Below are 56,570 nucleotides of genomic sequence, written 5' to 3' on the forward strand. Positions count from 1 at the left end.
GAATGCGGCGTAGACGTACCAGTCGTACCATTCGACCATGTTGCCGATCGAACCGCTGAAGATCGACTTCAGCCGGCTGGCGGTGGTTTTTTCCGTGGCGGGCGCAGTGGCCGCCCCGGCGGGCAGGGTCGTGGCGTTATCCATCAGGGATACCTTCTCGTTGTTTTTGTGAGGCGCGCGGGACCGCGGCTTGCGAGGGGTTTTGCAGAAGGTGTGCCAAATGGATGCACGGTGGTTCATTTGGGGGCGCGAAGCCAGTCGCGACGCGCCTCCTGGAGGTGCGGGCTGGCACCGCGATAAAGCGCCCCTGGACCCGAATGCTTAACTGATAAGCGGATTTCCGCTCATTGAGCGGCGCTGGCTGGCAAAAAACCGCTCATTCGCGCTCGAGAAAATCCTCACGCGCCAACCCATGCCGCTGCATCTTCTCGTTCAGGGTACGACGCGGCAGTTGCAGGGCTTCCATCACCCCCTTGATCTCGCCCTTGTGCTGGCGCAGGGCGGCGCGCAGGCACTGGGCCTCGAACGCCTCCACTTGCTCACCCAGCGACTGCCCTGTGTGCGTCACTTCGATGCTCGCCGAACCCAGCCCCAGCGCATGCCGCTCCGCGGCATTGGCCAGCTCGCGCACGTTGCCCGGCCAGTCATGCCCCAGCAGTTGCGCCAGTTGCGCCCCGGACAGCGCGGGTGCCTCGCGGCCCAGGCGCTCGGCGGCGGTGCGGGCGAAATGCTCGAACAGCAGGGGGATGTCTTCGCGCCGCTCGCGCAGTGGCGCCAAGCGCAGCTCGGCGACGTTCAAGCGGTACGCCAGGTCTTCGCGAAAGCGCCCGGCGCGGGCCTCTTCGAGCAGGTCGGGCTTGGTCGCGGCGATGATCCGCAAATCGACGCTGATGCTCTGGTTGGCACCGAGGCGCTCGAGCTTCTGCTCCTGGATCACCCGCAGCAGCTTGGCCTGTTGGGCCAGCGGCATGCTTTCGATTTCATCGAGGAACACCGTGCCGCCGTTGGCGTACTCCAACTTGCCGATGCGCTTGCCCTGGGCGCCGGTGAACGCGCCGCTCTCGTGACCGAACAGCTCGGCCTCGAACAGCGTCTCGGGGATCGCCGCGCAGTTCAGGGCGACGAAGGGCTTGTCGGCGCGCGGGCCAAAATCGTGCAGGCAGCGCGCCACGCGCTCCTTGCCGCTGCCGGTTTCACCGCGGATCAACACGTTGACCGGTAGCCCCGCCAGCTCCAGCACCTGGCGGCGCAGCTGTTGCAGGCCCTGGGACATGCCCAGCAGGGTGGTCTCCAGGCGCGCCTTGAGGTCGGCCTGCTGGTGCAGGCGGCGGTTCTCCAGCACCAGCTGGCGCTTGTCCAGCGCACGGCGCAGGCTGCCCAACAGGTTCTGCGGGGTGAAGGGTTTTTCCAGGAAGTCGTAGACGCCGCTGCGCATGGCCTCCACCGCCATAGGCACGTCGCCGTGGCCGGTGAGCAGGATCACCGGCAGGTCGGGGTCGTCGCCCAGCAACCGTTCGAGCAGTTGCAGCCCGCCCATGCCGGGCATGCGCACGTCGCTGATGACCACGCCGGGGAAATGTGGCGGCAGTTGCGCCAGGCAGTCCTCGGCACGGGCGAACAGTTGCACGCTGAAACCGGACAGGCTCAGCCATTGCTCCACCGCAGTGCGGATGCTCGCTTCATCGTCGACGACGATCACTGAATTCAACATACAGGCTCCAGGTCGCGGGGCAGTGTAAGGCTCAGGCGTGCGCCGCCGGCCAGGTTCTCGACCTGCAGTTGGCCGCCGGCATCGGCGACGATGCCATAGGAAATCGCCAACCCCAGGCCCAGCCCTTCACCCACCGGTTTGGTGGTGAAGAACGGGTCGAAGATGCGCGGCAGGTCGCTTTCGGGGATGCCGCCGCCGGAGTCGAGCACACTCAGGCGCCAGTGCGCGCCCTCGGCTTCGATGCGGATCTCCAGGCGTTTGTAGCGCTTGTCGGCCATGGCGTCGAGGGCGTTGCGCAACAGGTTGATCAGCACCTGCTCCAGGCGGATCGCGTCGCCGCGCACCCAGGCGGGGCGTGCCAGGTACAGCGCCACCTCGACCTCCTCGGCGTGGATGCGCGTGTCGAGCAGGTGCAGGGCCTGGTCGACCACGGTGGCCAGGTCCAGGCGCTCGCGCAGCCCGCCGGGGCTGTTGCGGGCGAAGGTCTTGAGGTGGCCGGTCAATGCGGCCATGCGCGCGAGCATCTGCTCCAGCGGCTCCAGGGCCTGGCGGGCTTGATCGTAGCGGCCGTGGTCGAGCAACAGGCGCAGGGTTTCCAGCTGCATGCGCTGGGTGGTCAGCGGCTGGTTGATTTCATGGGCCAGCGCTGCGGACATCTGCCCCAGGGCCGCCAGCTTGGCCGACTGCACCAGGCCCTCCTGGGCGGTGCGCAGTTCACGGGTGCGCTCTTCGACCAGGCGTGTGAGCTCCTCGCGGCTGCGCTGGCGCAAGCGGGCCAGGCGCAGGCGTTGGCTGACGAACAGGATGGCGAACACAAGGCTCAGCCACACGGCCGCAGCGCCCAGCGCGGCGTCGCGACCGTCCTGGGCGACCTGGGGTTTGCGCAGCAGGTGCAGGGTCCAGCCTTCGGTGGCCAGCGGCAGGCTTTCCCAGAGGTATTCGCCCGTGCCTTCCGGGCCCTGCACGCGGGTGAGCCGGCTGTGTTCGTCGAAACGCACCAGGGTCTGGTGCTGCAAGGGCACCAGCGGTTGCTTATCGTACTGGCGCGTCTCGGCCAGCTCGGCGCGGTCGGCGGCGCTCAGCGGTTGCAGTTCGCGGTAGCGCCAGCCGTCCTGGTTGGCGATGAAGATGATGCCGCGCGCATCGCTGACCAGCAGGGTGTCGCTGCCCTGGCGCCATTCGCGTTCCAGTTCGGGGAACTCCAGCTTGACCACCATGGCGCCGAGGAAGCGGCCGTGTTCGTCGTTGACCGCGCTGGAGAGGAAGTAGCCCGGCACGCCGCTGGTCACGCCGACGGCGTAGAAACGGCCGCTGCCTTGGCTGCGGGTTTGCTTGAAGTAGGGGCGAAAGCCGTAGTTGGAGCCGACGTAGGTGGTCGGCAGGCGCCAGTTGCTGGCCGCCACGGCGAGGCCGGTGCGGTCTAGCAGTTCCAGGGTGGAGGAGTTGGCGGCGCCGTTGATGCGTTCGAGCTTGTGGTTCAGGGCGTCCTGCACCGGTTCGCTGACCGGGCCGCGCAGGGCGTCGATCAGTTCAGGGTCCAGCGCCAGCACGGCGGGCAGGGCGCGGTAGCGTTCGATCAGGGTGTGCAGGGCGTTGGCGTACAGGGCCAGCTGTTCGCTGGCGCGGCGCGCATCGGTCTGCATCGCCTGGCGCTTGGCGTGGTGCATGGCCCAGCCGGCGCTGAGCGCGGTGCCGGCCAGGATCAGCAGGACGATCAGCCCCAGGCGCAGGGCGCGGAAGGTGACGCTCATGGGGCGGGTCCTGGGGGTGAGCTGTGGGAGGTTGGTTTTCGGGGGCGGCCCTATCGCGGGGCCTCAGCGCCTACAGGTACCGCGCAGCCTGTAGGCGCGGGCTTGCCCCGCGATAGGGCGCGATGCCTCAGCGCAATTCGAAGCTCTGCTGCTGCACCGTTTGCGAGTCGAGCCCGACCTGCACATTGAACTGCCCAGGCTCGGCCACGCGTTGCAGCTGGCCATTGTAGAACTTCAGGTCATCCTCGCTGATGCGGAAGTTCAAGGTCCGTGCTTCGCCGGCCTTGAGCATCAGCTTCTGGAAGTGCTTCAGCTCCTTCACCGGGCGGATCATCGAGCCGCTGACGTCCTGCACATACAGCTGCACCACGGTTTCGCCGTCGACCTTGCCGGTATTCTTCACCGTCACCTTGGCGTCGAGGCTGTCGCCGCGCTTGAGGTCCTGCTGCGACAGGCTCAGGCCCGACAGCTCGAAGTGGGTGTAGCTCAGGCCGTAGCCGAACGGGTACAGCGGGCCGTTGGGCTCCTCGAAGTACTGCGAGGTGTAGTTGCCCGGCTTGCCAGGGGTGAACGGGCGACCGATGTTCAGGTGGTTGTAGTACATCGGGATCTGCCCGACCGAGCGCGGGAAGGTGATGGCCAGCTTGCCGGAAGGGTTGTAGTCGCCGAACAGCACGTCGGCGATGGCGTTGCCGCCCTCGGTGCCGCTGAACCAGGTTTCCAGGATGGCGTCGGCCTGCTCGCGCTCCCAGCCGATCGACAGTGGCCGGCCATTCATCAGCACCAGCACCAGCGGCTTGCCGGTGGCCTTGAGTGCCTTGATCAGGTCGCGTTGCACCGCCGGGATCTCCAGGGTGGTGCGGCTCGACGATTCGTGGGACATGCCGCGCGATTCACCGACCACCGCCACCACCACGTCGGACTGCTGGGCAGCCTTGACCGCTTCGTCGATCAGTACCGCGGCCGGGCGAGGGTCGTCGATGATTTCCGGAGCAGCGAAGTTGAGGAAGTTCAGGTAGTCGAAGATCGCCTTGTCGCCGGTGATGTTCGAGCCCTTGGCGTAGAGCACCTTGGCCTTGCCTTCGAGGGCACGCGCCAGGCCTTCGCGCACGGTCACCGAGTGCTCCGGACGGCCGTCGGCGGCCCAACTGCCCATCATGTCGATCGGTGCATCGGCCAGCGGGCCGACCAGGGCGAGGGTGCCGGCCTTCTTCAGTGGCAGGGTCTGCGCGCGGTTTTCCAGCAGCACCAGGCTGCGGCGTGCCACGTCGCGGGCGGCGTCGCGGTGCAGGCGGTCGTTGCCGTAGTAGTCCTTGAGGTCGTCCTCGGCCTTGCTGATGCGCACGTAGGGGTTCTTGAACAAGCCCATGTCGTACTTGGCGCCGAGCACTTCGCGCACGGCCTGGTCCAGTTCGGCCTGGGTCACTTCACCCGACTTGAGCAGCCCCGGCAGCTCCTGGCCGTAGAGGGTGTCGTTCATGCTCATGTCGATGCCGGCCTTGATCGCCAGCTTCGCCGCCTCGCGGCCATCGCGGGCCACGCCGTGCTTGATCAGCTCCTGGATGGCGCCATGGTCGCTGATGGTCACGCCCTTGAAGCCCCACTCCCCGCGCAGCAGGTCGTTCATCAACCAGGTGTTGGAGGTGGCGGGCACGCCGTTGATCGAGTTCAGCGCCACCATCACCCCGCCGGCACCGGCGTCTAGGGCGGCGCGGTAGGGCGGCAGGTAGTCGTTGTACATCTTCGGCAGGCTCATATCGACCGTGTTGTAGTCGCGTCCGCCTTCCACCGCGCCGTACAGGGCGAAGTGCTTAACGATGGCCATGATGCTGTCGGGGTTGGCAGGGCTCGTGCCCTGGAACGACTTGACCATCACCTGGCCGATCTTCGAGGTCAGGTAGGTGTCTTCGCCGAAGCCTTCGCTGGTGCGGCCCCAGCGTGGGTCGCGGGCGACGTCGACCATCGGCGCGAAGGTCATGTCCAGGGCGTCGGCCGAGGCTTCGATGGCCGAGGTGCGGCCGACCTTGGCGATGGCGTCCATGTCCCAGGTCGCGGCCAGGCCCAGGCTGATCGGGAAGATGGTGCGCTCGCCGTGGATCGTGTCGTAGGCGAAGAACATCGGGATCTTCAGGCGGCTGCGCATGGCGGCGTCCTGCATCGGCCGGTTCTCGGGGGCGGTGCGCGAGTTGAAGGTACCGCCGATGCGACCGGCGGCGATCTCTTCACGGATCTTCTCGCGAGACATTTCCGGGCTGATGCTGATCAGGCGCAACTGGCCGATCTTCTCGTCGACGGTCATCTGGCTGATGAGGTGGTCGATGAATGCCCGCTTGTCTTGCAGGGGCGGTGCGGAGGTGGCGGCCACGGCCGCCTGACTGGCGAGGCCCATGGCCAGGCCCAGCAAGGACAGTTTCATCATCAATTCCGTTGTCGAGTGGTACGCTCGCGGCCGATTTTTCGGACGACTGTTGTTGTCAAGGCCGCTGGTGGTGTAACGGGTCGCTCCCCCATCCTCCTGCGGCAGCCGCGGATTATGCCTTATAAGTGGGGGTCGATGAGATACACTCCCGCCAACCGCGTGCCGGGCCAACAACTATAAGAACGATCGAGAGACCGAAGGCATGACCCTTCTCAATGAATACGAACAGCGCCAGGTCGCCGAGGCGATCGCCCGCGCGGAACGGCGTACCGACGTGGAACTGGTGACCGTGCTGGCGCGTCGGGCCGACGACTATGCCTACCTGCCGCTGCTGTGGGCCGTGTTGCTGGCGCTGGCGCTCCCTGGCCTGGTGCAACTGTCGCTGGGCTGGCCGGGGTTGCGTGGGCTGCTGGTGGCCCAGATGCTGACCTTCATCGCCTTCTGCCTGTTGCTGCGCAACCCGCGCCTGGCCGGTTGGCTGGTGCCACGGGTGTTGCGCCAGCGCCGTGCCGCGCAGTTGGCGCGCCAGCAGTTCCGCGAGCAGCACCTGCAGCGCACCGAGGGCGCCACGGGGGTGTTGATCTTCGTCAGCGAGGCCGAGTGCTACGTGACCATCCTGGCCGACGAGGGCATTGCCCGGCACCTGGACGAGCGCACCCGCGCCGAACTGGTGGCGCGGTTTACGGCCAAGGTCAGCGAGGGGCGCACGTTGCAAGGGTTCGTCGAATGCATCGATGCCTGCGGCGAGCTGCTCAGCCAGGATGTGCCGCCGACAGCGCGGCGCAACCAGTTGCCGAACCGGTTGGTGATCCTGGATTGAGGGTGGCTGTGCGGGCCCTGTCGCGGGGCAAGCCCGCTCCCACAGGTACCGAGCTGCTCTCCGGAGCGACGCTGGGAGTGGGCTTGCCGCGATAGGGCCGACACAGCCACCCCTTCCTCAAACCCTGTAGAATGCCGGCCATTGCGCACTTCGAGGCATCCCGTTCCATGTCCGCCACCCCCTCCACCCCAGACGCCCGCAGCCAGTTCCTGGCCCTGCTGAGCGACGCCCTGCACGCCGATACCCTGGTCAAACTGGTGCTGGCGCGCCACGTCGGCGCCGACCAGACCCTGCAACGGATCATCGCCAAGCCCGTGCAGGTCAAGGGTCAGCGTTGCCTGTCGCTGGTCTACCGCCATCAGACCCGCGACATCACCCGCAATCTGCCGCTGGACCAGGCCCAGGCGCTGGTCGCCGAGCTGCTGCCGGAAAGTTTCCGCAACGCCCACCTGTTCACCGCCGAAGGCGAGGTGCAGCTGAGCTTCAGCAAGAAGGGCAAGCCCCTGCTGCAACACCACACCGCCCAGCCCCCGCGTGAAGCGTCGGCATCCGCGCACGACCGTGAGAAGAAGCGCTACCTGCAACAGTCGCGGCCCTTCCTGCGCGACCTTGGCGTGACCGATGCGCAGGGCGCGCTGATCCCGTCGATGTCGCGCAAGTGGAAGCAGATCAACAAGTTCATCGAGGTCTTCGACCACGCCCTGAGCAGCGCGCCGCTGGGCGCCGAGCAGCCGCTACGGGTCGCCGACTTCGGCTCGGGCAAGGGTTACCTGACCTTCGCCATGCACGACTACCTGTGCGACACCCTGGGGCGCGAGGCCCAGGTTACCGGCGTCGAATTGCGTCCGGACATGGTCGAGCTGTGCAACGCCGCCGCTGCGCGCCTTGATCACCCTGGCCTGGTGTTCCAGTGCGGCGACGTGCGCAGCGTGGTGCCCGAGGCCATCGAGGTGATGATCGCCCTGCACGCGTGCGACATCGCCACCGACTATGCCATCCACACCGGCATCCGCTGCGGCGCCTCGATCATCATGTGCTCGCCGTGCTGCCACAAGCAGATCCGCCCGCAACTGCACAGCCCAGGGCTGCTTCAGCCGATGCTGCAATACGGCCTGCACCTGGGCCAGCAGGCCGAGATGCTGACCGACAGCCTGCGCGCGCTGTACCTGGAGGCCTGTGGCTACGAAACCAAGGTGTTCGAGTTCATCTCCCTGGAGCACACCAACAAGAACAAGATGATTCTTGCGGTCAAGCGCCGGCAGGCGGGGGATAACGCCGCGCTGCTGGCAAAGATCGGCGAGCTCAAAGCGTTCTATGGGGTCAAGGAGCACTGCCTGGAGACGCTGCTGCGGGCGGATGGGTTGATTCCCGGTTGATGGGCGCCGGGGCCGTTGTGCGGCCCTTTCGCGGGGCAAGCCCGCTCCCACAGGTACCCGCTGTTCTCACGCTCGGCGGGCACTTGTGGGGGGCTTGCCCCGCGATGCGTTGGCTCAGAAGAAGCGCGTCACGCTGACCTTGGCATTGCGCCCCTGGGTGTAGGCGTTCTCCCCCGACAGCTCCGGACGCACCGCCTTGTTGAACAGGTTGTCCACGGTGAAATTGACCTCGGTGCCCTTCAGGTAGGCCTGCTGCGGCTTCCAGTTGGCGAACAGACCGTGGATCTGGTAGCGGTCGTTGGCGTACTGGTCATAGTAGCGGTCGCCGAGCACGCTGGCCGGGCCTTCGTAGTACTTGTCGCTGGGCAGGCGGTCGGTTTGGCGCACGAACTGCGCGGTCCAGCCGATGCGCGCATCCCACGCCGGGATCTTCACGCCCAGGGTGGTGATCCACTTCGGCGCCGGGATGTCCTTGGCCCACACGTCCGGGCCCCACGGGTTGGTGTAGGCGCCCTGGTGACGGCCGGTGATCCATGAGAACGACGCCGAACCGAACAGGTAGGTGGAGTCGTAGAAGCTCTCGATTTCGAAGCCCTTGATCACCACGTCGCCGATATTGCGGTAGTTGGACATCAAGCCGTTGCCGCAGGTGTTGGCGATGGTGCCGCCGGTGACCAACTGCTGCGGGCAGCCGATGCCGGTGGCCTTGAAGATCTCGTCCTCGATGTGGTTGCGAAACAGCGTGGTGCGCACCTGGGCGCTGTCGTCGTGCAACAGCACGTTGTCGAAGTCGAACACGCTGCCCACGCGCAGGGCGGTGATGCGCTCCGGGTCGAGGTCGCGGCTGGTGGCGGTGCGGCTGCCGCTGCCTTGCACCTCGTACTGTTCATCCAGCACCGGGGCGCGCCAGGTCTTGCTGTAGTCGGCGAACAGCGCGGTTTGCGGGGTGACCTTCCAGAACACCGACAGGCGCGGCGACCAACCTGTGTAGGTCTTGTCGCTGTAGTCGTGGCCGGCGGCCGGGTTGTCGTACAGCGGCGCGTCGTTGGGCTTGCCTTCGTTGGTCACGTGGTCGTAGCGCAGCGACGGGGTGATGGTCACATCGCCAATCGTCACCGCGTCCTGCAAGTAATAACCCTGGCTTTCGACCTTGCCGCTGGGCATGAAGTACGGCTGGTAATGGCCGTAGTTGTACCTGGGCACCTCGTAGATGCCGCCGGGCATCCACATCTGCGTGTCGCGGTCGTGGCGGCGCACCTGCACGCCGGCGGTCAGGGCGTGCTCCAGCGGGCCGGTCTCGAACAGGCTGGTGTTGGTGACCGCGAGCATGCGGTCCTGGTACTCGGTGTCCATCTTGCGTCCGCCCGTGGCCGGCTGGAAGAACGCCGTGGCCTCGCGTTCGTCGGTCTGTTTGGTGTCGGACTCGGAGTACTTCACCTCCAGGTCCACCAGGCGATTGTCGATTGGCTGGTACTTGTAGGTGGTCGACCAGGTGGTGTCGACGGTCCGGCGGTTGGCCAGGAAGCGCTTGAGCGCGCCTTCGTAACCGTATTTCTTGATGTCCGCGGCGGTCGGCGGCGTGGGGTAGGCGGTGGACGAGAACGGCGTCCAGCGCTCGCTTTCGGAGCGCGACCAGGACAAGCCCAGGCTGTGTTCTTCGTTGAAGTGCACGTTGCCCTTGAGCAGTGCGCCATCCAGGTCCAGGGCGCTGTAGGGCAGGCGCGTGGGGTTGATCGGGTACTGGCCGTTGGGGTCGGGCAGGTTGCTGGCCAGCTTGATATTGCCGCCGTCACGCTTGGTCAGGTAGGCCAGCCCGTCGAAGCGCCCATCGTCGCTGCGGCCGAACAGCGCCGAGCTGTAGACCTGCTGGTGGTCGTTGCTGCCATAGCCGTACTTGAGCATGGCGCCGCTGTTGCGGCCTTCCTGGAGCAGGTCGGTGGCGTCCTTGGTGGTCATGTTGACGCTGCCGCCGAAGCCGCCGTTGCCGGTCTTCACCGAGTGCGGGCCTTTCTCCACCTCGATGTGCTTGATCAGCTCGGGCTCGATGAAAATGGTGCCTTGCTGGTAGCGCTCGAAGCCGCTCTTGGTGGCGCCGTCGACGGTCATCGGCACGTCTTCGGCGTCGCCCAGGCCCCAGATGTTGATGGTTTGCCCGCCGGGCTTGGCCGAACCGCCCATGTTGACCCCGGGCAGGGTGGCGAGCACGCTGGGAATGTTGCTGGGCTGGTAGCGGTCGATCTGCTCCTGGTTCAGGGTCGAACGGCCGACGTTGCCTGGGTCGACCTGCTGGCCGTCGCCGACGATGCTCAGTGCGCCGAGCTGGATGCTGTTGTCGGTGGCGGGTTGTTCGTCGTTCAGGCGCACCACGAAGGTATTGCCCATGCGCACCACGCTGAAGCGGCTGCCCGCCAGCAGCCGGGCGATGGCCTCCTGGGCCTCGAAGGCGCCATGCAGGGGCGGGGCCTGGGTGTCACGCAGCACGGCTTCGTCGAACAGCAGCTGTACCTTGGCCTGCTGGGCCAGTTGGCTCAGCGAATGGGCCAGGGGCTGGGCGGGCAGGTCGAACTGCAGCGGCGCGGCTTGGGCGGCCAGGCTCATGGCCAGGCACAGGGCCAGCAGGGTTGGGCGGGTGGGCAAGGATTTCAACGGACGCAGCGCGGACAACATGGATTCCCCCAATCGGCAAAAGGCCGGAAAAAACCCGCCATTCATGCGGCAGGCGGGGAGGAAGACGCCGCGTTGCGAAAAACCCTCACCTGCGAATGATAAAAATTCTCAAAATTATTTTGCCCGGTGATCGATGCGCAGGCGGCCATCGCCGAGCAGCGTGGTTTTCACCGGCAGCAGGGCGGGCAGGGCGTTGAGCAGGGCGTCGGGGTCGTGCACGTCGAGGTTGCCCGAGACCTTGTAGCGGCCCAGGTTGGGGTCGGCGAGCAGCACCGCCTGCTGGCGGTACAGGCTCATTTCGTCGATCAGGCTGGCCAGCTCGCGGTTGCGGAAGCTCACGTGGCCGTCGCGCCAGTCGGCAATCGGCTGGCCGCCCAGGTCCTGCCGGGTCAGGGTGCCGCGCGCCGGCTCGTAGGTCGCGCGCTGGCCTGCGCCCAGCAATGCGGGGGGCTGGTGTTCGCCCTGTGGCGCGAAGGCGACCAGGCCATGGGCGACGCTGACCACCAGCTCGCGCTCGCCACGGCGCAGGTCGAAGCCGGTGCCGACCACCCGCACCCGGGCACTGCCGGCGTCGATGTACAGCGGGCGCTCCTTGTCGGGCGCCACGTCGATGTACAACTGGCCGCGATCGAGCTGGATCAGCCGTTGCTCGGCGGTGAAGTCCAGGCGCAGTTGGGTCTGGGCGTTGACGTACAGCTGGCTGCCATCGGGCAGTTGCAGGGTGCGCAGGGTGGGGCTGGCAGCCAGGTGTTCCTGGAACGCTTCGCTACCGCTGCCCAGGTTGCCCGCCAGCACTGCGCACACCAGCGCCGCCGCCACCGCCAGGGCCGGGCGCCAGTACGGTGCTCGGCGCGCCACCGGCAGCGGCACCGGCTGGCTGGCCTGCTTGAGTGCGGCCAGGTCGTCCCACAGCTGTTCGAACTGACGGTAGGCGCGGGCATGCTCCGGCGTCTGCACCCACTGGGCAAACGCCCTGCGCGCCTCGCGTGAGGGGTTGTTGCGGTTGCGCGTGAACCAGCTCGCGGCCTGGGCGTCGATCGGGCGTTGCTCGAGGTCGTCGTCGATGGGGGTCATTCTGGCCGCTCCCTGCCATTGTCACTGTCCAGCCGTTGCTTGCACTGCAGCAGGGCGGCGGCGATGTGCTTTTCGACCATGCTGATGGAAATGTTCATGCGTTCGGCGATCTGCGCCTGGGTCAGGCCTTCGAAGCGGTGCAGCATAAGGGCTTCTCGGCGCCGCGGCGAGAGTTCGGCAAGCACTTGGCGCAATTGGCCCAGGCGCTGCTCGCGCTGGGCGTGGTGGAGCGGGTCGTTGTCGGCCTCGAGCGCGTCGTCGGCGCTGGCCTCGTCGGTGAACGCCGCATGGCGCACCTTCTGCCGGCGCCAGTGGTCGCTGAGCAGGTTGCGTGCCACCTGGAACAGGAACGCCCGCGGCTGCTCGACCTTGGCGCGGTCGCGGTAGCCCAGCCACTGGGTGAACACGTCCTGGGTCATGTCGGCGGCATCGCTGGCGTTGTCCATGCGCTTGCGCAGGAAATGCAGGATGTCGGCGTAGAAACCGCGGCAGGTGTCCTGGGTGGCAGGGTCGGGCTTTAGGCGCTGCATGCACGCTTTCCGGGGCTGGCCTGGGGAGGAAAGGGTGCGGATCTTATCGAGAATTATTTACATTTGCCATGTTTCGTTTGTAACGATTCAGCGACGGCGACTGTGTTCCGGGGGGACGGCGATAGTCAATGCCGGGTGCGCCAGTGGATGGCTGGTGGCGTCGAAAAAATGCAGCGAAGTGCTTTTAAGGTCGGCGAAACGCTGGGTGAAGTGTTGTTTTTGGTTGATGATCGAGGCTTCGCTCAGCGGTCGTATGGCGATCGCCAGATGTGCCGGACGGGCGTGGCGAATGGCGTCGAGCAGGTGCTCGTCGCTGGCATCCAGGTGCTGCCCGAAAAGGCACAGGCCCTGGTGTTCCGTGGCCAGTTGCCCCAGGCACCAGCCCAGGTAATCCGAGGCGCGAATGGCGCGCAATTTATGCTCGCTGCGGCCCTCGTTGATGAACAACGGCACCTCGCCGGGAATGTTCACGGCAAAGCCATCCAGCAGCTCGGCGCCCTGCGCGCTGCGCTGGCGCGTGCTGCCATCGGGCAGCTTGAGCAGGTGCAGGCCGCCATGCAGGTGCATCACCCGGGTGCCTTGCGCGGCGGTGCGGCGCACGTCGAAGAAGCCTTCGTCGTCGAACAGGCGGGCGAAGCCCTCGGGCTGTGTGCCCATCGCCCAGGGCAGGATCAAGTCGTAGTTGCTGGTATAGACGCGGCGGAACTGGCGCAGCGCCTGGTTGATCGAGGCCAGGGTGGGCGCTGGCAGCAAGGCGTGGGGCAGGTGCACGGCGCGCACGGCGTGGATCAACGCTTCCTTGATCGAGTAGTAGCGGTTCAGCGGCGCGGTCGAGTTGATGGCCAGCGCGGCGTTGGCCCGCACCGTGGTGTTGAGGGTGCTCAGCACCGGCTCGAACAATTCCGTGCCCAGGGCCTTGAACAGCGCCTGGTCGCTGACCCCCAGGGCGCGATGGCGCACCCGCGTGGCCTCCTCGAACAGCGAGAAGTAGCCGAACGGCTTCCACAGCGCGCGGCTGGCGCCGTTGCCCAGCAGCAGCGCGTGGCAGGGGTGGCGGTCGTGCAGGTCGGGCCAGGCGGCCAGTTGGGTATCGAGAGCGGGCATCGGGGTTCCCTGAGGCATGGCGAAAAACGGCGTGGCGAAAAACGCGGGGACTTTAGCATGTCATGCAAACGTGCGACGCTTGCCCGTCCAAGGAAATGCACCCCTGTTGCACCTGCCCTTGTAGTCGCGGGCGAGCCCGCGCCTACAAGGGCAGGTGCAGGGACCACTGTGAAAGGAACGATCCATGCGCACACCCTTCATCCAGGCCTTGGGCCTGGCGGCTTTGCTCTCCACTTTCAGCGCCGGCGCCAGCGAGGCCCCGGCCCTTCTGGCCAAGGCTCAAGGCATCCCGCACCCGGCAGTGATCGCCCATCGCGGCGCCTCCTACGATGCGCCGGAATCCACCACTGCGGCCTATCTGCTGGCCCGCGAACTGGGCGCCGACTACCTGGAACTCGACCTGCAACGCACCCGCGACGGCGTGCTGGTGGTGGTGCACGACGACGTGCTGGCCCGCACCAGCGATGTCGCCGAGCGCTTCCCCGAGCGCAAGGCCAGCCCGGTCAGCGCCTTCACCCTGGCCGAGCTCAAGTCGCTGGACGCCGGCAGTTGGTTCAACAAGGCCTACCCGGCACGGGCCCGCGACAGCTTCAGCAACCTGCGCATCCTGACCCTGGACGAGGTGATCGACATCGCCGAAGGCGACCCGCAGCGCCATCCGGGGTTGTACATCGAGACCAAGGAGCCGCATCAGTTTCCCGGTATCGAGCAGCAGCTCAAGGAGCGCCTCCAGGCGCGCGGCTGGCTCGACAAGCCGGGCCGGGTGATCCTGCAGACCTTCGACCGCAACAGCCTGGCGCTGCTGCACGAAGCGATGCCCAAGGTGCCGAAGATTCTCTTGCTGTGGATTGGCAAGGGCAGCATCGAGCCGGCTTCGGGCAAGGACTTCGCCGACTCCGGCGAGCATGACAAGGCCGCGTTCTACGCCCGCCAGCAGCCGAAGTCGCAGGCCGAGTTCGAGCGCTGGCTCGACTACGCCAAGCAAGGCGGGGCCATCGGCACCGGGCCGTCGGCGGTGCGCAGCAACCTGGGCGAACAGAGCTACGCCGACCTGATCCAGCCATGGATGAACCAGGCCAGCCATGAGCGGGGTTTGCTGGTGCACGTGTACACCCTTGATGACGCGGTGGACTTCGACAAGGCCATGCGGGCGGGGGTGGATGGCATCTTCACCAACCGTGCCGGGGAGTTGTTGCGTTTCTATAAGCGCCCTGCAGGGGAGCCTGAGGCGCAATTGCTGAAGAAGCTGGGGTATTGAGAGGGTTGGGGCCGCGTTGCGGCCCTTTCACGGGGCAAGCCCGCTCTTACAGGCCCTCTGCTGAATCCGAAGGCGGTGGGGCATCTGTGTGGGGCTTGCCCCGCGATGGCGTCGGCTCAGACGATGCCCCTGCCCCTCGGCTGCGATTACGCCACACCCGATACGCCCGTATCCCCGCCCGCACCGAGCCGAACAGCAACTTCTCCTCCATTTCCCGTGCCATCCCCGAGCGCACCAGCATGCGCAGGAAGGTGCCGCGAGCGCGGGCGATGGCGAAGTGGATGCCCTGGGCGGCGAGGGTATCGCGCACCTCGCGCAGTGCGGCGACGCCGCTGACGTCGATGCTGGTCACCGCCTCGGCGTCGAACAGCACGGCCTGGGGCTTGGCCTCGCGCTGCACGGCCTCGAGCAGGCGCATCTTGAAGTAGTCGGCGTTGAAGAACAGGATCGCGTCGTCGAAGCGGTACACCACCAGGCCCGGCACCGTGCGGGCGTCCTGGTGCTGGCGGATGTCGACCTGGCCTTCGATGCCAGGGACCCAGCCGAGCACGGCGTCGGTGGGTTGGTAGATGCTGTAGAGCAGGCGCAGGATCGCCAGGGTCACGGCGAAGACGATGCCCGGCAACACGCCCAGGCCGAGCACGCCGACGGTGGTCAGCAGGCACAGCCAGAACTCGAAGCGGCTCAGGCGCCGGATCTTGCCCAGCGACTTCACGTCGATCAGCCCCCAGCCGGCCATCAGCAGCACTGCGCCCAGCGCGGCCTGGGGAATCCACGCCATGGGCGCGGTGAAGAACAGTAATATCAGCGCGATCACCAGCGCAGCGATGATGCCCACCAGCTGGCTCTTGCCCCCGACCATGTCGTTGACCGCAGTGCGCGAATCCGCACCGCTGATGGCGAAGCCCTGGGACACACCGGCGGCCAGGTTGCTCACGCCCAGGGCGACGAATTCATGATTGGCGTTGATCGCGTAGCCATGCCGGGCGGCGAAGCTGCGGGCGGTGAGCATGGCGCTGCAGAAGCTCACCGTGGCGATGCCCAGGGCGTCGCGCAGCAGGCTCTTGGTTTCAGCCAGGTTGCTCTGCGGCCAGGCCAGCTCCGGGATGCCCGCCGGCACCGGGCCGAGGATCGCCACGCCGAAGCGGTCCAGGCCGAACAGCCCGGCGAGCAGGGTGAACACCGCCACGGTCACCAGGGCGGCGGGCAGGCGTGGGTAGCGGCGGGGTAGCCAGATCAGCAGCGCCAGCCCCGCCAGGCCGATGGCCAGGGTCGGCCAGTGGGTCTCGCCCAGGCGCTGGAGGAAATCGACCAGGCTGAGGATGAAGCCGTCGCCTTCGATCTTGAACCCCACCACCTTCGACAGCTGCCCGGCGATCAGGCTCAGGCCGATGCCGTTCAAGTAGCCGATCAGGATCGGTCGCGAGAAGAAGCTGGCGATGAACCCGGCCCGCGCCACCCCGGCAGCGATCAGCATCACGCCGACCAGCACGGTGACGATCACCGACAGCTCGGCGATGCGCTGCGGGTCGCCCATGGCCAGCGGCGCCACGGCGCCGGCGATCATCGCGCAGGTGGCGGCGTCGGGGCCGACCATCAGTTGGCGCGAGCTGCCGACCAGGGCGTAGACGATCATCGGCAGCACGCAGGCGTACAGGCCGTATTGCGGGGGCAGGCCGACGATCTGCGCGTAGGCGATGGCGATGGGGATCTGGATCGCGGCCACCGACAAACCAGCCTGCAGGTCGGCGTGGAACCACTCGCGACGGTAATGCAGCAGGTTGGCCAGGCCCGGCAGCCAGCGGGAAAGAAACATGCGCAGTCCTTTGGATAATGTTTCGCGGATGCCAGGGAGGATAGGCGCTGAACGGGGCGGTTGCGCAAGCGGGATATGTGGGCCGGAACGAACACCGCAGAAACGAAAAAAGGAGCCGAGGCTCCTTGAGACGGACGCTGACGCCACCGGGACGTCACGCGGAAAAACGAGATGGAGCGGGTGATGGGAATCGAACCCACGCTAGCAGCTTGGGAAGCTGCAGTTCTACCATTGAACTACACCCGCTTCGGAGCCCGACTTTTTACCAGAACCCTCGGCCCATGAGAACCCCAGGGTGGAAAAAAAGCCTGTCGGCGGCCCGTAGCCTGCGGGTGAGGAGGGCTACAGGTCGCCGATGCGCTCAGATGGCCAGTGCATGGTGCCCCTGTACGTACGTGTAGCGTTGACGGGGCTCGCGCACGGTCGGCCTGAGGAAGCCCAGCATGGCCGAGCGGGTGGCCTCGCAGGCGCCCTTGTGCTCCATGTCGAGGAAGTGGCCAGCGTCGCGGATCACGCTGAACTGGCTCCGGCCCACGTGCCGGGCGAACTGCCGGGCATCCTCGACGGTGGTGTACTCGTCACGGTCACCGTTGATGAACAGCACCGGGATGTCGATGTTGCGTGCGCCCTTAAGTGCGCGCTCCAGGTCGTGCCCCAGCACCTGGTTGATGTGGAAGTGCATCTGCGCGTACTCGTGGCTGTCCAGGCTGCTGACATGGCGGTAGTTGAAGCGCTTGAACAGCGACGGCAGGTGCTTGCCGATGGTGTCGTTGACCAGGTTGCCGACCTGGTAGCGGTCACAGGCCGCCAGGTACTCGCAGCCGCGCTCCAGGTAGTCGCGCATCGGTTCGTTGATCACTGGCGAGAACGAGCTGACGATGGCCTTCTTCACCCGCCGTGGCTGGTGCGCCAGCGCCAGCAGCGTGCCGGCGCCGCCCCAGGAGAACGACATGACGTGGTCGGCCTGGAAGTGCTCGATCAGCTCCAGCAGGATGTGCGCCTCGGTCTCCTTGCTGATCAGGCGTTCCTGGCGGTTGTGTGGCTTAGACTTGCCGGCGTAGGGCTGGTCGTACAGCACCACGTTGAACTCAGGGTGCAGGTTGCGCACCGTCTGGGCGAACGAGGCCGTGGTGGCCAACGAGCCGTTGATCAGGATGATCGTCTTCTCGGCTGCATGTGTGCGATAGAACTCCGTGTAAACCCGGTACTGACCTTGGATATCAAGTACAGCAATTTCTGGCCTCATGTCATCGACTCCTGGCGCAAAAAGGGTATTCGCGTCACCTAGGGTGCACGTTCTTCATGACAGGTAGGCATACGCCTTGAAGTGAAACCGGGGGGCCCAGTGTCGATCCTTGGCACGCTGGTCGACGGGTGTTGTTGTGCGGGCGATTCGCCGTGCCCCAAGGTATCAAGACCTTGGGTGGCCAGCGAAAAGGCGTCTTGGACTGCGTTCGTGACTGGCAAGTCACATGCAGACCGACGATTTGGATTCAAGCAGCAGGGGCGGGATCGTGCAAGTGCCGTTCGGGGGATTGTGTAGGAAAAATCTCTGGGCTGTGGTTGGCGGGGTGTCTGGTCGGGCCCTATCGCCGGGCCCGACCAGACCACCTCAAACCGCAGCCACTTCCTCGTCCGTCAACGCCCTGAACGCCCCCGGCGCCAACGCGGGGTCAAGGCAGATACTTCCCATGCGCTCTCGGTGCAACCCCACCACCTTGTTGTCGAAATGCCCGAACATGCGCTTGACCTGGTGGTAGCGCCCCTCGACGATCGCCAGCCGTGCCCGGCGCGGCCCGAGGATGTCCAGTTGGGCGGGCAGGGTGGTGAGGTCCTCGAAGGCGAAATACAAACCTTCGCGGAAGGTCTCGACGTAATGCGCGCCGATCTCGTCCTCGGTCTCGACGTGGTAGACCTTCGGCTGCTTGGTGGTGGGCTGGGTCAGGCGCCGTGACCACTGGCCGTCATTGGTCAACAGCAGCAGGCCGGTGGTGTTGTAGTCCAGGCGCCCGGCGATGTGCAGGTCGTCGCGCAGCTCAGCGGGCAGCAGGTCGAGCACCGTCGGATGCTGCGGGTCGCGGGTGGCGCTGACGCAGCCGGCGGGCTTGTGCAACATCAGGTAGCGCGCCGGTCGGCCGGCCTGCAGCAGTTGGTCGTCGACCTCGACGCGGTTGAATTCGCGCACCTCGTGCAGCGGGTCGGCCACCACCTCGCCGTCCACCCGCACACGCCGCTGTATCAGCAGCAGGCGTACTTGCTGGCGGTTGTAGCAGGGCAGGTTGGTGAGGAAACGATCGAGGCGCATGGCGAGGTCTTGGTGGTATCAGCGAGTGGGGCGGCCGGTCTTGAGCTGTTCGTCGACCGCCGCGCAGCGCGGGCACAGGCAGGCCTTGTTGCGCAGTTCGTCGGGCAGGGCCTGGAGCAGCGCCGGGTCGATGGTCACGCCGAAGCACCAGCAGCCTTGGGTGGCGCTGCGCGGGTCGGCCAGGCCACATTGGTTGGCGGCGCCGCAGGCGGGGCAATGCTGGCTGTCGGTCATGGTCGGCTCCCAGGTGGGTGGCGGGGCGAGAGTATATCCGGCGCGGGCGGGGTTGCGGGGCTGGGGTGATGAGGCGTTTTTTTGTTTTTCTGGATTAGTCAGTCTGTTTCAATTTGTTGCGTAAACGGCACCGGACCTCGCCGTAGCGGTCTTAATCCATGTCGATCAACGTGTGCCGATCGACGCCCGCCAGCGCCGCTGCACGGGCACCCTAGCGGTCCAGGAGGCCGCCATGTCCTATCGAATGCTGCTGGTCGCCCTGCTGGGCCTGATGACTTCCGCCTGCGCGCCCTACTACGGGAGCGGGGGCTACTACCGTAGCGAGTACTACACCGCCGACCGCTACGCCTACCCGGGTTACTATCGCCAAGACCGTTACTACGTCGCGCCGCAACCGCGTTACTACTACCAGCCCGCGCCCCGCTACTACCGCCCGGCGCCTGTGCCGCACTACCGGCCATACCCATCGCCGGGGGTGAACCAGTGGCACGGCAACCCGCGCAACGACTATGGCAACCGGCACCGGTATGACTATGGGCGTGACCGTGACCGGCATGACTATCGCCAGGACCGGCGGGGTTGGGACGATCGGCGGCACTCCAATGGGCGAGGGGATCGGGATCGTCGCTGGCAGCGGTGATCGTGGGTGCCGTTGAGGGCCCTCGATTTCACCCCAGATCCGCCAGCGGATGCCGCCCTTCCCACACCTTGCTGAAATGCGCCTCCACCACCGCCGCGGACACCTGTGCGACATCCGCCCAGTGCCATCGCGGCTGGTTGTCCTTGTCCAGTAGGCGCGCGCGTACACCTTCGCTGAATTCCGGGTGACGGCAGCAATTCAGGCTCATGGCGTATTCCATCTGGAATACCTGGGCCAGGGACAGGTGCCTGGCCCGGCGAATCTGTTCCCACACCAGGTGCCCGGTCAGCGGGCAGCCTTCGTGCAGGCGTTGCCCTGCCTCGGCCAGCAGCGGGTCGCGGTGCGTGCGCAACCCGCACAAGGCGCGCCACGCCGACACCGGGTCGGCCACGTCCAGCACTTCATCGATCAGCGCCCGGCGTGGCAGCCACTGAGCTTCCGGCAGTTCGCCCCAGGCGCGGTGCTGTTCGGCCTTGAGCAGGCTGTTGAGCTGCAGTGCGGTCTGCTCCTGCCAGTTGAGCTGCAGCAGTTCGTCGATCAGGTTCTCCTGTTGCCGCTCGCCCATGAAGCGGTCGGCCAGGCCCAGGTCGAGGGCGTCGCGTGCGTTGATCGGCGCGCCGGTCAGGCCGAGGAACAGCCCAAGCTTGCCGGGCAGACGGCTGAGGAACCAACTGGCGCCGACATCCGGGTACAAGCCAATGCTGACCTCCGGCATCGCCAGCCGGCTGCTGGGTGTGACGATGCGCACCCCCGCGCCCTGCAACAAGCCCATGCCGCCGCCCAGTACATGCCCGTGGCCCCAGCACAACAGCGGCTTGGGGTAGGTGTGGAGGCGATAGTCGAGCCGGTACTCGGCGGCGAAGAAGGTGGCGGCCAGCGGCGGTACACTGCCGGGGTGTTCGCGGCAGGCATTGACCAGCGCACGCACGTCCCCGCCGGCGCAGAAGGCCCTCGGGCCATTGCCGCGCAATAGCACACAAACGATGCCTGGGTCGCCGGCCCAGGCGTGCAGGCGCTCGTCGAGCACCTCGATCATCGGCAGGCTCAGGGCGTTGAGTGCCTTGGGCGCATCCAGTGTGGCGATGCCGATGCGGGCGCCGTCGGCGCCGGTGAGTACCTCGCATTGAATGCTCATGGTCTACCTCGTGCGGATCGTCGCACAAGTATGGCCTGCCTGAGCGAACGCGCCGGTCGCTGGTCGGGGCGATTGACAAGCCGGGGCGGCTTTCCTAGTGTCGCGCCACTCTGATTCAGGAAGGCCCCATGACCGACGACGATCGCATCAAGCTCGAACCCAGCTGGAAGGCCGCGCTGCGCGCCGAGTTCGACCAGCCCTACATGCGCCAGTTGCGCGAGTTCCTGCGCCAGGAATACGCGGCCGGCAAGGAGATCTATCCGCCGGGGCCGCTGATCTTCAATGCGCTCAATTCCACGCCGCTGGACAAGGTCAAGGTAGTGATCCTCGGCCAGGACCCATACCACGGCCCCGGCCAGGCCCACGGCCTGTGTTTCTCGGTGCAGCCAGGCGTGCCTACGCCGCCGTCGTTGGTGAACATCTACAAGGAGCTGCAGCGCGACCTGAACCTGCCGATTCCCAACCACGGCTACCTGCAGAGCTGGGCCGACCAGGGCGTGCTGCTGCTCAACACGACCATGACCGTGCAGCGCGGCGCCGCCGCTTCGCACGCCAAAGCCGGCTGGCAGCCGTTCACCGACCGGGTGATCCAACTGGTCAGCGAGCGCTGCGAGAACGTGGTGTTCCTGTTGTGGGGCTCGCACGCGCAGAGCAAGCAGACATTGATCGATGGTACCCGCCACCTGGTGCTCAAGTCGGTACACCCTTCGCCGTTGTCGGCCTATCGCGGGTTCTTAGGTTGTGGGCATTTCAGCCGTGCCAACGGGTTCCTGGAACAGCGTGGGCTGGCCCCTATCGACTGGGCGTTGCCGCTGCTGTAAAGCCTGTCACCTAGTATTTTTGTCAGTTTCGCGCGGTAAATCTCCGCCATACAGTGGGTTCACGGTTCGACACGCAACGGTCGAACCCCCACTGGCTGGAGGGCGCGATGACCATACTTGTTCAAAAGAAGGGCTCTAGCCATCTGCACTTGGCGAGCGCAAGGATACTGGAGCTGAAAGCTCCTCGCTTACTCGGTGTACTACCCCTCCTGGACGACGAACAAGGCGTCTACACCCGGCCTCTAGCTGCACAGGTGCAGCCATTGCGCTTCGAAGTCGATGTCTGGGACGGCTACGAGGAGGATTACCGGACGCTGATAGAGAGTGGTTTCGTCAACCCCCGTGTAGTGTTCCAGGTCGTACGCGACGGCCAGCACATTGGCCTGCCGGTCATCCGCGCAATGACCGCCGACCCCGCCGAGCTGTTCCCAGTCGAACTTCAACTGCCCGCACCGTCGCCACTACGCGATCGCGAGTTCGCCATCAGCTATGACCAGTGGATCGAGGAGATCGAGAACGGCGTCAGGTCTGCTCCAAGCCAGGTGTACTACGACCGCACCGCCCCCAACGAGAACTCGCCGTTCGGTTTATCTGGGCCTTCGCTGATCGATCGTGAGCACTTGGACGCCAATGGTGGTTTCGCTCGGTTCGAGCTGCCACGCTGGCCTGACCTCCGCCTGGAGGACCGGGTACTGCTGTTCTTCCGCCGGGAGGGGGAAGCGCCTCCTGCAACTCCGCTTATCGTCGTTGACATCGATCAGGCCAACCGCGACCTGCCGATCATCCCCTTGCTGATTGCCGAATCCCTGCTGATGAAGGGGCGCTTCGAGGTCAGTTGCCAGCTGCAGGACCGGGCGGGGAATGTCAACCGAGGCTCCAACCTGCTGGATGTCACGGTCGATCTCGTAGGCGGTGAACTGCCCCCAATCGAGCGTATCGAGCCGGACTTCGTGAGCTTCTTTGGCTGGATCAATTGCGCTTCGCTCGAACGAGCTACGCGTGAGCCCTGGCCTGACCCTGGCATCCCACGAGGTATGCGCTTCCGTGTGCCGTTGCCCTTGGAGGGCGTGAGTGTTGGTGACCCTGTGCAGCTCATTTGGCAGATGTGCCGCGATCTACACGGTGAAGATCCGATCTCCGACGCCTCACTTCTTCCGGCCGAGCCGCTGCGCGCGGATGGCCTTGTCGTCATGCCCTCTATCAACGAACTGATTGTCAAGGAGTTCGAGAAAGTGTTCCAACCCGGGGTCGATGCCTTCGAAGGCTCGGTCAGGGTGATCTACCGCGTTCGAACACAGGCGGGACCTTGGCGTCCCTCCAGCGTGGAGGTGATTAAGGTTTCGCTACAACAGCCAGGTGGCAGGGTTTGCAGTGGGCCTTGGATGACGACGTAGAAGTAACTATCACAGTTCAGGAGATTGGTCATGGGTGCATATGAAAAAGAGGGCAAAGCTGTACCGAGCGAATTGTCCGCAGGGGAGCAGGATACTCAGGAACTCGAGTCGAAGGCCGCGTTCGAGGCGGAACGCAACAGAATTATCGAAGCCCGCTCAGGCAAGCCAACGATCATCAGCAAGGCGGGGGCTGGAGGACTGGGCATGTTCGGCGTCGCCGACGTGTTAGCCGATGAGTTTTCCTTTGTGGGCACATTGCCCAACAACGCCGTTGTTCGTGCTAACGAATTTCCCATCACCGCTTATGTCGATGGCAACGACAACGACTATGTCTACATACAAGTGCCGCGCTGGGCGGAAAGCGGTGGAATCGATTACGAAGACTCACGTGATGAAGTGCGCTTGATGTTTGACGGGATCCCTTGGCGATACATGGGGGAGGACGGAGATCAGGAGGAGCCGGAAGAAGAGGAGCGGCGTGGCCAGCCGTTCAGCCTCCCGTATCCGATCGAGCCGAGTCAACCCTTTCCCGTAGAGATCCAGATTACGCCGAAGATGCTCGAGAGCCTGGGTGAGGGCATTCACCGACTTAGCTACATCGTCGTCAACGATCAGGCCCTGAACGAGGATTTTTCGCTACCTCAGCGTTTCACCCTTGATCGAATAGCACCCTCCAATGGTGTGACGCCAGCCGCGTTGCTCATGCCTACCGTTGCTCCACCCATTGAGAATGGCGTGCCGGTCTTCACCAGGGAATACATGGACGCCAACCCGATCATTACCTTCCCCATCCCACCGGGCTATACGATCGCTCGTGCAGGCGACGGGATCACTCTGCTCAACGGTTTGAACGAGTCGGAAGTCTTGCCGCTAACGGTCATCTGGCCAGAAACCGAAGCCGTCAGGCCCCAGCCGCAAATCGCGGTCCCCGCTGCGGCGCTGATTGCGTTGGGCAATGGCGGTCAGCAACTGGTGTATATCCTGAGCGACCGCGTTGGCAACCCAAGTGGTAAATCGGCTGGGTTCAACTTCCGTGTACGCCTGGAGGCGGAGCCGACGAACTTGTTGAGACCTGAGATCAAGACACCGATCCTGCGGGCGGACCTGTTCCCCCTCACGAGCGTTGTGAAGATCACCATCCCGTCCTATGACAATGCGCAGCCGACCGATGAAATCGTCGTCAGTTGGGTCGACGGTAGTGGCAACGCGCGTCAGTTGCCAGCGTTTCCCTTCTCGGATGGCAGGACTACCGTGAATTGGGCATTTTTGTCTACACCCGATTCGCGGGCGCTTTATACCGCCACGGTCAACTACCAGGTCGTGCGCAACGGTCAGCCGTTTGGTCCATCGCCAGATGCTAACCCTCGGGTAGACCTGCGGATCGTGGGCCCGGTGAATCCTAACGAACCGGACCCGGTGAACCCAGCACTGACCTTGTTAACTGTGGTCGGGGGCAGCAGCAACTCACCCAACAACTTCATCACGCCGCTGGATGCTGAGTTGAACGGCACCATCCGCTTCACGGTGTATGAAGGCGCTAGCGCGGGTCATATCGTGACCATTTTCTACGGTACGCAACAAGTCAGTACCCTGACCCTCGTCGGCGAAGTTCCTGGGGATAGCATCGAATTCCCGCTGCCTTGGGCAGTGATCGAGGCGCAAGGTAACGGCGTGGTTCTGGCCTATTACACGATTCGAGAATCTGCCACATCCGGCAACGCCCAGCAGTCGTTGAATACCCGGGTGAATGTCAGTGCCATTACCGTGCTGATGCGTAACTTCGTCTGGTTCGACTATACCCAGAGCGTGCCGAGTGCCCGACAGAATAAACGCCCAGGCACCACTACCAACCTGACGGGCGTGATCAATTGTTCCAGTGCGCCGTGGAACGCCATCAACCTGATCCTGCGCGACTTCCGCCCCACCGACCCTGAATTGCCGGACGAGGCAGCCAACCCACCGGCTTCGGTGAGTATTCAGCCTGGTGACATCCTGACCGTGTTCTGGGAGTACCACGCCGGTTCGTCCCTGGGTGAGGTGAGTCCGCCGACGGTCCAACGTACCTTGCATGAACTGGAGGTTCCAGCGAGCTACAACGCGGCTGCCGGGGTGCGGTACCAGGTCCGTTACACCAACGATCTATTCAACCAGACCACAAACCCGCCGGCCCCGGCGGCCGATTCAATCGTCTGCAGGTTCTCGATTCGTCGAGGGGCGAGCTCGTGGATCTCTCGGCCGTGCCTGGTCAAGTACAACACCCGCCAAGGGGGGCTGGTGTGTTCGGGTTGGGTCGTTAACTGAGGAGCCATTTGATGAAGTTACAACTCATCCAGTGGGATTCTGCTGGGTGAGTTGTAGGGAAATCCCCACTAGTTGTGGAAATTTCCTACAGATCTGCTTCTCGGGGCTTCCTAAGATTGCGCCGCTTCTTTCAACGCCACTGGGGCGAGCAAAAATCTGCTTTGAAAGGTACCCTCCATGCAAGACATCCATAGCTTAAGAATTCACACTGTTTCAGGTTTCGCTTTAACCCGGTTAGCGTGTTTGCTGACCTTGGGTCTACTCAGTCCACACGTCTCAGCGGTCGTTCTGGACAACCAGACCATGACCATCACGCCAGCTGAGCCGCGCACCAATTACGTTCTGATCAATCAATCGTTGCTGACCGTCAACGGTGGGCAAACCTCCAGCATTTCGGTCAACAACTCACGGCTGAACATTCTCAGTGGCGACAGCCAAGTAACCAATGGCACAGCGATCAGCTTGGTGGACAGCCAAGCGAATATCGCCAATGCTGCGATCACCAGCACTAATGGCGTCGGTCTGTTGCTTGCGCATTCCGCAGGTGCCGGTTCGTCGGCAACCGTGCTTAACAGCCGGATTCAGGGCGGCACGGCCGCGTTGCAGGTGAACGCCGACGGTGTGCTCGACATTTCTGGTTCGCAGATGACCGCAACTGCGGCAAATGGCAACGGCATGCGGCTTCAGGGCGGCACGGCTCGAGTCACCGGGAGCAGCATCACCGGGCAAGGCGCTGGGGTGTGGATGTTGACCGAAATCGCCCGGCCGACCGTGGCTACCCTGAATCTGGATGGCAGTTCGGTCTCCAGTGTCGCGGGGCCAGGGGTCGATGTTCGTACACGCAGCGACGCGATTATCGACCTGCGCAACCGTTCATCTATCACTTCAGGCAATGGTACGGCGGTCGTGGTGGCAGGCTTCTCCAACCTTGCACTCACGGCAGCTGACTCCGCCATCACGGGTAACGTCAGTGTGCTTTCCGGCGGGCGGGCGAGCCTCGACCTGCGACGCTCCATCTTGCAAGGGGATGTCACAGGCGAGGCCGGCAGCACGGTTTCCTTGGCCTTGGCCGACGACACGCGGATGACGGGCAACGTCAGCAACGTGCAGTCGCTGACGTTGGACAGTGGCGCTCAACTGACCGGTTCTACCACTGCGGTCGCTCAGGCCAGCATCGGCTCGGATGCCCGCTGGACCATGATCGGCAACAGCGATGTCGGTGACCTGGCAATCAACGATGGCACTGTGGTCTTTGGGGACGGTTCCAGTTTCCATACCCTGACCGTGAACAACCTCTCGGGCACCGGTAATTTCCACATGAATGGCGATTTCGTCACCGGCCAGGCGGACCAACTGGTCGTCACCGGCAGTTCCAGTGGCAACCACGGCCTGTTGATGGCCAGCAGCGGCCAGGAAGCCAGTGTGCAGAGCCTGAGGCTGGTACAGACGGCCGACGGTGGGGCGCAGTTCCATTTGCTCAACACCGATGACAAGGTCGAAGTGGGTGCGTTCTCCTACGGTTTGAAGCAGGACGGCACCGACTGGGTTCTGGACCGCGAAACCCGCACCGTGGCACCTATCACCCTGTCGGCCATGGCGCTGTTCAACACCCCCATCACCGTCGCCTACGGCGAGCTCAGCTCGCTGCGCAGCCGCATGGGCGAATTGCGTTACAGCGAAGGCCGCAACGCTGGCCTGTGGATGCGCGGCTATGGCAACCAGTACAACGTCAGCGGCTCGACGTCGGGCGCGGGCTACCAGCAGAACCAGCGCGGCCTGAGCCTGGGTGCCGACCTACAGCTGGGTGAAAGCGACTGGTTGCTGGGTGTGCTGGCCGGTAGCAGCCGTTCGGACCTCAACCTGGCCAAAGGCTCCTCGGGTAGCGTCGACAGCTACTACCTGGGTGGCTATGCCACCTGGCTGGACCGCGAGACCGGCTACTACGTCGACACCGTGGTCAAGTACAACCGCTACCAGAACAACGCCAAGGTTGGCATGAGCGACGGCAGCCGTTCCAAGGGCGACTACGACACCCACGGTGTGAGTGCGTCGGTCGAGGCGGGCAAGCACATCAAGCTCGATGACGGCTACTTCGTCGAACCCTTCGCCCAGGTAGCCACCGTCGTCGTTGCCGGCAAGGACTACTCCTTCAGCAACGGCCTGCGCGCCGAAGGCGACACGGCCAAGTCGGTGCTCGGCAAAGTGGGCGCCACCGTCGGCAAGACCATCCCGCTGGACGGCGGCGGCATGCTCCAGCCCTACCTCAAGGCGGCCTACGCCCATGAGTTCGCCCAGCGCAACGAGGTGCGGGTCAACGACAACCGGTTCAACAACGACCTGTCCGGCTCGCGTGGCGAACTGGGCGCGGGCGTGGCCTGGCAGGTCTCCAAGCAGTTCCAGGTGCATGCCGATGTCGAGTACAGCAATGGCAAGCACATCGAGCAGCCCTATGGTGTCAACCTGGGCGTGCGCTTCGAGTTCTGATAGCGCGGCTGTTCAGCGCGGCTGAATACCCGGTGGTGTCAAGTCGGCGGCTGGCCGTGACAGTGCGTGCAACTTGCGCTCGATCACGTCCAGCCGTCGTGTGCTGATGATGTCCGGTGTCAGCCCTGTGGCCAGGAAGATCTGCGAAGGCAGGTACTTCACTCCCCACCACTGGAATAACTGGGTCAGTTCGAAATCCTGCTGTGGGTCGGCACACGTGTCGACATTGAACTCGTAGAAATCGACCCGGGGCCATTGCCCGGCCAGGGTTTCAAGCTGGGGGTGCAATTCCACGCAGGGCGGGCAGCTCTCCGAGCGGATCAGCAGCAGCGACGGGCGATGGTGCTCGTAGCGCTCCAGCAGCGACTTGAGCGTGAAGGGGTTATGCAGGCTGATCATCGACATGGCGCTTGCCCTGGGTGCGGGTTCCCGAGCTATTCAACGCCGTGATGCGCGTTCAGGAAACTGGCAGAACTATCAGTTGACGGAGGGGAAGGGCGCTGTTCGTGGCGGCCTCATCGCGGGACGAGCCCACGCCTACAGGTTCACCTTCGAACCTGTAGGCGTGGGCTCGTCCCGCGATGGCCACACCCACTAATCCAGCTTGGCCCAGTACCTGAACATCGGTTCGGCCAGGAACAGCACGAACAGCAAGCGCATCACCTGCAGCGCCGTCACCAGCGGCACCGACAACTGCAGGGTCTCGGCCGTCAGGCTCATCTCGGCGATGCCGCCGGGCATCATGCCCAGGGTCAGCGAACGCAGGTCCAGGTGGGTGAGCAGGCTCAGGCCCCAGGCCGCGCCTGCGGCCACCAGCATGCACAGCGCGGTCGCCACCAGGGTGCGCCCCAGGAACGACGGTGCACGGCGGAAGAAGGCTCGATTGAAGTGGCAGGCCAGGCCGCTGCCGATCAGCCACTGGCCGAGCTGGCTGGCACCATTGGGCAGGGCGATCTGCAGGTCGCCCGCCAGGCACACGCTGGCGGCCACCACCAGCGGCCCGAACAGCCAGGGGTTGGGCTGGCGCAAACGCTGCCAGAGCAACGAGGCCAACACACCCAGTGGCGCGATCAGCGCCAGCCAGCCCCAACTGACACTGCCAGCAGCATGGTTCAGCGCTGCGCCATCACCGAGCAACAGCTTGAACAGCGCCGGCACGCACAACACCACCGCCAGCACCCGCAAGCTCTGGGCCGCAGCCACCTGGCTGAGCACCGCGCCGTTGCGCGCGCCCAGGTTGACCATCTCCCCCGACCCGCCCGGCATGCTGGCGAAGAACGCCGTGGCCCGGTCTTCCCCGGTGCGCCGCAGCAGCCACACGCCGATCACGCTGGAAGCCGTGGTCACCAGCGCGCCGAAGAAGATCAAACCGAAGTGGCTGGCGACCTGCTCGATCACCTCGGGGGTGAAGTGCAGGCCAATGCCGATGCCAATGATCCATTGGCCGCATTTGCGGCCATTGGGGATTTCCGTCAACTGCCAGGGCGTCAGGCAGCGCACCAGCATGATCGCCAGCAACGAGCCGACCATCCAGGGCAAAGGCCAGCCGACCTGGCTGGCGAGAAACCCGCCCGCCAGCCCGACCAGCCCGGTCATCCAGAACAGTGGCAACGACCGATCAGGCATCGGCCACGGCCCGGCGTTGCAGGCTGCGTTTGCGCCAGATGCGCAGCAGCGGCAGGCTCAGCATGCAGAACACCAGGACCCACACGCTCATGCTGATAGGGCTCGACCAGAGGATGCCCAGCTCGCCGTTGGAGATCGACAGCGCGCGGCGCAGGTTCTGCTCCATCAGCCCGCCGAGGATGAAGCCCAGCAGGATTGGCGACAGCGGGAAGTCCAGCTTGCGCAGGATGTAGCCCATGATGCCGATGCCGACCATCAGGAACAGGTCGAAGGTGGTGGCGTGCACGGCGTACACACCGATCGCGGTGATGATCGCGATCACCGGCACCAGCGCCCAGTTCGGCACTGCGAGGATGCGGGTGAAGATGCGAATCATCGGGATGTTCAGGATCACCAGCATGATGTTGGCGATGAACAGCGAGGCGATCAGGCCCCAGACGATGTCCGGTTGCTGTTGGAACAGCAGTGGGCCGGGGGTGATGTTGTACAGGGTCAATGCACCGATCATCACCGCCGTGGTGCCCGAGCCCGGCACGCCGAGGGTCAGCATCGGCACCAGGGCGCCGCAGCAGGAGGCGCCGATGGCGGTTTCCGGGGCGGCCAGGCCGCGGGCGTCGCCCTTGCCGAACTTGCCCTTGGCGCCGGCGATGCGCTTCTCTGTCATGTACGCCACCGCACTGGCCAGGGTCGCGCCGGCACCGGGCAGTACGCCCATGAAGAAGCCGAGCAGGCCGCAGCGGATGTTGACGACGAACACCGAGGCCGCTTCCTTGAGGTTGAACAGCATGCGCCCGGTGGCCTTGACCGCTTGGTGGCCGTGGTGGGTCTTCTCCAGCAGCAGCAGGATCTCGCTGATCGAGAACAGGCCCAGCACCAGGACGACGAACTGAATGCCGTCGGCCAGGTGCACGCTGTCACCGGTGAAGCGATACACGCCGCTGTTGGCGTCGATGCCCACGGCCGAGAGGAACAGGCCGATCAACGCGGCGATGAAGGTCTTCAGCGGCTTGTCGCCGGCCATGCCGCCGAGGGCGACGATGGCGAACACCATCAACACGAAGTATTCCGCCGGCCCGAAGGCGATCGCCCATTTCGCCAGCAGCGGCGCGAACAGCACCATGCCGCAGGTGGCGATGAAGGCGCCGATGAACGAACTCCAGGCCGACAGCGACAGGGCCACGCCTGCCAGGCCCTGGCGGGCCATGGGGTAGCCGTCGAGGGTGGTCATCACGGTGGAGGCTTCGCCCGGGATGTTCAGCAGGATCGAGCTGATGCGCCCGCCGTACTCGCAGCCCAGGTACACGGCGGCCAGCAGGATCAGCGCCGATTCCGGTGGCAGGCCGAGGGCGAAGGCGATGGGGATCAGCAGCGCCACGCCATTGATCGGGCCGAGGCCCGGCAGCAGGCCGACGACGGTGCCAATGAGGGTGCCGATGAGGGCTGTGACCAGGTTGTAGGGGCTCAGGGCGACGCCGAAGCCCTGGCCGAGGTAGCTCAAGGTATCCATGTGTCAGTTCTCCAGTACGTCGAGCAGGCCGAGGGGCAGGGGTACGTCCATCACCCGGTCGAACAGCCAGTAGAGGAAGATGCTCATGCCCACCACCACGATGGCGCTGTGCAGCCAGCGGCCGCCGTACAGGCGGGCCATGGGCAGGCCGATGAGGCTGGCGCTGAGGATGAAGCCCAGCGGCTCGAAGGTGGCGGCGAAGACGATCAGCAGGCCGACGCAGGCGGTGATCTTGGTGAGGGTCTCGCGGTCCAGCGGCAACTCGTCATCCTTGTGCACGATGGGCGTCGGGCGGATAGCCAGGTACAGCAGGCCCAGGCTCATCAGGCCGAGCATCAGCAGCGGGTAGGCGCGCGGGCCCACCGGTTCATAGGAAAAAGCGGCCTGGTAGGGCCAGGCCATCACGGCCAGGGCGGCGCAAACCGCCAGCAGGGCCAGGGCGAACAGGCGTTGCAGGATCATGGGGCAATCCTCGTGCGTGATCTTGGGGCACGGCGCCTGTGGCAGCGGGCTCGCCCCGCGATAGCGTCAGTGGCAGCAACGGTGTTGTCCGTGCTGCCGCTATCGCGGGCGAGTCCGCTCCTACAGGGATCGTGGCGGCTTACTGGATCAGGCCGAATTCCTTGGCCAGGGTCTTGTAGTCGGCGACCTGCTTCTTCACGTAGGTGTCCAACTCCGCGCCGGTCATGGCGAACGGGAACAGCTCGCGCTGGTCTCGCAGCTTGGCGAAGTCCTCGGAGGCCAGCAGCTTGTCGAAGGAGGCCTTCCACCATGCGTAGTCCTCGTCGCTGACCTTTGGCCCCAGGTAGAAGCCGCGTACCACCGGCCAGACGATGTCGTAGCCTTGCTCCTTGGCGGTGGGGATGTTCTTCATCTCTGGCTCGTCCAGGCGCTGTTCGGAGAACACCGCGAGGATGCGCATGTCGCCGCTCTGGATGTGCGGCATGGAGTCGGAGATGTCGGTGGAGCCGACCTGGATGTGCCCGCCGAGCAGCGCGGTGGCGATCTCGCCGCCGCCTTCCAGGGCCACGTAGCGCAGGTCGCGCGGGTTGATGCCGGCGGCCTTGGCGATCAGCGCGGTCTGCATCCAGTCCTGGCTGCCAACGGTGCCGCCGGAGCCGATCACCACCTTGCCCGGGTCTTTCTTCAGGGCCGCGACCAGGTCGTCGAGGGTCTTGTAGGGCGAGTCGCTTTTCACCGCGATCGCGCCATAGCTGGTGCCGACTGCGGCCAGCCATCTCACCGCGTTCTCGTCGAAGCGGCCGAACTTGCCTTGGGCGAGGTTGAGCAACGAACCGCTGGACCAGGCCACCAGGGTGCCGGCATCGCCTGGGCGCTGGGCGACTACCGCGTTGTAGGCCACCGCGCCGACACCGCCGGGCATGTAGGTCACGCGCATGGGCTTGCTGAGGATCTTCTCGTTGACCAGGGCGCTTTGCGCCAGCTTGCAGGTCAGGTCGAAACCACCGCCGGGCGAGGCCGGGGCGATGCATTCGGGGCGTTTCGGTTCGGCGGCCAGGGCGTTGCCGGCGAGCAGCAGGCACCCGGTGGCCAGGGCGAGGCGGCGCAGTGAAAGGTTCATCGTCTATCTCCGTGAGCGTTGTTGTTATGGGTTACCACAAGGCCAGGCTGTAACTCACCAGCAGCCGCACTTCGTCGGCGTCGCGGGCGAAGTTCGAGCGGAACGTGGCGTTGCGCAGGCGCACGGCGACGTTTTTCAACGGGCCGCTCTGCACCACGTACTTGAACTCGGTGTTGCGCTCCCACTCCTTGCCCTCGCTGCCATCGGCGCGGCTGACGTTGTCGCCGTTGATGTAGCGGGTCATGAAGGTCAGGCCGGGGATGCCCAGGGAGGCGAAGTTGTAGTCGTAGCGCACCTGCCAGGAGCGCTCGTCGGCGCCGGCGAAGTCGTTGATCTGCACGAAGTTGACCAGGTACGGGTCGGCGCCATCGATGTACGGGAAGGCGCTGTCGCCCGACAGGTGCTGGTAAGCGCCGCTGAACTTGTGCCCGCCGAGGGTGTAGCTGAGCAGGCCGTTGACGGTGGTGTTGTCGATCTTGCCGGCCAGGGCCGAGCCCTGCTCGTCGCTCTTCGACAGACGCAAGTCAGCGCCCAGGGTGCCCGGGCCCCACGGCTGGGTGGCGACCAGGCCGACGAAGTGCTGGCGGTAGATATCGTCGAGCTGGGCGAAGTGGTAGCTGCCGGTGATGCGGTCGGTGAACTTGTAGTCCAGCCCGCCCAGGTCGTAGTGGTCGGCCGAGAACGTGCCGCCGAAGCGGCCATTCTTGTTGTTCAGCGCCAGGTCTTCCCAGTTGGTGTCGTTGCGGTCCTTGGCCTTCTCCAGACGCCCGCCGGTGAAGGTCAGGTTCTTGATCTCGTTGGAGGTCAGCAGGCCGCCTTCGAATGTTTGCGGCAGGATGCGCCCGTCGTTGGGCTGCAGGGTCGGCAGTTCGGGGATCAGCGTGCCGACCTTCAGTTCGGTCTTCGACACCTTGACCTTGCCGGTCAGGCCGAGCTTGGAATATTCATCGGCGGCCTTGCCGTTGTCATGGGTCGGCAGCAGGCCGGTGTCGGTACGGTCGGGGCTGGAGTCGAGCTTGATGCCGAGCATGCCCAGCGCGTCCAGGCCGAACCCCACGGTGCCCTCGGTGTAGCCAGACTCGAAATTGAGCATGAACCCCTGGGCCCATTCGTCGCGCTTGGATTGCTGCGCGCTGGTGCCGTCGCGGAAATCGCGGTTGAAGTACATGTTGCGGGTTTCGAAGGTGGCCGTGCTGTCTTCGAAGAACGCGGCCTGGCTCATCGGGGCGACGCCGGCAAGGGCGAGCGCGCCGGCCATGGCGCTGGGGCGGGCGGTGAAGGATCGGATAGGCGCGAACGCCTGCGGCTGCATTGACTGCATCGTCGTCTGACTCCGTTTATTGTTCTTATTGGTATGCACCTTGCTGGTGCTTTTTTCGGCGCGTGGGGCGACCGTGGTGCGATGCTAGGCAATCAACCTTTCGCTAACCTTTCAGCGTGAAAGGTTTGTGACAAGGGGCTTCACAGCCCTCCCGACGGCGGTACACTCCGCGCCACCGCCCCACCCGAGCAGGGAGAATCCGATGCGTGTGCTGCTGGTCGAAGACCACCTGCAACTGGCTGAAAGCGTGGCCCAGGCCCTCAAGAGCCATGGCCTGACCGTGGACGTGCTGCACGATGGCGTGGCCGCCGACCTGGCCTTGGCCAGCGAGGACTATGCCGTGGCCGTGCTGGATGTCGGCCTGCCGCGCATGGACGGTTTCGAGGTGCTGGCGCGCCTGCGCTCACGGGGCAAGACCCTGCCGGTGCTGATGCTCACCGCGCGCAGCGACGTCAAGGACCGTGTGCACGGGCTGAACCTGGGCGCCGACGATTACCTGGCCAAGCCGTTCGAGTTGACCGAGCTGGAGGCACGGGTCAAGGCCCTGCTGCGCCGCAGCGTGCTCGGTGGCGAGCGCCAGCAGCGCTGCGGGCCGCTGGTCTACGACCTCGATACCCGGCGCTTCACCCTCGGCGAGGAGCCGCTGACCCTCACCTCCCGCGAGCAAAGCGTGCTCGAGGCATTGATCGCCCGTCCTGGTCGGGTGATGAGCAAGGAGCAACTGGCCGCCCAGGTGTTCGGCCTGGACGAGGAGGCCAGCCCCGACGCCATCGAGATCTACGTGCACCGCCTGCGCAAGAAGCTCGATGGCCACCCGGTGGCGATCGTCACCTTCCGTGGGCTTGGCTACTTGCTGGAGCACCGCGATGCGTGACACCGGTAGCCTGCGTGGGCGCCTGCTGGGCAACCTGGCGCTGCTGCTGGTGGTGTTGATGCTGGCCAGCGGCCTGAGCGCCTACTGGAACGGCCGTGAAGCCGCCGATACCGCCTACGACCGCACCCTGCTGGCCTCGGCGCGGACCATCGCAGCGGGCCTGTCGCAGCGCGATGGCACCCTTAGCGCCGATGTGCCCTACGTGGCCCTGGACACCTTCGCCTACGACAGTGCCGGGCGCATCTACTACCAGGTGCTGGACATCCACCAGAAGCTGATCTCTGGCTACGAGAACCTGCCACCGCCGCCGCCCGGCACGCCGCGCACCGACGACTACCCGGCGCTGGCACGCTTCTACAACGCCACCTACCTGGGCCAGGACGTGCGTGTGGTCAGCCTGCTCAAGGCGGTCAGCGAGCCGAACATGAACGGTATGGCGGAGATTCGCGTGGCCGAGACCGAGGAGGCGCGGGTCAGCATGGCCCGTGGCTTGATGGCCGATACCCTGCTGCGCCTGGGCATGTTGGCGCTGGGCGCGCTGGTGATGGTGTGGTTCGCCATCAGCGCCGCGTTGCGCCCGCTGGAGCGGCTACGCACGGCTGTGGAGGAGCGCCAGCCTGACGACCTGCGGGCCTTGCCGGTGGTGCAGGTGCAGCACGAACTGGGGCCGTTGGTGCGTGCGCTGAACCACTTCACCGAGCGCTTGCGTGGGCAGTTCGAGCGCCAGGCGCAGTTCATCGCCGACGCCGCCCATGAACTGCGCACGCCCCTGGCGGCGCTCAAGGCGCGGGTCGAACTGGGGTTGCGCTCGCGCGAGCCTGAGGAGTGGCGCCAGACCCTGGAGTCCGCTGTCCAGGGCACCGACCGCCTGACCCACTTGGCCAACCAGTTGCTGTCGCTGGCGCGGGTGGAAAACGGCGCGCGGGCCATCGCCGAGGGTGGCGCCCAGCGCCTGGACTTGAGCCAGCTGGCCCGTGAGCTGGGCATGGCCATGGCCCCGCTGGCCCATGCCCGTGGCGTGGCCCTGGCGCTGGAGGCCGAAGCGCCGGTGTGGCTCAAGGGCGAGCCGACCTTGCTCAACGAGTTGCTCAGCAACCTGGTGGACAACGCCTTGGCGCATACCCCGGCGGGGGGCAACGTGATCCTGCGGGTGCTGGCCCCGGCGGTGCTGGAGGTGGAGGACGATGGGCCGGGGATTCCCGAGGCTGATCGCGAGCGGGTGTTCGAGCGCTTCTATCGGCGCAGCATGCAGGGCAGTGGGCTGGGGCTGGCCATCGTCGGCGAGATCTGCCGGGCGCACTTGGCGCAGATCAGCCTGCATGATGGCGAGAAGGGGGGGTTGAAGGTGCGGGTGAGTTTCATCGCCGACTAGGTCGGCACGGTCACCCGCGCAGCATGTCCCGCGCTTCGAGCAGCTCGGTCAGGTCCAGGTCCTTGCCCTCGGGCAAGCGCAGGTGCTGGTAGGCGGGCAGGGTGGTCAGCGGCCTGCCGCGTCCGCGCAGGCTCAATGAGCGGGCGATCTGCACGATGCCGATGTAATCGATGCTGTCGGTCTCGCGCTCCAGGTCCTGGACCTGGCTGGGCAGGTTGACCAACTGCTCGGGAAACTCCCAGGCGCTGAGGATCTTGTCGCCCAGCACCGGGTGGATCTGCTCGATCACGTAGTGCAGGCACACCGGGTCGGACAGCAGCTCGTTGTGCTCCTCGGCGTAGATCAGCACTGGCAGCGCGCCGATCTGGTGGACCAGCCCGCCGAGGGTCGCCTGGTCGGGTTTGAGGTGGGTGTAGCGACGGCAGATTTCGTAGCTGATGCCCGCCACTTCCAGGCTGTTTTCCCAGATATCTCGCAGTTTTTGCTCCACCGCCGGCGAGCGGGCATGGAAGATCTGCTCGATCACCAGGCCGATGGCCAGGTTGCAGCTGTAGTTGACGCCCAGGCGGGTGATCGCGGTGTGCAGGTCGGTGACTTCCACCATGGCCCGCAACAGCGGGCTGTTGACCACTTTGATCAGGCGCGCCGACAAGGCCGCGTCGCGGCCGATCACACGGCTCAGGGCGGCGACGCTGATCTCGCTGTCCTCGGCGGCCTCGCGAATGCTCAAGGCCACTTCCGGCAGCGTGGGCAGGACCAGGTCGTCGTTGTCGATGGCGGCGAGCAATTGCGCTTGAACCATCTCGGCCAGGTTGTTCATGGACTTCTCTACCGCAGTGGTGGAACGGCCCCGTCGTGACGACGGGGCAGGCTGGTCAGCGTTGGATTTCCCGATCGCGATCCAGTTCATAGGGAAGGCTCAGCAACTCCAGGCGCGGCCCTTCGAGGCTGCCCAAGTGCAGGTTGTCGTCTTCCACCGCATCGGCGCTGAGCACCGCCAGCAGCTCGCAGCCCTGACCATTGCGTGCGGCGATCACCACCTCGCCCACCGACGAGCCGTGGGTGGGCGAGAAGATTTCCGCACCTGGGGCCGGCGCCTGCTCCTGGGCCAGTGCCAGGCGGTACTGGCGGCGCTTGAGCTTGCCCAGGTACTGCATGCGCGCGACGATTTCCTGTCCGGTGTAGCAGCCTTTCTTGAAGCTCACGCCGCCGACGGCCTGCAGGTTGATCATCTGCGGGATGAACAGCTCGCGGGTCGGGCCCATCACCTGGCCAATGCCGGCGCGCACCTGGCCGAGCAGCCAGGCGTCCAGGGTGACTTCGGGGAGCGCGCCGGCGAGGGTCGCGCGCACGTTGGCGGCGTGTTCGGCAGGCACCCACAGTTCGACGCGGCCTTCGGACACGCGAACCGCGATCAGGCCGTCATGGCGCACGGTGGCGCCGGCTTCTTCCGGCAGCGAGAGGCCCAGTGCCTGCAGCACGGCATCGGCCTGCTGCAGGCCGAAGCGGGCCCAGGCGGCGCTCTCATCGGTCAGGGTGGCCTTGGAAAAGACCGCGTACTTCTTGAGGTCCGCCAATTGCGCTTCGAGCAGTTCGCTGGCCATGGCCAACAGGTAGCCGTTGCCCTCGGGCAGGATGCGGAAGCTCGACTGCATGCGGCCCTTGACCATGCAGCGCGCGCCGAGGCTGGCGTGTTCCAGGTCGAGGTAGTTGAGGTTGCAGGTCAGCTGGCCTTGCAGGAACTTGCCGGCGTCAGAGCCGCGCACGGCAAGGATGCCCTCGTGGGACAGGGGGGTGAAGAAAGCGGAGTCGGCCATGGGTCATCGCGATTGCTAAAGACTGGCGGCCATCATAGAACGCCGGTAACAAAATAGGTAGGTGAGCAGACCAACGCCTAGTACCTCCCTGGCCATCGCCCTGTATACTGGCGGGCCATTCGAGGAGGGCCCCATGGTCGAACAAACTGAACTCAACCGGCTTTTCTGGCACAGCCGCCGCGGCATGCTGGAACTGGACGTGCTGCTGGTGCCATTCACCCAGGAAGTCTACGCCACCCTCAGCGAAAGCGACCGCGAGCTGTACCGTCGCCTGCTGACCTGTGAGGATCAGGATATGTTCGGCTGGTTCATGGAACGCAGCGAGTCCGAGGACCCGGAGTTGCAGCGCATGGTCCGTATCATCCTGGACCGTGTCCAGCCCAAGTGACGGTTTCCAGTGCCGTTGGCAGGGCTCGCGCCTGCTGCTGGCGGCCTACCTCGTCGTCCAGTCGCTGGCGTTCACGGCGCTGGTTTCGAGCGTGATACCCAGCTGGCTGATCATGTCCCTCGCAATGGCCTGCCTTGCCCACGCCTGCTGGGCCATTCCCCGCCGTATCCTTCTGACCCACCCTGAAGCCATCACCGGCCTGCGCCGCGATCCGCACGGCTGGCAACTGTTTAGCCGTGCCCAGGGCTGGCAGCCGGCGCGATTATGCCGAGACAGCCTGGCGTTGCCGGGGTTGGTGGTGCTTAGGTTCGTGCGCGAGGCGCGTTGGCTGGGGGAAAGCCAATGCATTCCCTGGGATGCGCTGGCAGCGGACGAGCATCGGCGCCTGCGGGTGCGGTTGAAGTTCAGTCGGCGGCGATGGGTCGAATATCAGCGCGAAATTTGAGCGGCCTATCGCTGGGCAAGCCCTCTCCTGCAGGTTCAGCGCCGTCCCTCAGGACGGCTTGAGCACGGTATCCTTCGCCTCCGGCAGCATTCCCGGATAATCCAGCGTGTAATGCAACCCGCGGCTCTCCTTGCGCTGCATCGCCGAGCGAATCATCAGCTCCGCCACCTGCGCCAGGTTGCGCAACTCAATCAGGTCACGGCTGACCTTGTAGTTGCTGTAGAACTCGTCGATCTCGTCCAGCAGCAGGCGCACGCGGTGCTCGGCGCGCTGCAGGCGCTTGCTGGTGCGCACGATGCCCACGTAGTCCCACATGAAACGCCGCAGTTCGTCCCAGTTGTGCGCGATGATCACGTCTTCATCGGAGTCGGTGACCTGGCTGGCATCCCAGCAGGGCAGGGCGCGGGGCATCTGCACCTGTTCCAGGTGCGCCTCGATGTCGGCGGCGGCGGCGCGGCCATAAACGAAGCACTCGAGCAGCGAATTGCTGGCCATGCGATTGGCGCCGTGCAGGCCGGTGAAGCTGGTTTCGCCGATGGCGTACAGGCCCGGCACGTCGGTGTGGCCACGCTCGTCGACCACCACTCCGCCGCAGGTGTAATGGGCCGCTGGCACCACTGGGATCGGCTGACGGGTGATGTCGATGCCGAATGCCAGGCAACGTTCGTAGACGGTGGGGAAGTGATGCTTGATGAAGTCGGTGGGCTTATGGGTGATATCCAGGTATACGCAGTCCACGCCCAGGCGCTTCATCTCGTGGTCGATGGCACGGGCGACGATGTCTCGGGGCGCCAGCTCCTCGCGTGGGTCGAAGCGTGGCATGAAGCGCTCGCCGTTCGGCAGGCGCAGCAGCGCGCCCTCGCCACGCAGGGCCTCGGTGATCAGGAAACTCTTGGCCTGCGGGTGGTACAGGCAGGTGGGGTGGAACTGGTTGAACTCCAGGTTGGCCACGCGGCAGCCTGCGCGCCAGGCCATGGCGATACCGTCGCCGCAAGCGCCATCGGGGTTGCTGGTATAGAGATAGACCTTGGCCGCTCCGCCAGTGGCCAGCACGGTGAAGCGTGCGCCGAAGGTGTCGACCTCGCCGCTGTTGCGGTCCAGCACGTAGGCGCCCAGGCAGCGCTCGCCCGGCAGGCCCAGGCGCCGCTCGGTGATCAAGTCGACCGCCACGCGTTGTTCCAGCAGTTCGATGTTCGGGCGTTGGCGCGCCTGTTCCAGCAAGGTGGTGAAGATCGCCGCGCCAGTGGCGTCGGCGGCATGGATGATGCGGCGATGGCTGTGGCCGCCCTCGCGCGTCAGGTGGAACTCGAAGCCGCCATCGTCGACGCTGTAGTGCTCGTCACGGGTGAAGGGCACGCCTTGCTCGATCAGCCACTCGATGGCCTCGCGGCTGTGCTCTACGGTGAAGCGCACGGCATCTTCATGGCACAAGCCGCCACCGGCGTTGAGGGTGTCCTCGACATGGGACTGCACGGTGTCGGTGTCGTCCAGCACGGCGGCGACGCCTCCCTGAGCCCAGAAGGTCGAGCCGTTGGCCAGGTCGCCCTTGCTCAGCACGGCGATGCGCAAGTGGCTGGGAAGGTTCAGTGCCAGGCTGAGACCGGCGGCGCCGCTGCCGATCACCAGGACATCATGTTGGAATTGTTGGCTCATGTCGGGACACTAGTAATCAAAGGGAGGGGCACGGCACAATAGTCAGGCGCAGATGGCATTGTGAAACTATCGTGAAAAGCGACCGGGCTGCCTTTATAGCAGCCCCCGGTGGCCATTTTCCAATGGCGCTTGCGCCGCGACGGCAATCTTCGTGGGAACTTTCCAGTGGCCCAGGAAATCCTATGAAGGCTGCCCGCACGCCACAATTGCCGCGGCGACGCAGGGCAGTAGGCTCTACCCGGGCTGACACCTGCGTATTCGAGACACCGTTTATCGACGCAGCCGGCCGTGACCGCGCTGCGTCTTTCGTGCGAGCCGACCAAGGGCCGCAGGAAACTTGCTTGGAGGGGAGAACTTTTGCGCAAAGCCCGAGTCTATGTTTGCAAGCCTGAACGATGGCTGTCGCAACGCTCCTTCGAGTTCATTGAGGAGTGTTCATGCTAACCCAGGAAGAGGATCAGCAGCTTGTCGAGCGCGTTCAACGCGGAGACAGGCGAGCGTTCGATCTGTTGGTGCTGAAGTATCAGCACAAGATTCTCGGGTTGATCGTGCGGTTCGTCCACGACACCCACGAAGCCCAGGATGTGGCGCAGGAAGCCTTTATCAAGGCCTACCGTGCGCTTGGCAATTTCCGCGGAGACAGTGCTTTCTATACCTGGCTGTACCGCATCGCCATCAACACGGCGAAGAACTACCTGGTGTCCCGTGGAAGACGGCCGCCAGACAGCGATGTGAGCTCCGAGGATGCGGAGTTTTACGACGGCGATCATGGTCTCAAGGATCTCGAGTCCCCAGAGCGCTCGTTGTTGCGGGATGAAATCGAAGGCACTGTCCATCGCACCATCCAGCAACTGCCTGAAGATTTGCGCACGGCCCTGACGTTGCGTGAATTCGACGGTCTGAGTTACGAGGACATTGCCAGCGTCATGCAGTGTCCGGTGGGTACCGTGCGCTCTCGAATCTTCCGCGCTCGGGAGGCCATAGACAAAGCCCTGCAGCCTCTGTTGCAGGAAACCTGAGACAGCGGCGACAGCCAAGAGAGGAACCGCCATGAGTCGTGAAGCTTTGCAGGAATCGCTGTCCGCGGTAATGGATAACGAAGCGGACGAATTGGAACTGCGTCGGGTGCTGAACGCCGTCGACGATGCCGAAACCCGTGCCACCTGGTCACGCTACCAGATCGCTCGCGCGGCCATGCACAAGGAACTGCTGCTGCCTAAGCTGGACATCGCCTCCGCGGTGTCCGCTGCCCTGGCCGACGAGGCCGTGCCAGCCAAGGTCAAAACTGGCCCATGGCGCAGCATCGGTCGTCTGGCCGTGGCAGCTTCGGTCACCGTCGCCGTGCTCGCTGGTGTGCGTCTGTACAACCAGGATGAAATCACGGGTGCCGAGCTCGCCGCCCAGCAACCTGCCCAGCAAGGCTTGAGCCTGCCACAGGCGCAGGGCCCTGCCGTTCTGGCAGGCTATAGTGAGAGCAGTGAGCAACCGACCGGGCCGATGGCCAACGGCGTGCTGCAGAACCAGGCAGGCTGGGATCAGCGCTTGCCAGGGTACCTGCGCCAGCATGCCCAGGAATCTGCGCTCAAGGGCACTGAAACCGCACTGCCCTACGCACGCGCCGCCAGCCTGGAACCCGCCAAGTAAGGAGGATCATGCGCGCGCTACCTCTTCTGTCGATATTGCTCGGCAGTTCCCTGACGCTGCCAGTGCTGGCGGCCAACTCCTCGCCCGAGGCGAGTGAGTGGTTGAACAAGCTGGCACGGGCTGAGCAAGGGCAGAGTTACCAGGGTTCCTTCGTCTACGAACGCAATGGCAGTTTTTCCACCCACGACATCTGGCATCGCGTCCAGGATGGCAAGGTCAGCGAGCGGTTGTTGCAGCTCGATGGCGCCGCACAGGAGATCGTGCGGGTCGATGGCAAGGTGCACTGCGTCAGTGGGTCCCTGGTCAGCGGCGTGGGTACCCCACCCGATTCTGCGCCGCGGGTGCTCGATCCACTCAAGTTGATGAGCTGGTATGACCTGAGCGTGGCAGGCAAGTCACGCGTCGCCGGGCGCGACGCGGTGATCGTTACCCTGACCCCGCGTGACCAGCACCGTTATGCTTTCGAACTGCATCTGGACCGCCAGACCGGCCTGCCGCTGCGCTCGTTGATGCTCAACGACAAAGGGCAGTTGCTGGAGCGCTTCCAGATGACTCGTCTGGACACTGAAGACCTACCTACCGACAGCGACCTGCAGGCCAGTGCGGCATGCAAGGCGGTTGAGCGAGTGGCTCCGACCACCGCCGAAGCCGCCGCCGGCTGGCGCTCCGACTGGCTGCCGCCAGGTTTCGAACTGGTGAACAGCGCGGTGCGCCGTGATCCCAAGCGCAACAGCATGGTCAGCAGCCTGATGTACGACGATGGGCTGGCGCGTTTCTCGGTGTTCCTCGAGCCGATCAAGGATGACGCCGGCATCGACACGCGCGCCCAGTTGGGGCCGACCGTGGCGGTCTCGCGGCACCTGACCACACCCAAGGGCAAGGTCATGGTCACGGTGGTCGGGGAGATCCCGCTGGGCACCGCCGAACGCGTCGCACTGTCGATGCGCGCCCAGGATGCGCAGGCGCGCCAATGAGGATTGGCGCCTGCTCCCGCAGCCGTGAGAACCTTCGGCTGACATGAAATTAAAGCATTGTCATTTGCAATCCGTTGGTAAATTTTCTATAGGTCAGGCTTCTTGGAGTCTGGCCTTTCCTGCTTCTGCAGGGGCCCTTCTGCTAACTACGCTCGTTGTGACGGGAGCCGTATGTCAATACCACGCTTGAAATCCTACCTATCGATGTTCGCCGCCGTGCTGATGCTCGGCCAGGTGCTCACCGCCCAGGCCGAGGAAGCCCTGCCGGACTTCACCACCCTGGTCGAGCAGGCCTCGCCGGCCGTGGTCAACATCAGCACCAAGCAGAAGCTGCCGGACCGCCGCGTCGCCGCTGGGCAGATGCCCGACCTCGAGGGGCTGCCGCCGATGTTCCGCGAGTTCTTCGAGCGCAACATGCCGCAACAACCGCGTTCGCCGCGTGGCGACCGCCAGCGGGAGGCGCAGTCGCTGGGCTCGGGCTTCATCATCTCCAGCGATGGCTACGTGCTGACCAACAACCACGTGGTCGCTGACGCCGACGAGATCATCGTCCGACTGTCCGACCGCAGCGAGCTGCAGGCCAAGCTGGTCGGCACCGACCCGCGCACCGACGTCGCCCTGCTGAAGGTCGACGGCAAGAACCTGCCGACCGTGAAGCTGGGTGATTCCGAGAAACTCAAGGTTGGCGAATGGGTGCTAGCCATTGGCTCGCCGTTCGGTTTCGACCATTCGGTGACCAAGGGTATCGTCAGCGCCAAGGGCCGCACGCTGCCCAATGACACCTATGTGCCGTTCATTCAGACCGACGTGGCGATCAACCCGGGTAACTCCGGTGGCCCGCTGTTCAACATGAAAGGCGAGGTGGTGGGCATCAACTCGCAGATCTTCACCCGTTCCGGCGGCTTCATGGGCCTGTCCTTCGCCATCCCGATCGATGTGGCGCTGGATGTTTCGAACCAGCTGAAGAAAGACGGCAAGGTTAGCCGCGGCTGGCTCGGCGTGGTGATCCAGGAGGTCAACAAGGACCTCGCCGAATCCTTCGGCCTCGACAAGCCGGCGGGCGCCCTGGTGGCCCAGGTGCTGGAGAACGGCCCCGCAGCCAAGGGCGGCCTGCAGGTGGGCGACGTGATCCTCAGCCTTAACGGCCAGCCGATCATCATGTCGGCCGACCTGCCACACCTGGTGGGCGGTCTCAAGGATGGCGACAAGGCCAAGCTGGAGATCATCCGCGAAGGCAAACGCCAGAACCTCGACATCACCATTGGTGCGTTGCCGGACGACGATGCCGACATCGGCACTGGCGGCCAGGGTGGCGCCGAGCGCAGTAGCAACCGCCTGGGCGTGTCGGTGGCCGACCTGTCCGACGAGCAGAAGAAATCCCTGGAACTCAAGGGCGGTGTGGTCATCAAGGAAGTCCAGGATGGCCCGGCAGCCCTGATCGGCCTGCGCCCGGGTGATGTCATCAGCCACCTGAACAACCAGGCGATCGGCAACGCCAAGCAGTTCACTGAAATCGCCAAGGACCTGCCGAAGAACCGTTCGGTGTCCATGCGAGTGCTGCGCCAGGGGCGCGCCAGCTTCATTACCTTCAAGCTGGCGGAATAAGCCGGGAGTGATGTAGGAAAAGGGCAGCTTCGGCTGCCCTTTTTACGAGGCGATACGTTCCTTGCAGGAGCGGGCTTGCCCCGCGATGGCGTCTGACCAGGCGACATCGGTGTCTACGCCGTCACTATCGCGGGCAAGCGCGCTCCTACAGGGGGCGGGCATGGGCCGATGAGGACGCTCCCATATCCCTTCGGCTTGAGGTACAATTCCCGGCTATTTTTCGGCGGGCGTCCGGCTCGCAGCCTTTTCGAGTGTTGACCTGTGAGTGATTTGAGTCATATCCGCAATTTCTCCATCATCGCCCACATCGACCATGGCAAGTCGACGCTGGCCGACCGTTTCATCCAGATGTGCGGTGGCCTGTCGGCGCGCGAAATGGAAGCCCAGGTCCTTGATTCCATGGACCTTGAGCGCGAGCGCGGTATCACCATCAAGGCCCACAGCGTCACGCTGCATTACAAGGCCCAGGACGGCAAGACCTACCAGCTGAACTTCATCGACACCCCCGGCCACGTCGACTTCACCTATGAAGTCAGCCGCTCCCTGGCCGCCTGCGAGGGTGCGCTGCTGGTGGTGGACGCCGGTCAAGGCGTCGAGGCCCAGTCCGTGGCCAACTGCTACACCGCCATCGAGCAGGGCCTGGAGGTCATGCCGGTCCTGAACAAGATGGACCTGCCCCAGGCCGACCCTGATCGCGTCAAGGACGAGATCGAGAAGATCATCGGCATCGACGCCACTGACGCCGTGGCCTGCAGCGCCAAGAGCGGCATGGGCGTCGACGAGGTGCTTGAGCGCCTGGTGCAGAGCATTCCCGCGCCAGAAGGTGATATCGAAGCGCCATTGCAGGCGCTGATCATCGACTCCTGGTTCGACAACTACCTGGGTGTGGTTTCCCTGGTGCGTGTGCGACACGGCCGCGTCAAGAAAGGCGACAAGATCCTGGTCAAGTCCACCGGCAAGGTGCACCTGGTCGACAGCGTCGGCGTCTTCACCCCGAAACACACCCAGACCGCCGACCTCAAGGCCGGTGAAGTGGGCTTCATCATCGCCAGCATCAAGGACATCCACGGTGCCCCGGTCGGTGACACCCTGACCCTGTCCACGACCCCCGAGGTCGAAGTCCTGCCTGGCTTCAAGAAGATCCAGCCGCAGGTCTACGCAGGCCTGTTCCCGGTCAGCTCCGACGACTTCGAAGATTTCCGCGACGCCCTGCAGAAGCTGACGCTCAACGACTCGTCGCTGCAATACATGCCGGAAAGCTCCGACGCACTGGGCTTTGGCTTCCGTTGCGGCTTCCTCGGCATGCTGCACATGGAGATCATCCAGGAGCGCCTGGAGCGCGAGTACGACCTGGACCTGATCACCACCGCGCCCAGCGTGATCTACGAGCTCGAACTCAAGACCGGCGAAACCATCGTCGTCGACAACCCCTCGAAGCTGCCTGACGTCTCGGCGGTCGCCGATTTCCGCGAGCCGATCGTCACCGCCACCATCCTCGTGCCCCAGGAGCACCTGGGCAACGTCATCACCCTGTGCATCGAGAAGCGTGGCGTGCAGCGCGACATGCAGTTCCTCGGCAGCCAGGTGCAGGTCCGCTACGACCTGCCGATGAACGAAGTGGTGCTGGATTTCTTCGACAAGCTCAAATCCACCAGCCGCGGCTATGCCTCGCTGGACTATCATTTCGATCGCTACCAGTCGGCCAACCTGGTCAAGCTGGACGTACTGATCAACGGCGACAAGGTCGATGCCCTGGCATTGATCGTGCATCGCGACAACGCCGCCTACAAAGGCCGTGCGTTGACCGAAAAAATGAAGGAACTGATCCCTCGGCAGATGTTCGACGTGGCGATCCAGGCGGCTATCGGCGGCCAGATCATCGCGCGGACCACGGTCAAGGCGCTCAGAAAGAACGTACTGGCTAAATGCTACGGTGGCGACGTGAGCCGTAAGAAAAAGCTGCTGGAGAAGCAGAAGGCCGGTAAGAAACGCATGAAACAGGTGGGTAACGTGGAGATTCCACAGGAAGCCTTCCTCGCCGTGCTCAGGTTGGATAGCTAGGTCCTATGTCGCTAAATTTCCCGCTGTTGCTAGTCATCGCCGTTGCCGTCTGCGGTCTGTTGGGCTTGATCGACCTGTTGTTCCTGGCCCCGCGCCGGCGGGCGGCGGTCGCCAACTACCAGGGCAGCGTCAACCAGCCCGAAGTGGCCGTGGTCGAGCGCCTGAACAAGGAGCCGTTGCTGGTCGAGTACGGCAAGTCGTTCTTTCCGGTGCTGTTCATCGTGCTGGTGCTGCGTTCGTTCCTGGTCGAGCCGTTCCAGATCCCCTCGGGATCGATGAAGCCCACCCTGGAAGTGGGTGACTTCATCCTGGTGAACAAGTTCTCGTACGGCATTCGCCTGCCGGTGATCGACAAGAAGGTCATCGAGGTCGGTGACCCGCAACGCGGCGACGTCATGGTGTTCCGCTACCCAAGCGACCCGAACGTCAACTACATCAAGCGTGTGGTCGGCCTGCCGGGCGACGTGGTGCGCTACACCAGCGACAAGCAACTGTTCGTCAACGGCCAGCCGATCGCCGAACAGCTGGTTGGCGCCGAAGCCGGTTCCCTGGGCAGCGCCGAGCTGTACAAAGAGAAACTGGGCGAGGCCGAGCACCTGATCCGCAAGGAAATGAGCCGCTACCGCATGCCACCGGACCAGCAATGGACCGTGCCGGCCGGCCACTACTTCATGATGGGCGACAACCGCGACAACTCCAACGACAGCCGTTACTGGGACGACCCGAACATTCCCAAGGAACTGCACGGCATGGTTCCGGACAGGAACATCGTCGGCAAGGCCTTCGCGGTATGGATGAGTTGGCCAGAGCCCAAGCTCAGCCACTTCCCCAACCTGTCACGGGTCGGCCTGATCCATTGATACCCATCGGCGCTGTCCCGCGGACAGCGCCGAATGCATTTCTGACATAGGCTGTGTTCTCAAGGATCGGGAGATTCGCCGTTCTTGAACGACGAACCACAGCCAAACAGTCTTTCAGGATGTTGATTTGAACGCGTTTAACAACCCACGGGTGGCCGCATGAGTGCTTCCCTTGCCCGTCTGGAGCGCAAGCTCGGCTACACCTTCAAGAACCAGGAGCAAATGCTGCTGGCCCTGACCCATCGCAGCTATGCCGGGCGCAACAACGAGCGCCTGGAGTTCCTGGGCGATGCCATTCTCAACTTCGTCGCCGGTGAGGCGCTGTTCGAGCGCTTCCCGCAGGCGCGCGAAGGCCAGCTGTCACGCTTGCGCGCGCGCCTGGTCAAGGGTGAGACCCTGGCCCGCCTGGCTCGGGGCTTCGACCTGGGCGAATACCTGCGCCTGGGCTCGGGCGAGCTCAAGAGTGGCGGTTTCCGCCGCGAATCGATCCTGGCCGATGCCCTGGAGGCGCTGATCGGCGCCATCTACCTGGACGCCGACATGGACACCGCGCGCGAGCGCATCCTGGCCTGGCTGGCCGGTGAGTTCGACGGGCTGACCCTGGTCGACACCAACAAGGACCCCAAGACCCGCCTGCAGGAGTTCCTGCAATCGCGCGGTTGCGAGCTGCCGCGCTACGAGGTGGTGGACATCCAGGGCGAACCGCACTGCCGGACCTTCTTCGTCGAGTGCGAAGTGGTGCTGCTGAACAACAAAAGCCGTGGCCAGGGCGTTAGCCGGCGTATCGCCGAGCAGGTCGCCGCGGCTTCCGCATTGATCGCCCTGGGCGTGGAGAATGGCAATGACTGACAACAACCCGACCCGCTGCGGCTACGTAGCCATCGTCGGCCGCCCCAACGTGGGCAAGTCGACCTTGCTCAACCACATCCTCGGGCAGAAGCTGGCGATCACCTCGCGCAAGCCGCAGACCACCCGTCACAACATGCTCGGCATCAAGACCGAGGGTGACGTGCAGGCGATCTACGTCGACACCCCCGGTATGCACAAGGCCAACGACAAGGCCCTCAACCGCTACATGAACCGCAACGCTTCGGCGGCCCTGAAGGACGTCGACGTGGTGATCTTCGTGGTCGACCGCACCCGCTGGACCGACGAGGACCAACTGGTGCTGGAGCGGGTGCAGTACGTCAGCGGCCCGGTGATCCTGGCGGTCAACAAGACCGACCGCATGGACGAGAAGGCTGAGCTGATCCCGCACCTGCAGTGGCTGCAGCAGCAACTGCCGAACGCCGAGATCGTGCCGATCTCCGCCCAGCAGGGGCACAACCTCGAGTCGCTGGAAGCGCTGATCGCCAAGCACCTGCCGGAAAACGAGCACTTCTTCCCGGAAGACCAGATCACCGACCGCAGCAGCCGTTTCCTCGCCGCCGAACTGGTGCGCGAGAAGATCATGCGTCAGCTCGGTGCGGAGTTGCCCTACCAGATCACCGTGGAGATCGAGGAGTTCAAGCAGCAGGGGCACGTGCTGCATATCCATGCGCTGATCCTGGTCGAGCGTGATGGCCAGAAGAAGATCATCATCGGCGACAAGGGCGAGCGCATCAAACGCATCGGCTCCGACGCGCGCAAGGACATGGAAGTGCTGTTCGACGCCAAGGTGATGCTCAACCTCTGGGTCAAGGTCAAGGGTGGCTGGTCCGACGACGAACGCGCCCTGCGTTCGCTGGGCTACGGCGACCTGTAACCCCCAAGCGGCCCGGACTTTCCGGGCCGCTTCGCTTAACCCCCGTTCCCCTGTAGGAGCGGTGGTGCGGCGATCCGACTTGCCCCGCGATAGGGCCCGAGCCGACGCCATCATCGCCCGCCAACGAGCCCTTCCCGATGGATCAACCCGCTCCCCAACCCGCCTACGTCCTGCACAGCCGCGCCTACAAGGAAACCAGTGCGCTGGTCGACTTCCTCACGCCGCAAGGCCGCATGCGCGCCGTGCTGCGTCGCGCGCGTGGCAAGGGCGGCAGCCTGGTGCGCCCGTTCGTGCCCCTGGAAGTGGAACTGCGCGGGCGCGGTGAGCTGAAGAACGTCGGGCGTCTTGAGACGGTCGGCATCGCCGCCTGGTTGCATGGTGACGCGCTGTTCAGCGGCCTGTACCTCAACGAACTGCTGATGCGCCTGCTGCCGGCCGAGGCGCCGCACCCGGCGCTGTTCGAGCATTACACCCTGACCCTGCAAGCCCTGGCCGCCGGCCGTGCGCTGGAGCCACTGCTGCGTTCGTTCGAATGGCGCTTGCTGGACGAACTCGGCTACGCCTTCGCCCTCGACCATGACGTCAACGACGCGCCCATCGTCGCCGAAGGGCTGTACCGTCTGCAGGTCGATGCGGGGCTGGAACGTGTCGAGCTGTTCCAGCCAGGGTTGTTCAACGGCGCCGAGCTGCTGGCACTGGCCGAGGCCGACTGGGAAGCCCCCGGTGCGTTGCTCGCGGCCAAGCGCCTGATGCGCCAGGCCCTGGCGGTGCACCTGGGGCCCAAGCCGCTGGTCAGTCGGGAACTGTTTCGCAAGCGCTGAGCACATCGTATGCTGTGGCGCTAAATCTTCAGGAGAGCCTTCCGTGACTCACAGCAACCGCATGCTTCTCGGCGTCAACATCGACCACGTGGCGACCCTGCGCCAGGCTCGGGGCACCCGTTACCCCGACCCGGTCAAGGCCGCGCTGGACGCCGAGGAAGCGGGGGCCGACGGCATCACCGTGCACCTGCGCGAAGACCGTCGGCACATCCAGGAACGCGACGTGCTGTTGCTCAAGGACGTGCTGCAGACCCGCATGAACTTCGAGATGGGCGTCACCGAAGAAATGATGGCGTTCGCCGAACGCATCCGCCCGGCGCACATCTGCCTGGTGCCGGAAACCCGCCAGGAGCTGACCACCGAAGGTGGCCTGGATGTCGCCGGTCAGGAAGCCCGAATCAAGGCCGCGGTCGAGCGCCTGGCGCGCACCGGTGCCGAGGTGTCGCTGTTCATCGATGCCGACGAGCGGCAGATCGAGGCGTCGCGCCGCGTCGGTGCGCCCGCCATTGAGCTGCACACGGGGCGCTACGCCGATGCCGAGACGCCGACCGACGTGGCCGAGGAGCTCAAGCGTATCGTCGATGGCGTGGCGTTTGGCGTTGGCCAGGGGTTGATCGTCAATGCCGGGCACGGCCTGCACTACCACAATGTCGAGGCGGTGGCGGCGATCAAGGGCATCAACGAGCTGAACATCGGCCATGCGCTGGTGGCGCATGCGCTGTTCGTTGGGTTCAAGGCGGCGGTGGCGGAAATGAAGGCGCTGATCGTGGCGGCTGGTTCGCGCTGATCAATGCCGGCCCAATCGCGGGGCAAACCCACACAGGTACAACGCTGTCCTCATGGACCGCGCGGTACCTGTGTGGGTTTGCCCAGCGATTGAGCCGGTGTGACCACCCTCATCATTCCGCCCGAAACACCAGGGTAAACCGCGTTGGCCCCTGCACCTGGCTACTCAGCTCGACCCGCCCCCCATGCAATTGCATGATCGACCTCACGATCGCCAACCCCAGGCCAGTCCCCCCGTCCAGCCGCGAACGCCCGCTACCCACGCGGTAGAAGCGTTCGAACAGATGCGGCTGATGCGCCTCGGCAATCCCCGCGCCCTGGTTCTCCACCCACAACCGTACCTCGCCCGCCTGCCGCTCGATCCCCAGGTTTATCGCGTGCCCCTCCGGGCTATGGCGAATAGCATTGCTCAGCAAGTTGGACAGCGCCCGCTGCAGCATCAGCCGATCGGCCAGCGCCGTGCCCCAGCCATGCAAGCGCAATTCGATGGCCTTTAGCTCGGCGCCGAAGGTGAACAGCTCCATCACCCGCGCAGCCTCCTCGGCCAGCGCCACCGGCTTGAGCGTCAGTTGCGCCTGCGGCTGGCTGACCTGGGCGAGGAACAGCATGTCGTTGATCATGCGGTTGAGTCGGGTCAGTTCCTCGACGCTGTCTTCCAACGCCTCGCGATAGTTGCCGCTGTCGCGTTCGCGGGCCAGGGTCACCTGGGCCTTGCCCATCAGGTTGCCGATCGGCGTGCGCAGTTCGTGGGCCAGGTCGTCGGAGAACTGCGATAGCTGGCGCACGCCCTGGTCGAGGCGGTCGAGCATGACGTTGATGCCTGCGGCCAGCTCGGCCAGCTCCTGCGGCAGGCCCGCGACCGGCAGGCGGTGCTCCAGGTTCTCGGTCGAGACCCGCCCGGCGATACGACGGAACCGGCGCAGCGGGTCCAGCCCGCGCTGCACCAGCTTCCAGGCGCCGAGGCCGATCAGCAGCAGCAGTACCGGCAGGGCCAAGAGGGTCGAGTTCAGGTAGGCCTGGAGCAGGGCGTTGTCGTCGGCGCGGTCGAGGGACATCATCACGCGCACCGGCATGTCGTCGCGCAGGCGCATCAGGCGGCTGGCGGTGAGCAGTTGCCGGCCGTCGTGGTCGCGCCATTCCTGGAAGCTCAACGGCTCGCCAGTGCCCAGCTGGCGCAAGGCGTCCGCCTCCAGCGCAGGTCCCAGGCTGAGCAGTGGCGGGTGGCGGCCACTGACGGCCAGCACGTTGAGGCTGAGGTTGTCATGGCCCATCACCAGGTCGAGCAGCGGGTGAGCGCGGGCGCCTAGATCGTCGCTGCGTAGGTCCACCCGCAGGTTGTGCTCCACTTGCAGCATCTTGCGCGCGAGGTCGCGGTGTGCGCGGCTGTCCAGCTCGTGGTCAAGGGCGAACACCGCCAGGCATGCCAGCAGCAGCACCAGCGCGGCGCCCATCAGGGTCACCGACAGCCCCAGGCGCAGGGACAAGCTGGCGGCCTTCACGCACGCGCCTCCAGCACGTAGCCGACGCCGCGCAGGGTGTGGATCAGCTTGTCTTCGAAGGGGTCATCGATCTTTGCCCGCAGGCGGCGGATCGACACCTCGACCACGTTGGTGTCGCAGTCGAAGTTCATGTCCCACACCAGCGAGATGATCTGCGTGCGCGACAGTACCTCGCCGCTCTGGCGCATCAACAGGTGCAGCAGGGCGAACTCCTTGGCGGTCAGGTCGATGCGCTGCCCGCTGCGCCAGGCGCGGTGGCGGCCGGGGTCGAGCTCAAGGTCGGCGACCCTGAGGGTGCTCGGCTGCAGGCGCTGGTCGTTGCGCCGCAGCAGGCTGCGGATGCGCGCCAGCAGCTCGGGGAACTCGAAGGGCTTGAGCAGGTAGTCGTCGGCGCCCAGGTCCAGGCCCTTGACCCGGTCGGCCAGGCGGCCGTGGGCGGTGAGCATCATGATTCGCGTGGGCGACTCGGCGCGCAGGCGCTGCAACACGCTCCAGCCGTCCAGCTCGGGCAGGTTGACGTCGAGGATCACCAGGTCATAGGGCTGCTGGCGGGCCAGGTGCAGGCCGTCGGTGCCGGTGTGGGCGCAGTCGACCACGTAGCCGTTTTCGCGCAGGCCCTGTTGCAGGTAGTCGGCGGTGCGGGGTTCGTCCTCGATGATCAGTAGGCGCATGGGCGGGCTCGGTGTGGGAAAAGGGGGCGATTCTCGACCTTGTAGCGGGATCAGGGTCAAGCGCGGGGATGTTACGGCATGAGACGGGGGAGGTTGCGGGGATTGCCGATTTGTAATGCGCGGGTCATGTGGGTGACAGGTCCGGCGCCTATCGCGGGGCAAGCCCGCTCCTGCGGTGACGATAGGGCCCATGACCCTTGCAGCACTGTAATGTCCGTCTCACCTTGGCGTTAGCTTGCCCTGGCTAGGATGGCGCTGTCTGAACCGCTATCACGAGGCAAGCACCATGAACCTGATCAAGTACCTGCTATTGGCGACCCTCGCCGTAGGCAGTTCCGCGGCCCTGGCAGAAGGCGGCGCCGAGCGCTCGCGGCTGTTCGTGCAGACGTTCCTGCAAGACCAGCAGCGTCTGCACGGCGACACGCCGCAGGCCGTGGCCGAGCGCGAACGCAAGCAGCAGGAAGAGAGGGCCCGCGCGGTGGCCCAGGATTGAGCGCAACTCCCTGCGCTGCGGTGCTCCGGCCGCGCAGGTGAATTCGGGCGCCCCTCGGGCGCTCTTTTTATTTGCGCGCCACCAACGTCGCCCGGCGCGGCGCCGGCAGGCCCTCGATGGTGCGGCTGTGGTCGCTGGGGTCGAGGAAGTCGGCGAGCGACTGGTAGCGCATCCACTCGGTGCTGCGCTGCTCTTCGACGCGGGTGACACTGACGTCCACGCAGCGCACGTCGCTGAATCCGGCACGCCGCAGCCAGCGCTCGAGCGCGGGCACCGAGGGCAGGAACCATACGTTACGCATCTGCGCGTAGCGGTCTTCGGGCACCAGCACCTGGTTTTCATCACCCTCGATCACCAGGGTCTCCAGCACCAGCTCGCCGCCCTTGACCAGGCAGTCCTTGAGCGCCAGCAGGTGCTCGATGGGCGAGCGACGATGGTAGAACACGCCCATGGAGAACACCGTGTCGAAGCCTTCCAGGTTGGCGGGCAGCTCTTCGAGGGCGAACGGCAGGTGCCAGGCCGGCAGCTCGGGCAGGTACTGCTGTACCGCTTGGAACTGGCAGAAGAACAGCCAGTTGGGGTCGACGCCCACCACCATGTCGGCGCCCGCGCCGAGCATGCGCCACTGGTAGTAGCCGTTGCCGCAGCCCACGTCCAGTACGCGTTTGCCCTTGAGGTCCAGGTGCGGGCTGACCCGTGACCACTTCCAGTCCGAGCGCCATTCGGTGTCGACGTGCACGCCGAACAAGTCGAACGGGCCCTTGCGCCAGGGCGAGAGGCCCATCAGGGCCTTGTGCAGTCGCTCGCGGGTCGCGTCATCGCAGGGCGTGTCCAGGCGCAGGCCGTCGACCAGGTCGATCTCGCTTGGCTGCAAGGCGGGCAGGGCCTCCAGCGCGCCACGCCAGCGGTCGAGGTCGCCATGGCCTTTCTCCAGCTTGGCTTCGAGTTGCGCTTGCAGGCCCTGGGACCAGGACGCCAGTGGGGTGCCCGCCAGTCGGCGGACGAGGGGGGAGAGGTCGATCATGGCAGGGCAATCAGCGAGGTGAAGTTGAGGCACTGGAACCACGGCACCACCTTGCAGAACCCGGCGGCCAGCAGGCGTTCGCGGTGGGTTTCGAGGGTGTCGGGTTTCATCACGTGTTCGATGGCACTGCGCTTCTGGGCGATTTCCAGGTCGCTGTAGCCGTTGGCGCGCTTGAAGTCCAGGTGCAGGTCGTTGAGCAGCGCCTGTTCCTGGTCGTCTGCGAAGCGCAGTTTCTCCGAGAGGATCAACGCCCCGCCTGGCAGCAGCGCCTGGCGGATGCGTGCGAGCAGTGCCAGGCGTTGCTCCGGGGCGATGAACTGCAGGGTGAAGTTCATCGCCACCACCGAGGCAGGCTCGAAGGGCAGGGCGAGGATGTCGGCTTCCAGCACCTGGACCGGCAGCAGCTCCTGGAACATCGAGTCCTGGGCGGTGAGGTACTGGCGGCAACGCTCGACCATCGCCGCCGAGTTGTCCACGGCGATCACCCGGCAACCCTCGGCGCGCACATGGCGGCGCAGCGATTGGGTCACCGCGCCCAGCGAGGCGCCCAGGTCGTACAGCGCGGTATTCGGCTGGGCGAAGCGCGCGGCGAGCACGCCGAGGTTCTCGACGATGGTCGGGTAGCCGGGCACCGAGCGCTTGATCATGTCCGGGAACACCCGCACCACGTCTTCGTTGAAGACGAAGTCGGGCACCTGCTCCAGGGGCTGTGCGAATAGGCGATCGGGTTCTTTGCTCACGGCGGGTCCAGGTTCAACGCGTATCGAGGGCCGGCATTCTAGCCAAACCTGGCTGAGGATGCATGGCTGGCTGACCGAAAGCGCCGTGGCCCTACTTCACCCGGATCGCGCAATCGAAGGTTTGCACCGGCCGCACTTCCGGCGCCCAGGGTTGCTGGTAGACCAGGATCAGGTGGCTCTCGCCGGCGGTGCTGGCCTGGAAGCGCCAGGTGGACACGCCTGCGCTGCCCACCAGGCCGGCTTCCTCGGGGCTGCTGTAGACCTCTGGGCCCAGGCTGCGCAGGATGTTCGATGCCGGGCTCTGCACCAACCAGCGATAGCCGGTGGTGGGATTGCTCGGCAGGGTGAGGGTAAGGTTCTGACCGACCTGCAAACGCTTGGGGCATTCGCTTTCGGCGTCCAGCTCGACGGTTTGCCGGGGCTGTTGGGCGCAGGCGGCGACTAGGGCGAGGCTCAGGGGGAGCAGCAGGCGGGGGAGGGTCATGGTGGCTCCTGAGGCGGGCAATGGCCTGAGGATAACCGATGCGCTGGAGTGTGTGGGGGCTGTGAGGGCCCTATCGCGGGGCAAGCCCACCAGTACCCCGCCGTTCTCAAGGGGGCGGTGTGCCTGTGGAGCGGCTTGCCCCGCGATGGGCCGCACAGCGGCCCGGGGTTCTTCTCAGAACAACACTTTCGCCACGTCGGCAAAGCGCTTGGCGAAATGCACCGTCAACCCTTCACGCAGGTAATCCGGCAGCTCCTCGAAGTCCCCGCGGTTGGCCTCCGGCAGGATCAGTTCGAAGATTTTCTGCCGCTTGGCGGCGATCACCTTCTCGCGTACCCCGCCAATCGGCAGCACCTGCCCGGTCAGTGTCAGCTCGCCGGTCATCGCCACGCCTTTCTTCGGTGCCTGGTCGCGGGCCAGCGACAGCAGGGCGCTGGCCATGGTAATGCCCGCGCTGGGACCGTCCTTGGGGGTGGCGCCCTCGGGCACGTGCAGGTGGATGAATGCCTCGTTGAAGAAGCCTGGGTCGCCACCGTACTGCTTGAGGTTGGAGCTGACGTAGCTGTAGGCGATTTCGGCGGACTCCTTCATCACGTCACCCAGCTTGCCGGTGAGCTTGAAGCCGCGGTTCAGGGTATGGATGCGTGTGGCCTCGATCGGCAGCGTGGCGCCTCCCATGCTGGTCCAGGCCAGGCCGGTGATCACGCCTTTGCCAGCCAGCACCTGCTCGCTGCGGAAC

At 65.1% G+C, this 56,570-nt stretch carries 51 protein-coding genes and 1 tRNA gene (2 of these 52 cut by a window edge); 23 read left to right on the forward strand and 29 right to left on the reverse strand.

Annotated features, from left to right (window positions below; genetic code table 11):
- From P0Y43_RS10255 to bglX, 4 genes are all read right to left on the reverse strand, one after another.
- On the reverse strand, positions 1-144 hold the start of the coding sequence (locus P0Y43_RS10255; protein WP_275637180.1) for an MFS transporter. The gene continues 1,176 nt to the left of window position 1, outside the view; only the first 144 of its 1,320 coding nucleotides appear in the window; its start codon is at positions 142-144; its stop codon lies off the left edge, out of view.
- Between the two features lie 232 nt (positions 145-376).
- Positions 377-1,711: a sigma-54-dependent transcriptional regulator gene (locus tag P0Y43_RS10260; RefSeq protein ID WP_275637181.1), complete on the reverse strand. Its 1,335-nt coding sequence runs from the start codon at positions 1,709-1,711 to the stop codon at positions 377-379.
- A complete protein-coding gene (locus P0Y43_RS10265) occupies positions 1,705-3,462 on the reverse strand; it encodes a sensor histidine kinase (protein WP_275637182.1) in 1,758 nt (585 codons plus the stop codon). The genes P0Y43_RS10260 and P0Y43_RS10265 overlap by 7 nt, the downstream gene beginning before the upstream one ends.
- A gap of 127 nt (positions 3,463-3,589) precedes the next feature.
- Entirely contained in the window at positions 3,590-5,881 is a 2,292-nt protein-coding gene (bglX, locus tag P0Y43_RS10270) for a beta-glucosidase BglX (RefSeq protein ID WP_275637183.1), read from the reverse strand.
- A 202-nt stretch (positions 5,882-6,083) separates the two neighbouring features.
- Between bglX and P0Y43_RS10275 the strand changes: the two genes are divergently transcribed.
- Entirely contained in the window at positions 6,084-6,701 is a 618-nt protein-coding gene (locus P0Y43_RS10275) for a TPM domain-containing protein (RefSeq protein ID WP_275637184.1), read from the forward strand.
- 167 nt (positions 6,702-6,868) lie between these two features.
- Complete coding sequence (locus P0Y43_RS10280; RefSeq protein ID WP_275637185.1) at positions 6,869-8,077, forward strand: class I SAM-dependent methyltransferase; 1,209 nt, start codon at positions 6,869-6,871, stop codon at positions 8,075-8,077.
- 114 nt (positions 8,078-8,191) lie between these two features.
- Here P0Y43_RS10280 and P0Y43_RS10285 read toward each other — a convergent pair whose 3' ends face one another.
- From P0Y43_RS10285 to P0Y43_RS10300, 4 genes are all read right to left on the reverse strand, one after another.
- Positions 8,192-10,744: a TonB-dependent receptor gene (locus P0Y43_RS10285; protein ID WP_275637186.1), complete on the reverse strand. Its 2,553-nt coding sequence runs from the start codon at positions 10,742-10,744 to the stop codon at positions 8,192-8,194.
- Between the two features lie 114 nt (positions 10,745-10,858).
- A complete protein-coding gene (locus P0Y43_RS10290) occupies positions 10,859-11,818 on the reverse strand; it encodes a FecR family protein (RefSeq protein WP_275637187.1) in 960 nt (319 codons plus the stop codon).
- Positions 11,815-12,348: an RNA polymerase sigma factor gene (locus P0Y43_RS10295; protein ID WP_275637188.1), complete on the reverse strand. Its 534-nt coding sequence runs from the start codon at positions 12,346-12,348 to the stop codon at positions 11,815-11,817. Before P0Y43_RS10295 ends, P0Y43_RS10290 begins: the two co-directional genes overlap by 4 nt.
- A gap of 87 nt (positions 12,349-12,435) precedes the next feature.
- On the reverse strand, positions 12,436-13,452 hold the full coding sequence (locus tag P0Y43_RS10300) for a DUF4917 family protein (RefSeq protein WP_275637189.1): 1,017 nt from the start codon (positions 13,450-13,452) through the stop codon (positions 12,436-12,438).
- Positions 13,453-13,636: 184 nt separating this feature from the next.
- Here P0Y43_RS10300 and P0Y43_RS10305 point away from each other — a divergent pair, with 184 nt between their 5' ends.
- Complete coding sequence (locus tag P0Y43_RS10305) at positions 13,637-14,710, forward strand: glycerophosphodiester phosphodiesterase family protein (protein WP_275637190.1); 1,074 nt, start codon at positions 13,637-13,639, stop codon at positions 14,708-14,710.
- A gap of 46 nt (positions 14,711-14,756) precedes the next feature.
- Here the strand turns inward: P0Y43_RS10305 and P0Y43_RS10310 are convergent, their stop codons facing one another.
- From P0Y43_RS10310 to P0Y43_RS10330, 5 genes are all read right to left on the reverse strand, one after another.
- Positions 14,757-16,526 (reverse strand): SulP family inorganic anion transporter, encoded by a 1,770-nt coding sequence (locus P0Y43_RS10310; protein ID WP_275637191.1) that lies wholly within the window; start codon positions 16,524-16,526, stop codon positions 14,757-14,759.
- Between the two features lie 172 nt (positions 16,527-16,698).
- Positions 16,699-16,772, reverse strand: a tRNA-Gly gene (locus P0Y43_RS10315).
- A gap of 115 nt (positions 16,773-16,887) precedes the next feature.
- On the reverse strand, positions 16,888-17,772 hold the full coding sequence (locus P0Y43_RS10320) for an alpha/beta fold hydrolase (RefSeq protein ID WP_275637192.1): 885 nt from the start codon (positions 17,770-17,772) through the stop codon (positions 16,888-16,890).
- Between the two features lie 366 nt (positions 17,773-18,138).
- Entirely contained in the window at positions 18,139-18,831 is a 693-nt protein-coding gene (locus P0Y43_RS10325; protein ID WP_275637193.1) for a pseudouridine synthase, read from the reverse strand.
- Positions 18,832-18,849: 18 nt separating this feature from the next.
- Complete coding sequence (locus P0Y43_RS10330) at positions 18,850-19,065, reverse strand: cysteine-rich CWC family protein (protein WP_275637194.1); 216 nt, start codon at positions 19,063-19,065, stop codon at positions 18,850-18,852.
- A 232-nt stretch (positions 19,066-19,297) separates the two neighbouring features.
- Between P0Y43_RS10330 and P0Y43_RS10335 the strand changes: the two genes are divergently transcribed.
- On the forward strand, positions 19,298-19,705 hold the full coding sequence (locus tag P0Y43_RS10335) for a hypothetical protein (RefSeq protein ID WP_275637195.1): 408 nt from the start codon (positions 19,298-19,300) through the stop codon (positions 19,703-19,705).
- Positions 19,706-19,733: 28 nt separating this feature from the next.
- On the opposite strand, the gene P0Y43_RS10340 is transcribed toward P0Y43_RS10335, so the two are convergent.
- The gene (locus tag P0Y43_RS10340; protein WP_275637196.1) at positions 19,734-20,840 is read right to left on the reverse strand and encodes an enoyl-CoA hydratase/isomerase family protein; all 1,107 of its coding nucleotides are present in this window, start codon (positions 20,838-20,840) and stop codon (positions 19,734-19,736) included.
- A 128-nt stretch (positions 20,841-20,968) separates the two neighbouring features.
- On the opposite strand from P0Y43_RS10340, the gene ung reads away from it, so the two are divergent.
- From ung to P0Y43_RS10360, 4 genes are all read left to right on the forward strand, one after another.
- Positions 20,969-21,661: a uracil-DNA glycosylase gene (gene ung / locus P0Y43_RS10345; RefSeq protein WP_275637197.1), complete on the forward strand. Its 693-nt coding sequence runs from the start codon at positions 20,969-20,971 to the stop codon at positions 21,659-21,661.
- Positions 21,662-21,768: 107 nt separating this feature from the next.
- Positions 21,769-23,055, forward strand: a complete 1,287-nt coding sequence (locus P0Y43_RS10350) for a hypothetical protein (RefSeq protein WP_275637198.1) — start codon at positions 21,769-21,771, stop codon at positions 23,053-23,055.
- Positions 23,056-23,085: 30 nt separating this feature from the next.
- Positions 23,086-25,356, forward strand: a complete 2,271-nt coding sequence (locus tag P0Y43_RS10355) for a hypothetical protein (RefSeq protein WP_275637199.1) — start codon at positions 23,086-23,088, stop codon at positions 25,354-25,356.
- 303 nt (positions 25,357-25,659) lie between these two features.
- Positions 25,660-27,840, forward strand: a complete 2,181-nt coding sequence (locus P0Y43_RS10360) for an autotransporter outer membrane beta-barrel domain-containing protein (RefSeq protein WP_275637200.1) — start codon at positions 25,660-25,662, stop codon at positions 27,838-27,840.
- 12 nt (positions 27,841-27,852) lie between these two features.
- On the opposite strand, the gene P0Y43_RS10365 is transcribed toward P0Y43_RS10360, so the two are convergent.
- The 6 genes from P0Y43_RS10365 to P0Y43_RS10390 form a co-directional block, all read right to left on the reverse strand.
- A complete protein-coding gene (locus P0Y43_RS10365) occupies positions 27,853-28,245 on the reverse strand; it encodes a thioredoxin family protein (protein ID WP_275637201.1) in 393 nt (130 codons plus the stop codon).
- A gap of 189 nt (positions 28,246-28,434) precedes the next feature.
- Positions 28,435-29,466 carry an AbrB family transcriptional regulator gene (locus tag P0Y43_RS10370; protein WP_275637202.1) on the reverse strand — a complete coding sequence of 344 codons (1,032 nt, stop codon included), beginning with the start codon at positions 29,464-29,466 and terminating at the stop codon, positions 28,435-28,437.
- Complete coding sequence (locus P0Y43_RS10375; RefSeq protein ID WP_275637203.1) at positions 29,459-30,973, reverse strand: tripartite tricarboxylate transporter permease; 1,515 nt, start codon at positions 30,971-30,973, stop codon at positions 29,459-29,461. Before P0Y43_RS10375 ends, P0Y43_RS10370 begins: the two co-directional genes overlap by 8 nt.
- Positions 30,974-30,976: 3 nt before the next feature.
- The gene (locus P0Y43_RS10380; RefSeq protein WP_275637204.1) at positions 30,977-31,435 is read right to left on the reverse strand and encodes a tripartite tricarboxylate transporter TctB family protein; all 459 of its coding nucleotides are present in this window, start codon (positions 31,433-31,435) and stop codon (positions 30,977-30,979) included.
- A 139-nt stretch (positions 31,436-31,574) separates the two neighbouring features.
- The gene (locus P0Y43_RS10385) at positions 31,575-32,555 is read right to left on the reverse strand and encodes a Bug family tripartite tricarboxylate transporter substrate binding protein (protein WP_275637205.1); all 981 of its coding nucleotides are present in this window, start codon (positions 32,553-32,555) and stop codon (positions 31,575-31,577) included.
- A gap of 31 nt (positions 32,556-32,586) precedes the next feature.
- Complete coding sequence (locus P0Y43_RS10390; RefSeq protein ID WP_275637206.1) at positions 32,587-33,876, reverse strand: OprD family porin; 1,290 nt, start codon at positions 33,874-33,876, stop codon at positions 32,587-32,589.
- A 202-nt stretch (positions 33,877-34,078) separates the two neighbouring features.
- Between P0Y43_RS10390 and P0Y43_RS10395 the strand changes: the two genes are divergently transcribed.
- Both P0Y43_RS10395 and P0Y43_RS10400 read left to right on the forward strand, forming a co-directional pair.
- Positions 34,079-34,750 (forward strand): response regulator, encoded by a 672-nt coding sequence (locus P0Y43_RS10395; protein ID WP_275637207.1) that lies wholly within the window; start codon positions 34,079-34,081, stop codon positions 34,748-34,750.
- Positions 34,743-36,122 (forward strand): sensor histidine kinase, encoded by a 1,380-nt coding sequence (locus tag P0Y43_RS10400; protein ID WP_275637208.1) that lies wholly within the window; start codon positions 34,743-34,745, stop codon positions 36,120-36,122. The genes P0Y43_RS10395 and P0Y43_RS10400 overlap by 8 nt, the downstream gene beginning before the upstream one ends.
- 10 nt (positions 36,123-36,132) lie before the next feature.
- On the opposite strand, the gene P0Y43_RS10405 is transcribed toward P0Y43_RS10400, so the two are convergent.
- Entirely contained in the window at positions 36,133-36,942 is an 810-nt protein-coding gene (locus tag P0Y43_RS10405; RefSeq protein ID WP_275637209.1) for an HDOD domain-containing protein, read from the reverse strand.
- Positions 36,943-36,997: 55 nt separating this feature from the next.
- A complete protein-coding gene (locus tag P0Y43_RS10410; protein WP_275637210.1) occupies positions 36,998-37,939 on the reverse strand; it encodes a YgfZ/GcvT domain-containing protein in 942 nt (313 codons plus the stop codon).
- A 133-nt stretch (positions 37,940-38,072) separates the two neighbouring features.
- On the opposite strand from P0Y43_RS10410, the gene P0Y43_RS10415 reads away from it, so the two are divergent.
- Together P0Y43_RS10415 and P0Y43_RS10420 are read left to right on the forward strand one after the other, a co-directional pair.
- Positions 38,073-38,327, forward strand: coding sequence for a succinate dehydrogenase assembly factor 2 (locus tag P0Y43_RS10415; RefSeq protein WP_275637211.1), 255 nt, complete (start codon positions 38,073-38,075; stop codon positions 38,325-38,327).
- Positions 38,311-38,772 carry a protein YgfX gene (locus P0Y43_RS10420; RefSeq protein ID WP_275637212.1) on the forward strand — a complete coding sequence of 154 codons (462 nt, stop codon included), beginning with the start codon at positions 38,311-38,313 and terminating at the stop codon, positions 38,770-38,772. Before P0Y43_RS10415 ends, P0Y43_RS10420 begins: the two co-directional genes overlap by 17 nt.
- Before the next feature lie 48 nt (positions 38,773-38,820).
- Here P0Y43_RS10420 and nadB read toward each other — a convergent pair whose 3' ends face one another.
- Positions 38,821-40,425: an L-aspartate oxidase gene (nadB, locus tag P0Y43_RS10425; protein ID WP_275637213.1), complete on the reverse strand. Its 1,605-nt coding sequence runs from the start codon at positions 40,423-40,425 to the stop codon at positions 38,821-38,823.
- Between the two features lie 437 nt (positions 40,426-40,862).
- On the opposite strand from nadB, the gene rpoE reads away from it, so the two are divergent.
- The 10 genes from rpoE to pdxJ all read left to right on the forward strand — a co-directional run bounded on the left by rpoE (position 40,863) and on the right by pdxJ (position 50,921).
- Positions 40,863-41,444 carry an RNA polymerase sigma factor RpoE gene (gene rpoE / locus P0Y43_RS10430; RefSeq protein ID WP_003252049.1) on the forward strand — a complete coding sequence of 194 codons (582 nt, stop codon included), beginning with the start codon at positions 40,863-40,865 and terminating at the stop codon, positions 41,442-41,444.
- A 31-nt stretch (positions 41,445-41,475) separates the two neighbouring features.
- Positions 41,476-42,069 (forward strand): sigma-E factor negative regulatory protein, encoded by a 594-nt coding sequence (locus P0Y43_RS10435; RefSeq protein ID WP_275637214.1) that lies wholly within the window; start codon positions 41,476-41,478, stop codon positions 42,067-42,069.
- A gap of 8 nt (positions 42,070-42,077) precedes the next feature.
- Positions 42,078-43,043, forward strand: coding sequence for a MucB/RseB C-terminal domain-containing protein (locus P0Y43_RS10440; protein ID WP_275637215.1), 966 nt, complete (start codon positions 42,078-42,080; stop codon positions 43,041-43,043).
- 204 nt (positions 43,044-43,247) lie between these two features.
- Complete coding sequence (locus P0Y43_RS10445; protein ID WP_430540240.1) at positions 43,248-44,648, forward strand: DegQ family serine endoprotease; 1,401 nt, start codon at positions 43,248-43,250, stop codon at positions 44,646-44,648.
- 261 nt (positions 44,649-44,909) lie between these two features.
- A complete protein-coding gene (lepA, locus tag P0Y43_RS10450; protein WP_275637217.1) occupies positions 44,910-46,709 on the forward strand; it encodes a translation elongation factor 4 in 1,800 nt (599 codons plus the stop codon).
- A 5-nt stretch (positions 46,710-46,714) separates the two neighbouring features.
- On the forward strand, positions 46,715-47,569 hold the full coding sequence (gene lepB, locus P0Y43_RS10455) for a signal peptidase I (RefSeq protein WP_275637218.1): 855 nt from the start codon (positions 46,715-46,717) through the stop codon (positions 47,567-47,569).
- Between the two features lie 159 nt (positions 47,570-47,728).
- Positions 47,729-48,418, forward strand: a complete 690-nt coding sequence (gene rnc, locus P0Y43_RS10460) for a ribonuclease III (protein WP_275637219.1) — start codon at positions 47,729-47,731, stop codon at positions 48,416-48,418.
- A complete protein-coding gene (gene era / locus P0Y43_RS10465; protein WP_275637220.1) occupies positions 48,411-49,313 on the forward strand; it encodes a GTPase Era in 903 nt (300 codons plus the stop codon). Before rnc ends, era begins: the two co-directional genes overlap by 8 nt.
- A 137-nt stretch (positions 49,314-49,450) precedes the next feature.
- The gene (gene recO, locus P0Y43_RS10470) at positions 49,451-50,134 is read left to right on the forward strand and encodes a DNA repair protein RecO (protein ID WP_275637221.1); all 684 of its coding nucleotides are present in this window, start codon (positions 49,451-49,453) and stop codon (positions 50,132-50,134) included.
- A gap of 61 nt (positions 50,135-50,195) precedes the next feature.
- The gene (gene pdxJ, locus P0Y43_RS10475) at positions 50,196-50,921 is read left to right on the forward strand and encodes a pyridoxine 5'-phosphate synthase (RefSeq protein ID WP_430540241.1); all 726 of its coding nucleotides are present in this window, start codon (positions 50,196-50,198) and stop codon (positions 50,919-50,921) included.
- 112 nt (positions 50,922-51,033) lie between these two features.
- On the opposite strand, the gene P0Y43_RS10480 is transcribed toward pdxJ, so the two are convergent.
- Positions 51,034-52,419 carry a heavy metal sensor histidine kinase gene (locus P0Y43_RS10480; RefSeq protein ID WP_275637223.1) on the reverse strand — a complete coding sequence of 462 codons (1,386 nt, stop codon included), beginning with the start codon at positions 52,417-52,419 and terminating at the stop codon, positions 51,034-51,036.
- Complete coding sequence (locus P0Y43_RS10485) at positions 52,416-53,090, reverse strand: heavy metal response regulator transcription factor (RefSeq protein ID WP_275637224.1); 675 nt, start codon at positions 53,088-53,090, stop codon at positions 52,416-52,418. Before P0Y43_RS10485 ends, P0Y43_RS10480 begins: the two co-directional genes overlap by 4 nt.
- A 286-nt stretch (positions 53,091-53,376) precedes the next feature.
- Here P0Y43_RS10485 and P0Y43_RS10490 point away from each other — a divergent pair, with 286 nt between their 5' ends.
- A complete protein-coding gene (locus P0Y43_RS10490) occupies positions 53,377-53,583 on the forward strand; it encodes a hypothetical protein (RefSeq protein WP_275637225.1) in 207 nt (68 codons plus the stop codon).
- Between the two features lie 67 nt (positions 53,584-53,650).
- Here P0Y43_RS10490 and cmoB read toward each other — a convergent pair whose 3' ends face one another.
- The 4 genes from cmoB to lon all read right to left on the reverse strand — a co-directional run.
- Complete coding sequence (gene cmoB, locus P0Y43_RS10495) at positions 53,651-54,607, reverse strand: tRNA 5-methoxyuridine(34)/uridine 5-oxyacetic acid(34) synthase CmoB (protein ID WP_275637226.1); 957 nt, start codon at positions 54,605-54,607, stop codon at positions 53,651-53,653.
- Positions 54,604-55,347, reverse strand: coding sequence for a carboxy-S-adenosyl-L-methionine synthase CmoA (gene cmoA / locus P0Y43_RS10500; RefSeq protein WP_275637227.1), 744 nt, complete (start codon positions 55,345-55,347; stop codon positions 54,604-54,606). Before cmoA ends, cmoB begins: the two co-directional genes overlap by 4 nt.
- A 91-nt stretch (positions 55,348-55,438) precedes the next feature.
- Complete coding sequence (locus P0Y43_RS10505) at positions 55,439-55,831, reverse strand: protease inhibitor I42 family protein (RefSeq protein WP_275637228.1); 393 nt, start codon at positions 55,829-55,831, stop codon at positions 55,439-55,441.
- A 174-nt stretch (positions 55,832-56,005) separates the two neighbouring features.
- A protein-coding gene (lon, locus tag P0Y43_RS10510) for an endopeptidase La (protein ID WP_275637229.1) crosses the window boundary here: on the reverse strand, positions 56,006-56,570 show its final stretch. Its footprint extends 1,856 nt past the window's final position; 565 of the gene's 2,421 nt are visible here — the last part of the coding sequence; its start codon lies off the right edge, out of view; its stop codon occupies positions 56,006-56,008.

Source organism: Pseudomonas entomophila (assembly GCF_029193575.1).
In the GTDB taxonomy this organism is placed as follows: domain Bacteria; phylum Pseudomonadota; class Gammaproteobacteria; order Pseudomonadales; family Pseudomonadaceae; genus Aquipseudomonas; species Aquipseudomonas entomophila_G.

Coding starts and splice junctions, on each gene's coding strand:
- nadB (WP_275637213.1), bottom strand. CDS start 40,425: ATGAGCCAACAATTCCAACATGATGTCCTGGTGATCGGCAGCGGCGCC.
- P0Y43_RS10300 (WP_275637189.1), bottom strand. CDS start 13,452: ATGCCCGCTCTCGATACCCAACTGGCCGCCTGGCCCGACCTGCACGAC.
- P0Y43_RS10400 (WP_275637208.1), top strand. CDS start 34,743: ATGCGTGACACCGGTAGCCTGCGTGGGCGCCTGCTGGGCAACCTGGCG.
- P0Y43_RS10335 (WP_275637195.1), top strand. CDS start 19,298: ATGTCCTATCGAATGCTGCTGGTCGCCCTGCTGGGCCTGATGACTTCC.
- P0Y43_RS10260 (WP_275637181.1), bottom strand. CDS start 1,711: ATGTTGAATTCAGTGATCGTCGTCGACGATGAAGCGAGCATCCGCACT.
- P0Y43_RS10325 (WP_275637193.1), bottom strand. CDS start 18,831: ATGCGCCTCGATCGTTTCCTCACCAACCTGCCCTGCTACAACCGCCAG.
- P0Y43_RS10505 (WP_275637228.1), bottom strand. CDS start 55,831: ATGACCCTCCCCCGCCTGCTGCTCCCCCTGAGCCTCGCCCTAGTCGCC.
- P0Y43_RS10405 (WP_275637209.1), bottom strand. CDS start 36,942: ATGAACAACCTGGCCGAGATGGTTCAAGCGCAATTGCTCGCCGCCATC.
- P0Y43_RS10350 (WP_275637198.1), top strand. CDS start 21,769: ATGACCATACTTGTTCAAAAGAAGGGCTCTAGCCATCTGCACTTGGCG.
- era (WP_275637220.1), top strand. CDS start 48,411: ATGACTGACAACAACCCGACCCGCTGCGGCTACGTAGCCATCGTCGGC.
- P0Y43_RS10385 (WP_275637205.1), bottom strand. CDS start 32,555: ATGAACCTTTCACTGCGCCGCCTCGCCCTGGCCACCGGGTGCCTGCTG.
- rnc (WP_275637219.1), top strand. CDS start 47,729: ATGAGTGCTTCCCTTGCCCGTCTGGAGCGCAAGCTCGGCTACACCTTC.
- recO (WP_275637221.1), top strand. CDS start 49,451: ATGGATCAACCCGCTCCCCAACCCGCCTACGTCCTGCACAGCCGCGCC.
- P0Y43_RS10390 (WP_275637206.1), bottom strand. CDS start 33,876: ATGCAGTCAATGCAGCCGCAGGCGTTCGCGCCTATCCGATCCTTCACC.
- P0Y43_RS10295 (WP_275637188.1), bottom strand. CDS start 12,348: ATGCAGCGCCTAAAGCCCGACCCTGCCACCCAGGACACCTGCCGCGGT.
- P0Y43_RS10305 (WP_275637190.1), top strand. CDS start 13,637: ATGCGCACACCCTTCATCCAGGCCTTGGGCCTGGCGGCTTTGCTCTCC.
- P0Y43_RS10440 (WP_275637215.1), top strand. CDS start 42,078: ATGCGCGCGCTACCTCTTCTGTCGATATTGCTCGGCAGTTCCCTGACG.
- P0Y43_RS10365 (WP_275637201.1), bottom strand. CDS start 28,245: ATGTCGATGATCAGCCTGCATAACCCCTTCACGCTCAAGTCGCTGCTG.
- bglX (WP_275637183.1), bottom strand. CDS start 5,881: ATGATGAAACTGTCCTTGCTGGGCCTGGCCATGGGCCTCGCCAGTCAG.
- P0Y43_RS10310 (WP_275637191.1), bottom strand. CDS start 16,526: ATGTTTCTTTCCCGCTGGCTGCCGGGCCTGGCCAACCTGCTGCATTAC.
- P0Y43_RS10290 (WP_275637187.1), bottom strand. CDS start 11,818: ATGACCCCCATCGACGACGACCTCGAGCAACGCCCGATCGACGCCCAG.
- P0Y43_RS10370 (WP_275637202.1), bottom strand. CDS start 29,466: ATGCCTGATCGGTCGTTGCCACTGTTCTGGATGACCGGGCTGGTCGGG.
- lepB (WP_275637218.1), top strand. CDS start 46,715: ATGTCGCTAAATTTCCCGCTGTTGCTAGTCATCGCCGTTGCCGTCTGC.
- ung (WP_275637197.1), top strand. CDS start 20,969: ATGACCGACGACGATCGCATCAAGCTCGAACCCAGCTGGAAGGCCGCG.
- P0Y43_RS10415 (WP_275637211.1), top strand. CDS start 38,073: ATGGTCGAACAAACTGAACTCAACCGGCTTTTCTGGCACAGCCGCCGC.
- P0Y43_RS10275 (WP_275637184.1), top strand. CDS start 6,084: ATGACCCTTCTCAATGAATACGAACAGCGCCAGGTCGCCGAGGCGATC.
- P0Y43_RS10485 (WP_275637224.1), bottom strand. CDS start 53,090: ATGCGCCTACTGATCATCGAGGACGAACCCCGCACCGCCGACTACCTG.
- P0Y43_RS10340 (WP_275637196.1), bottom strand. CDS start 20,840: ATGAGCATTCAATGCGAGGTACTCACCGGCGCCGACGGCGCCCGCATC.
- pdxJ (WP_430540241.1), top strand. CDS start 50,196: ATGCTTCTCGGCGTCAACATCGACCACGTGGCGACCCTGCGCCAGGCT.
- P0Y43_RS10355 (WP_275637199.1), top strand. CDS start 23,086: ATGGGTGCATATGAAAAAGAGGGCAAAGCTGTACCGAGCGAATTGTCC.
- P0Y43_RS10265 (WP_275637182.1), bottom strand. CDS start 3,462: ATGAGCGTCACCTTCCGCGCCCTGCGCCTGGGGCTGATCGTCCTGCTG.
- cmoB (WP_275637226.1), bottom strand. CDS start 54,607: ATGATCGACCTCTCCCCCCTCGTCCGCCGACTGGCGGGCACCCCACTG.
- P0Y43_RS10395 (WP_275637207.1), top strand. CDS start 34,079: ATGCGTGTGCTGCTGGTCGAAGACCACCTGCAACTGGCTGAAAGCGTG.
- P0Y43_RS10330 (WP_275637194.1), bottom strand. CDS start 19,065: ATGACCGACAGCCAGCATTGCCCCGCCTGCGGCGCCGCCAACCAATGT.
- P0Y43_RS10435 (WP_275637214.1), top strand. CDS start 41,476: ATGAGTCGTGAAGCTTTGCAGGAATCGCTGTCCGCGGTAATGGATAAC.
- P0Y43_RS10445 (WP_430540240.1), top strand. CDS start 43,248: ATGTTCGCCGCCGTGCTGATGCTCGGCCAGGTGCTCACCGCCCAGGCC.
- P0Y43_RS10285 (WP_275637186.1), bottom strand. CDS start 10,744: ATGTTGTCCGCGCTGCGTCCGTTGAAATCCTTGCCCACCCGCCCAACC.
- P0Y43_RS10375 (WP_275637203.1), bottom strand. CDS start 30,973: ATGGATACCTTGAGCTACCTCGGCCAGGGCTTCGGCGTCGCCCTGAGC.
- P0Y43_RS10360 (WP_275637200.1), top strand. CDS start 25,660: ATGACCATCACGCCAGCTGAGCCGCGCACCAATTACGTTCTGATCAAT.
- P0Y43_RS10490 (WP_275637225.1), top strand. CDS start 53,377: ATGAACCTGATCAAGTACCTGCTATTGGCGACCCTCGCCGTAGGCAGT.
- rpoE (WP_003252049.1), top strand. CDS start 40,863: ATGCTAACCCAGGAAGAGGATCAGCAGCTTGTCGAGCGCGTTCAACGC.
- P0Y43_RS10280 (WP_275637185.1), top strand. CDS start 6,869: ATGTCCGCCACCCCCTCCACCCCAGACGCCCGCAGCCAGTTCCTGGCC.
- P0Y43_RS10320 (WP_275637192.1), bottom strand. CDS start 17,772: ATGAGGCCAGAAATTGCTGTACTTGATATCCAAGGTCAGTACCGGGTT.
- P0Y43_RS10380 (WP_275637204.1), bottom strand. CDS start 31,435: ATGATCCTGCAACGCCTGTTCGCCCTGGCCCTGCTGGCGGTTTGCGCC.
- P0Y43_RS10410 (WP_275637210.1), bottom strand. CDS start 37,939: ATGGCCGACTCCGCTTTCTTCACCCCCCTGTCCCACGAGGGCATCCTT.